The organism is Streptomyces sp. NPDC048481 (assembly GCF_043200075.1).
In the GTDB taxonomy this organism is placed as follows: domain Bacteria; phylum Actinomycetota; class Actinomycetes; order Streptomycetales; family Streptomycetaceae; genus Streptomyces.
On the sequence record NZ_JBICXC010000006.1, the window covers coordinates 1 to 55,943 of the forward strand.

A 55,943-nucleotide genomic window follows, 5' to 3' on the forward strand; every position below is an offset into this window, starting at 1 on the left:
GACAGCCCGACGCCGTCAGCTCCGCGATCTGCTGCAACGTCGCACCGATGTCCGACGTACGCGTCGTCGTCATCGACTGCACCGACACCGGGGCGCCGCCCCCGACCGCCACCGGGCCGACCTGGATCCGCCGCGACTCGCGCCGCGGCGCCACCGGCCGGACCGGCATCCCGGGAAGGCCCAGGGACACGGCGCTCACGCCGTCACTCCCGGTTCCCGTTGACGGTCTCGCGCAGGGCGCGCAGGGACTCCTTGAGCGACCCCATCGTGGCCAGGACGGCGGTGGGCTCGTAGCCGCAGTGCGCCATGCAGTTGGCGCAGCGCGGGTCCTTGCCCCGGCCGTACTTGTCCCAGTCGGTGTCCTCGATCAGCTCGCGGTAGGTGGGCACGTACCCGTCGCTCATCAGGTAGCAGGGGCGCTGCCAGCCGAAGAGCGAGTAGTTCGGGATGGCCCACGCCGTGCACGGGAAGTCGGCCTTGCCCTCCAGGAAGTCCAGGAACAGGGGCGAGTGGTTGAGCCGCCAGCGGCGCCGGTTGCCGCCCGAGAAGGCCTTCTTGAACAGCTCGCGGGTCTGCTCGACCCCCAGGAAGTGCTCCTGGTCGGGGGCCTTCTCGTAGGCGTAGGCGGGCGAGATCATCATCTCGTCGACCTTGAGGTCGTCGTTGAGGTAGTTGAGGACCTCGACGACGGTCTGCGGGGTGTCGGTGTTGAAGAAGGTCGAGTTGGTGGTGACCCGGAAGCCGCGCCGCTTGGCCTCCTTGATGGCCGCCACGGCCTCGTCGAACACGCCCTCCTTGGCCACGGACTCGTCGTGGCGTTCGCGCAGTCCGTCGATGTGCACGGCGAACGCGAAGTAGGGGGAAGGGGTGAACTTCTCCAGCTTCTTGCGCAGCAGCATGGCGTTGGTGCAGAGGAAGACGTACTTTCGCTTGGCCACCAACTGCCGCACGATCTCGTCGATCTGAGGATGCATCAGGGGCTCGCCGCCGGCGATGGACACCATCGGCGCACCGGACTCCAGCACCGCCCCCACGGCCTGGGCGACCGGCATGCGTTGTTTGAGCACTCCCGCCGGATGCTGGATCTTGCCGCAGCCCTCGCACTTGAGGTTGCAGGCGAAGAGCGGTTCCAGCTCGACGATGAGCGGGAACTTGTCCCGCTTGCGAAGCTTCTGTTCAGCCAGGTATGTAGCGACCTTGATGGACTGGCGCAGCGGCATGGCCATGTGGCTCACCTCCGGGGGAGCAGAACATTACGGTGCCATTCGAAAAAAGCAGGCAGGACGGATCGAAGAACGCGGAAAGCCGATATTCCACCGCGCACCGTGCCGATCCGGACGAGTTCATGTTCCGGAGCGTCCACGACCACCCGGACGGCCGCAACCGGGCGCGGCGCGGCGCGCACGGCGCTCAGGAGCGTGGCCGCCGATTCCATGTCGACCGCGATCGCGCCGGTCGCGAGCAGGTCGGCCCGCTCGTGACCGCGGACCACGTGGTCGGAGCCGGTGAGCGGGCCGGTGTGGACGGTCCGTCCGGGCAGGGTGCGCACCAGTTCCTTCACGAGCAGCTCGGTGCCCTCGCAGGGGACGCGGCCGCGCGGATCCCGGGTCTCGTCGGCGACGACCAGGTCGCCGGGGTGCATGCCGGGGGCGAGTCCGGCGCAGAAGCCCGTGGCCAGCACAGCCGCCCCGGCCAGCACCGGGTCGGCCAGGACACGGGTGACCGAGCGCTCGGCCGCCCGCGGCCCCATGCCCGTCCGCAGCACGGTCACCGGCCCGTCGGCGCCGCCCCGATCGCCCATGCGCAGGGCGAGGTGCTCGATGCCGAGCGCGCAGGCGATCAGCAGCGGCGCCGGGACGGGCTGTGCGCTCATCAGCTCCCCTTGCCCTCGGCGGACGCCGTGTGCGAGGCGGGCCGCTTGCTGAAGGGCTCTCCGTTCACATAGCGGCCGAGCGCGGTCAGCGGGAAGACCTGCCGGTAGAGGTGGTAGTTGATCGAGAAGTCCCACGGGAAGCCGGTGCCGGTGAAGTAGGGCTCGTCCCAGGAGCCGTCCTCCCGCTGGGTCCGGGCCAGCCAGGCCACGCCCCGTTCGACGGCCGGGGAGTCCTTCTCGCCCGCCGCCAGCAGAGCCATCAGCGCCCAGGCCGTCTGGGAGGCCGTCGACGCCCCGCGGGCGCTCCAGCGCGCGGGGTCCTGGTAGGAGCGCAGGTCCTCGCCCCAGCCGCCGTCGTCGTTCTGCACCCGCTCCAGCCAGCCGACCGCCGCGCGGATCGCCGGATGCCGCACGGACAGGCCCGCGGCGGTGAGCGCGGGCACCACGGACCCGGTGCCGTAGACGTAGTTGACGCCCCAGCGGCCGAACCAGGAGCCGTCCGGCTCCTGTTCGGCGAGCAGCCACTCGATCCCGCGCCGGGTGCGCGGGTCGTGCGAGAGACCCTCGATCGCCAGCATCTCGACCACGTGCGCGGTGACGTCCGCGGACGGCGGGTCGATCACCTCGCCGAAGTCGCAGAACGGCAGCCGGTTGGGGAACGGGCTGGTGTTGTCGACGTCGAAGGCGCCCCAGGCGCCGTTGCGGGACTGCATCCCGAGGTTCCAGCGCACGCCGCGCGCGATGGCCCGGTCCATGCGCTCGGGGTCGTGGTGGCGGACCCTGCGCAGTGCGAGGACGACCTCGGCGGTGTCGTCGATGTCGGGGTAGTTGTCGTTGTGGAACTCGAAGGCCCAGCCGCCGGGCGGGAGTTGGGGCCTGCGCACCGACCAGTCCCCCGGGCGCACCACCTGTTCGCCGAGCATCCAGTCTGCGGCCTTGACCAGTTGGGGGTGGTCGGGGGGCAGTCCGGCGTCGGCGAGGGCGATGGTGGCCAGGCAGGTGTCCCACACGGGCGACTGGCAGGCCTCGATCATCCGGGCGCCGTCCTCGCGCCACACGGTGTAGCGGTCCAGGGACTCCAGCCCGGCCCGCATGACGGGGTGCTGGAGGTCGTAGCCGAGCAGGTGCAGGGCGATGACCGAGTACACGGCCGGAGGCTGGATCCCGCCCCAGCAGCCGTCGTTCTCCTGGCGCTCGATGATCCAGCGCGCGGCGGAGTTCAGGGCCGCCCGGCGCAGCCTGCCTACCGCGACCGACCGGTAGCCGCGCACCACCTTGTCGAGACGCTGGAAGAGTCCGTCCCAACTGTTGACCGGGGCAAGGGGCTTGGGCGGGTTGGGGTTCGCGGGGTCGGTGTGCAGCTCGTCGAGCGGGAACGGCGCCGGACGCACCGGGCGCTTGGCGGACACGACGGTCAGGGGCACGATCGTCTGCCGGGCCCAGCAGCCGAAGTTGTAGATGCTCAGCGGGAACCATTTAGGGAAGAACAAGAGCTCGGGCGGCAGTTCGGGCAGGTCCTCCCACTTCCACCAGCCGAACAGGGCCAGCCAGATCCGGGTGAAGACCCGGGCGGCCGCGATGCCTCCCTGGTCGCGGACCCAGGCGGAGGCGCGGGCCATGTGCGGGGCGTCGGGGGCGTCGCCGGCCAGCCTCAGCGCGACATACGCCTCGACGGTGGCGGACAGGTCGGGCGGGCCGCCGTAGAAGGTGGCCCAGGTGCCGTCCTCGCGCTGCTCGCCGCGCACGAAGAGGGCGGCTGCGCGGGTGGTCGGCTCGTCGCGGATGCCCAGGAACTGGCGCAGCAGCAGATCCTCGGCGTCCATGGTGACGTTGGTCTCCAGGTCGCCCTTCCACCAGCCCTCGGCGTCCTGCCGGGCGAGCAGGAAGTCCGTGGCGAGCTGCATCGCGCGTGCGGCGGCTTCTTGTACCCCGGCCGCCACGGGGATGGTGATGTCGGTTTCGCTGGCCGCGGCAGCGCGGGGCGGCAGGGCCCCGGTGCTTCCGTCGGTCGTCGCTGTCATGGCTTCCCCTTCGTGCAGTGTGCATGTCGTTGCGTCTGCTGTGGGTCCGCCGTCGGCCGGTGTCCTCTCCTCGCACACCGGCCGGCGACTACGCGAGGGCTATTCGACCGATAGTGATCATCTCTTTCGTACGACGACGAAGTCCGCGAGCGCCGTGAACCGGTCCCGGACCTGTTCGGGCATGTCGACGGAGTTCAGGGCCTCGATGGCGACGGTGTGCTGACGGCGTGCCTCCCCGGCGGTCCAGTCGCGGCCGCCCGCCTCCTCGATCAGGGCCGCGCGGGCCGCGAACTCCTCCTCGGAGAAGTTCTCGAAGTCGTTGCTCTTGGCGTCGGCGGCGAGCATCTCGCCGAGCCGCTCGGAGGCCGGGCCCCCGGCCGCGAGGGCGGCCACCACCGGCAAGGACTTCTTGCGCTGGCGCAGGTCGCTCCAGGTCTGCTTGCCCGTGGCCTCCGGGTCGCCCCAGATGCCGAGGAGGTCGTCGACGGCCTGGAAGGCGAGGCCGAGGTGGTAGCCGTACCTCTCCAGCGTGTCGGCGGTGCGGTCGTCCGCGCCGCCGAGCACCGCGCCGATGGAGGAGGCGCAGGCGAGCAGCGCGCCGGTCTTGTTGCCCTCCATCTCCAGGCACTCCTCGACGCTGACGCGGTCGCGGTGCTCGTAGGAGATGTCCTGGGCCTGGCCGTCGATGAGGGCGCGGGTGGCCGTCGTCAGACGGCGGGTGGCGCGGCCGGCCTCCACCGTGCCGAGTTCCAGCAGGACTTCGTTGGCGAGGGCGAACAGCGCGTCGCCGACCAGGATGGCCTGGGCGGGGCCGTGGACCTTCCAGACGGTGTCGCGGTGGCGGCGCTGCTCGTCGCCGTCCATCAGGTCGTCGTGCAGGAGGGAGAAGTTGTGGACCAGTTCCACGGCGACCGCGCCGGGGACGCCGACCTCGGGCCCGGCACCCGCCACCTCGGCGGAGAGCACGGCGAGCGCCGGGCGCACGGCCTTGCCGCCGTCGCCGTCGGTGGGGTTGCCCTGGGCGTCGATCCAGCCGAAGTGGTAGGCGGCGACCGTGTCCATGGGCGGGGCGAGTCGGTCGACGGCCGCCCGCAGCACCGGTGTGGCCAGGGTGCGGCCGCGCTCCAGGAGCGCGGTCACGTCCACCGCGGTCCGCCGAGCGGCCGGTGAGGCCTGGGGCACAGTGGGCACATTTTCTCCTCTTGTCGCGGTGCCGGAGGGGGTGCGGGGGTGTGCCGGGCCGTGCTGATCGAACTTCACCGGGCGCCCCCTCGCAGGGGAACGCCGGTTCCCTCCGGCTCCCGGCCGGAGGCTCGGGGGGTGTCCCCCGCGACGATGCAGTGGGCCGTCTCCTCGGAGTCGAAGCGACGGCGGGGTCGGGGCCGGCCGAGGGCGCTCAGCGCGGCGTCCGCCGCGTTCACGCCGCTGCGGACCGCACTCTCCATGGTCGCGGGCCACCCGGTGGCGGTCCACGCACCGGCCAGGTACAGGCCGGGGGCTTCGGTGCGGGCGCCGGGCCGCAGGCGGCCGACGCCGGGGGTGGGGGCGAACGTCGCCGTGCGCTCCCGGGTGACGAAGAAGTCCCGTACCCCGGCGCGGCGCGCGCCCGGCAGCAGCCTGCGCAGTTCGGGCAGGTAGCGCTCGCGCAGGGCGGCGACGGGCAGGTCGATGTCGTCCTGCGCGGCGGACTGGGACAGGGCGAGGTACTGGCCGTCGCGCAGTCCGGAGGCGTCGGTGCGGTCGAAGACCCACTGCACGGGGGTGCCGAGCGCGGCGAGGAAGGGCGCGTCGAGGACCTTGCGGTCGTAGACGACGTGGACGTTGAGGATCGGCGCGGTGCCGATCTCCAGCAGCCGTCCGGCGTCGGCGAGCGCGCCCTCGGGCAGCAGGTCGTGCGCCTCGCGCTGGGGGACGGCGAGGACGACCGTGTCCGCTACGAGCGTCCCGTCCGGGATCCGCACGCTCCATGTCCCGTCCTGCGCGCGGGAGAGGGCGGTGACGCGGGTTCTGACCTCGGTGCGCACACCCGCGGCGTCGAGCGCCCTGCGGGCGAGCCCGTCGTGCAGTTCGCCGAGCGGGACACGCGCCCAGCCGATGTCGGCGGCGCCCGGAGCGGAGAGCAGGCCGGTCTTGAACACCATCGCGGCGAGCCCGAGCGAACAGTGGCCGGCGACCGCGTTGAGCGTGGCGACGCCGACCAGGTCCCACAGGGCCTCGACGGCGCGCGGCGACTGGCCGTGCGCGGTCAGCCAGCTCCCGAAGTCCTGTGCGTCCAGGGCGGGATCGGCGAGGTCGAGCCCTTTGAGGGCGAGCGCCGCCCGGCCCACGGCGACGCGCTCGGCGAGGGAGAGATGCGGATAGGCGGCGAGGCTGCGCCCCAGGTGCAGCGGCACGGGCAGCGCGTCGCGCCGCAGTCTGCCCAGGCGCCGGCCCTCGGGCTTGGCGACGTCGACGACGGGCACGTCGAGACGGTCCTGAAGCGGGGCCAGGGCGCTGCCCCCGACGCGGTCCAGGAACCAGCGGTAGGCGGTGCAGCAACGCAGGTACACGTGCTGGCCGTTGTCGACGGTCAGCTCGCCGCGCCGGAAGGAGAAGGCGAGGCCGCCGAGCCGGGGGCGGCCTTCGAGCAGGGTGACGCGCACGCCCGCGTCGGCGAGCGCGAGTGCGGCGGTGACGCCGGCGAGCCCGCCCCCGACGACGACGGCGGTGCGCCCCGGGGAGGCGGGCGCTCGCGTCGCGTCCGCCTGCTGCTCGTCGTTCATCGTGCACCCTCCCGTGCGGGCCGGCCGTGGTGCTCGAACTCTGCACGGCAGGCCGTCGCAGTCAGGGACGCCGCGCCGCGTCGGAGGGTTGCGCGCCGCTTTTGCGGAGCGTCGCCGCCCTGGCCCTGCCCGTCGCCCGCCGCGTCCATCAGGTGTGCCTCCTGACGGCGCGCCGCGACACGTGCCGGGCGTCCAGGCCCGACAGCCCGCGCACGGCGACGAAGGCCTTCTCCCGGCCGGGCAGCGAGACGCGGCCGCGCAGCACGGCCTCGGGGTCGCGCTCGATGCGGTCCAGGAGCCGGCGGTAGATGCCGGCCATGGCGGCGACGCAGGCGCCGCTGCGCCGGTCGAGCAGGGGCAGCAGCCGGTAGCCCTCGGCGAAGAGGGTGCGGGCCCGGCGCACCTCGAAGTGCACGAGACCGGCGAAGTCGGAGCCCTCCGGCGGCTTCGGCCCGTCGAATCCGGCCGAGCAGCCGAACTTGGCGAGGTCGTCGGCGGGCAGATAGGTGCGGTCGCCCTCGGCGTCCTCGCGGACGTCGCGCAGGATGTTGGTGAGCTGGAGCGCGAGACCGAGCGTGTCCGCGTACTCCGGCGCGCGCTCGGCGCCGCGCGCCCCCGGCTCGGTGCCGAACACGCCGAGCGAGAGCCGCCCGATGGCGCCCGCCACGCAGCGGCAGTACGTCTTCAGGTCGTCCCAGGTCTCGTAGGTCTCACCGCGCACGTCCATCAGGACGCCGTCGATCAGCTCGTCCAGGCCGCCCAGCGGGACCGGGAAGGCCCGGGCGGTGTGCGCGAGGGCGACGGCCACGGGGTCGGTGTCGTCCTCGTCGACCTCGCCGGCCCGGACCCGGGTCAGCAGCGCCCGGGTGTCCTCCAGCCGGGCCGTCTTGACGTCGTCGTCCAGCGCGCCGTCGCCGATGTCGTCGACGCGGCGCGAGAACGCGTACAGCGCGGACATCGCGCGGCGCTTCGGTGTGGGCAGCAGCCTGATGCCGTACGCGAAGTTCCGGGCCTGCTGCCCGGTGACGGCCTCGCAGTAGCTGTAGGCGGCGAGTACCGGTGCGGACGCGTGCGGTGCCGACTCCACGGTCCGGATCACCCCTTTCCTCGCAGAGTCACGCCCGCCTCGCGCAGCAACTGCAGCTTGCCGGGCTTGGGCGGGCCGGGAAGTACGTCGTGATCGGCGGCGGCGATCGCCCGGATCGCCGCCCTTCCCCCCGCCACGAAGCCCGCGAGCAGCAGTCTCAGCCTGCCGTGGACGCTACCCACCAGGGGGGCGCCTTCATTCAGGAGATCGCTCGCGCGCTGCGCCTCGAACGCGACCAGGGCGCGCACCGAGGCGTTGGAGGTGCGCGCGGCGAGGTCCGCCTCCTGGACGTGGAAGCGCTTCATGTCGGCGGCGGGCAGGTAGACGCGGTCGCGGCCGAGGTCCTCGGCGACGTCCTGGAGGTGTTCGACGATCTGCAGTGCGGTGCAGATCGCGTCGGAGCGCCTGATCCGCTCGGGGGTCGCCGCGCCGGTGACGGCGAGGACGAGACGGCCGACGGGGTTGGCGGACAGTTCGCAGTAGGCGACGAGATCGTCGTAGGTCTCGTAGCGGGCGACGAGCTGGTCCTGGCGGTTGGCCGCGATCAGGCCGAGGAAGGGCTCCGGGGTGAGCGAGCGGCGGCGCACGGTCGGCTGGAGGCGGCGCAGCAGGGGGTGGCGGGGCGGGCCGTCGGAACCGCCGAAGACCCGGCGCAGGTCGGCCTCGAACGCGTCCAGCAGCGCGAGGCGGTCCCCTGCCTCGGCGGCCGGGACGCCGAGGAGGCGGGCGTCCTCGCCGCCGGGGGCCAGGTCGCCGTCGCCGATGTCGTCCACGAGCCGGGCGTAGCCGTACACGGCCATGAGGTCCTCGCGCCAGGCCCGGGGGAGGAAGAACGGGGCCACGGGGAAGTTCTCGTGCGCCGCTTTGGCGAGGGTGCTCCGTTCGGGGTCGCCGGTGTGCGGCGCCGTGGACGCCGTCACCGTCGTCCGTCCGTGGCCGGGACGGCGCGGCCTGCGTCGAGGCGGGGAGTTTCCGTAGCCATTGCCGTCACATCTCCCGTTCTACACTGCCGACCCAATAGGCACTATTTCGGACACGCCGCCCGGCCGTCCGCACGGCGGCCCCGACCAGGGGCGCTGCGTAGTATCGCCCCACTTGCCGCGTTTCGGGACCGGTCCAGCTTACGTTGTACAACGCGGCAGGGATCTCGGGGGTGTCCCGGACATCACAAGAACACACCGATTGGCGTCAAGATTCCTTGGGGAAGCACGAGTTGACGCTTCTTTTGCAGACGCGGGGCCCCGCCGGACAGTTCCGGCGGGGCCCTGGCCGAAACGGTCTACTTGCCGGTGAACTTCTCGTAGGCCTTGAGGACCTCTTCGGTCGGGCCGTCCAGGCGCAGTTCGCCCCGTTCCAGCCACAGGACCCGGTCGCAGGTGTCGCGGATGGACTGGTTGCTGTGGCTGACCAGGAACACGGTGCCGGCGTGCTCGCGCAGCTCCCGCACCCGTGCCTCGGACCGCCGGCGGAACTTGGCGTCGCCGGTGGCCAGGGCCTCGTCGATCATCAGCACGTCGTGGTCCTTCGCCGCGGCGATGGAGAACCGCAGCCGGGCCTGCATGCCGGAGGAGTAGGTGCGCATCGGCAGGCTGATGAAGTCGCCCTTCTCGTTGATGCCGGAGAAGTCGACGATCTCCTGGTAGCGCTCCTTGATCTGCTCGCGGGACATGCCCATGGCCAGGCCGCCGAGCGTCACGTTGCGTTCGCCGGTGAGGTCGTTCATCAGGGCCGCGTTGACCCCGAGCAGTGAGGGCTGGCCGTCGGTGTAGACCTTGCCTCGCTCGGGCGGCAGCAGCCCCGCGATGGCGCGCAGCAGCGTGGACTTGCCCGAGCCGTTGGAGCCGATCAGTCCGATGGCCTCGCCGCGGTGGGCGACGAAGGACACGCCCCGCACCGCGTGCACCTTGCGCACCCCGCGCTCGGTGTCGTCGGAGCCCCGCTTGACGATGCGGCTCAGCGCGGCGGTGGCGCTGCCCTTGCCGGACCTGACGCCGTTGACGCGGTAGACGATGTGGACGTCGTCGGCGATGACGGTCGGCACGCGCCCGCCCGTGCGCTGCGCCGGGAGCGCCTCAACCACGGCCGTACCTCTCCTCGGCCTTCCAGAAGTACACGAAGCCGCCCACGGCGACCAGCACGGCCCAGCCGGCCGCGACCGCCCACACGTGGGCGGGCAGGTTCGCGGCGTCGTACTCCTCGATGAGCGCGAAGCGCATCAGGTCCATGTAGATGGCGGCCGGGTTCCACTGGAGGATGTTCGCCGCCCACTGCGGCTTGTCCGCGAGGAAGACCGGGATGGAGAACATCACGCCGGAGGCGTACATCCACGTCCGCATCACGAACGGCATCAGCTGCGCCAGGTCCGGGGTGCGCGCGCCGGCCCGGGCGAAGATCAGCGCCAGGCCGGTGTTGAAGCAGAACTGGAGGGCGAGGACGGGGACGATCAGCGCCCAGGACAGGTCCGGGTAGCTGCCCATGCCGATCACCACGAGGAACAGCACGAGCATGGAGTACAGCAGCTGCTGGAGCTGCTGAAGGGCGAAGGAGATGGGCAGCGAGGCGCGCGGGAAGTGCAGGGCGCGGACCAGTCCGAGGTTGCCGGAGATGGCGCGCACCCCGCTCATCACCGAGGTCTGCGTGAAGGTGAACACGAAGACGCCGGTGACGAGGAAGGGGATGTAGACGTTCTTGGGCATCCCCCGGCCCGCGCCGAGGAGCAGGCCGAAGATCATGAAGTAGACCGCCGCGTTCAGCAGCGGCGTGGCCACCTGCCAGACCTGGCCGAGCTTGGCCTGGCTGTACTGCGCGGCCAGCTTCGCCCGGGAGAACGCCAGGATGAAGTGGCGGCGGCCCCACAGCTGGCGGACGTACTCCGTCAGCGGGGGGCGGGCGCCGCTCACGGCCAGCCCGTACTTGGCGGCCAGCTGCGCCGCCGTGAGGCCCTCGTCGGGCGACGGAGGCGCGCTCACGGCGACTCCGACGTCATGCGTTGTCTCACTCACAAGTAGGAACTTTCGTCTTCGGGATGCGCAGCCTTGACCGGGCCGGCGGGACCGGGGGACCCGTGGTGGGGCCCGGGTTGTCCTCGGGGACGAGCTTGTCAGACGACCGGGGGCCGGCCCAGCCGTGTGAGCCGCCACACCGTACGCCACTTCATGGGCCGGCGGGGCCCGCACGACGTGGTCCATCCCTCCCGGAACCCGCCGAACCACGCCTTGAGCGCGGCACCCGAGGGGCGGCGGGCGAGGGTCAGCAGCAGCCACACGCCGAGGTAGACGGGGACCAGGGGGGCGGGCAGGTTGCGGCGGGCCAGCCAGACGCGGTTGCGGGCCACCATGCGGTGGTACACCGCGTGCCGCGAGGGCGCGGTCGTCGGGTGGTGGAGCACCATGTCGGACCGGTAGTCGATCATCCAGCCCGCGTCGAGGGCCCGCCAGGCGAGGTCGGTCTCCTCATGGGCGTAGAAGAACGCGTCCGGGAGCCCGCCCACCTCCGCGAAGACCTTGGTGCGCACGGCGTTGGCGCCGCCGAGGAACGTGGTGACCCGGGAGGAGCGCATCGGGTCCGAGGCTCGCAGCCGGGGCACGTGACGGCGCTGGGTGACGCCGGTGTCCGGGTCGGCGATCCGGAAACTGACGATGCCGAGCCTCGGGTCGGCGGCGAAGGCCCGCCGGCACAGCTCCGCCGTGTCGCGCTGCGCGAGGAGGCCGTCGTCGTCGAGGAACAGCAGGACGTCGACGTCGCGGCCGCTGGGCCCGAAGGCCTCGATGCCCACGTTGCGGCCGCCGGGGATGCCGAGGTTCTCGGGCACTTCGACCGTGCGGACGCCGCCGGGGACGGCCGGGACGGGCGCGCCGTTGCCGACGACGACGACCTCGACGCGGTCGCCGTCCTGCGCGGCTATCGAGTCGAGCAGGGCGCGCAGCTCGTCGGGGCGGTCGCCCATGGTGATGACGACCGCGCCGACCTTGAGTGCGGCGCTCACTTCAGCCTGCTCGACACGAGGATGGACACCAGGTGCAGCAAGGTCTGCAGCAGCGCGATCCCGGCGAGGACGGCGACGCCGAGCCGGGAGTAGAACAGGTCGCCGTGCACCTGGTCGAGGACGGCCAGCACCAGGATGAGCAGGGAGGCCTCGATGCCGAGAATCAGGCGGTGGAATTTGAGCGCCGAGGCGGCCCGGCGGGCCAGCGCCATGCCGGAGGAGCGCGGCTCGGACGCCGCCTCCTTGACCGGCGGCAGGCCGCCCTGGTGACGGGCGACGCCGACCAGGTCCGTCTCGGCCTTGATCAGGATCGCGCCCAGCGCGGCCAGGGTGCCGAGGAAGGCCCACAGCCAGTCGATCCGCCCACTGCCCCACAGGTCGGCGGCGCGCAGACCGAAGCCGACGAGCACCGCCGCGTCGGTCAGGTACGCGCCGACCCGGTCCAGGTAGACCCCGGCCAGCGAGTACTGCTTCTTCCAGCGGGCGACCTCGCCGTCGACGCAGTCCAGCAGCAGGTACATCTGCACGCACACCACGCCGAGCACCGCGCCCCAGATCCCCGGCACCAGCAGGGCCGGGGCCGCGAGCACGCCGAAGACGGTCATCAGGTACGTGAGCTGGTTGGGCGTGACCCTGGTGTTCACCAGGTAGCGGTCCACCCGCAGGGACACCTCGCGCATGTAGAGGCGTCCCATCCAGTGCTCACCGCTGCGCCGGTCCTTCACCCCCGGAGGGTGGACGACCGGTCTGAGTTCAGCTACCGATGGCCTTGACATAGTCGGCGTAGACGTCCTTGATCTGTTCGGTCTTGAGGTCGAGGTGTTCGAGGATCGTGTAGCGGCCGGGCCGGGTCTCGGGGGCGAACTCCACGGCCCGGACGAACTCGTCCGCCGTGAAGCCGATGTCCTCGGGCAGGACCGGCAGTCCGTGGCGGCGCAGCACCTGCGCCATGTAGGCCGACTCCTCGTGCGCCCCGCGCAGGTACATCGCGAAGGCCGCGCCGAGGCCGCACTGCTCGCCGTGGGCGGCGGCCCGCCGGGGGAAGAGCAGGTCGAAGGCGTGGTTGATCTCGTGGCAGGCGCCGGAGGAGGGGCGGGAGTCGCCCGACACCGACATGGCGATGCCGCTGAGCACCAGCGCCTCGGCCAGGACCTGGAGGAAGTCGGTGTCCTGGATGCCGCCCGGGTGCCGGAGCACGGCCTCGCCGGCCTGGCGGGCGATCGCGGCGGCCAGGCCGTCGATCTTCTCGCCCTTGACCCGGTTGGCCAGCTCCCAGTCCGCGATGGCCGAGATGTTCGACACCGCGTCGCCGATGCCGGCGCGCACGAACCGCACCGGGGCCTCGCGGATGACGTCCAGGTCGATCACCACGGCGATCGGGTTCGGCACGCCGTAGGAGCCGCGCCCCGCGTCGTTGTCGAGGGTGGCGACCGGCGAGCACAGTCCGTCGTGCGCGAGGTTGGTGGGCACGGCGACGAGCGGGAGGCCGACGCGTGCGGCGGCGAACTTGGCGCAGTCGATGATCTTGCCGCCGCCCAGGCCCACGACGGCGTCGTAGTGGCCGGCCTTTATGTCGCCGGCCAGCCGGACGGCGTCGTCGAGGGTGCCGCCGCCCACCTCGTACCAGGTGGCGCCGGGCAGCGCCGGGGTGAGGCGTTCGCGCAGCCGGGCGCCCGAGCCGCCGCTGACGGCGATCGCGAGCTTGCCCGAGTGCGAGATGCGCTCGTCGGCGAGGACCCCGACCAGGTCGTCGAGGGCGCCGGGGCGGATGTCGACGACGACGGGCGAGGGGATCAGCCGGGTCAGTACTGGCACGCGATCTCCCGTCCTCGGGCGAGGTCGTCGTGGTTGTCGATCTCGACCCACGCGACGTCGCCGATCGGCGCCACGTCGATGCGGAAGCCGCGGTTGACCAGCTCCTGGTAGCCGTGCTCGTAGAACTGCTGCGGGTCGGTCTCCCACACGGTCTTGAGCGCGTCGGCCAGTTCCGGTGCGGCGTCGCCCTCGATGAGGGTGACGCCGATGTACTCGCCGGTCGCCTCGGCCGGGTCCATCAGCTTGGTGATCCTCGTCATGCCCTTGTCGGGGTCGACGACGACCTTCATCTCCTCGTCGGCGAGGGACTTCACGGTGTCCGTCGCGAGGATGATCCGCCTGCCCTCACCGCGCGCGGCGAGCAGCGTCCGCTCCACGGAGACGGGGTGCACGGTGTCGCCGTTGGCGAGGATCACGCCGTCCTTGAGGGCGTCGCGGCCGCACCACAGGGAGTAGGCGTTGTTCCACTCCTCGGCCTTGTCGTTGTCGATCAGGGTCAGCTTGAGGCCGTACTTGGCCTCCAGCGCCGCCTTGCGCTCGTACACGGCCTCCTTGCGGTAGCCGACGATCACCGCGACCTCGGTCAGACCGATCTCGGCGAAGTTGCCGAGCGTCAGGTCCAGCACCGTGGGCTCGCCCTCTATGCCGGCCGGTCCCACCGGCACCAGCGCCTTGGGCAGGCTGTCGGTGTAGGGACGCAGACGCCGTCCGGCGCCGGCCGCCAGCACGAGGCCGATCATGCGGGTTCTCCTTCATCGTGTACGGCGGGGGCCCCTGCGGACACCCAGAAGCGGATGCTCTCGGCGAGCACCACCAGGGCGACGGCCACGGCGAGCACCGTGAGCGCGACCTCGAACTGCGAGGCGGTGAGCAGCGCGGCCAGCACGGCCACGAGCAGCGTCCGCCCTTCCTGCCCCCCGACGGCGCGCACCAGCCAGGCCGGCGGCGCTCCGGCGTTGCCGCGGATGCGGTACACCGTGTCGTAGTGATGGTAGGCGACGGCGGCCACCAGGCCGAAAGCCGCGGGAAGCGCCGCACCGCCCCCGGACTTCGCCGCCAGGATGAGGACCGTGCAGTATTCGGCGGCCCGGAAGAAGGGCGGGATGAGCCAGTCCAGGGCGCCCTTGAGGGGGTGGGAGAGCGCTTCGGCGGACAGCGCGACGTAGACCAGCGCGGCCAGGACGAGCCACCAGCTCGCTCCGCACGCCCACGCGGTGCCGGTCACCAGGAGCGCGCCGACGGCGGCGGCCAGGGGGGCGGTGCGACGGGGCCTGCCCGGCGCGAAGCGGATCAGCGGTTCGGCCAGCGGGCCGGTGTCGGCGAGGTCGGCCAGCGCCCGGGCCGCGCGGTCGGTGCGCCGGGCCTTGCGGGTCAGGGAGCGCAGCACCCGTCCCGCGGTGGTGTAGGTCGCCGCGAAGGCGCAGCCGATCAGCAGCGCGACGAGGGTGATGCGCGGAGTCGTCAGGGCGGTGAGTACGGCGATCATGGCCCATCGTTCGCCGATGGGCAGCACTATCATCCGCCGCACCCAGACCGTCCAGCCGACGCTGTCGAGCTTGTCGGAGAGGGCGGCGGTGGGGCTGGTGTTGGCGGTGGCGTCGTGGTTGGCCTCGGTGAAGGAGAAGTCCACGACGTGCCGGCAGGTCTGGAGGATCATCGCGCCCAGCGCGAGCGCCCATACGTCGTCGGTGCCGCCGCCGCGGGCCGCGCCGAGCGCGAGGCCGGCGTAGTAGGCGTACTCCTTGGCCCGGTCGAAGGTGGCGTCGAGCCACGCGCCGAGCGTGGAGTACTGCAACGAGTAGCGGGCGAGCTGGCCGTCGGTGCAGTCGAGCACGAAGGACGCGATGAGCAGGACTCCGGCCGCGACGAACCCGGCGCGCGTGCCCGTGGCCGCGCACCCCGCCGCGATCAGCGCGGTGATCAGCGAGGCGGTGGTGACCTGGTTCGGGGTGAGGCCGCGGCGGGCGCACCAGCGGGCGAGATAGCGCGAGTACGGGCTGATGAAGTGGGTGGTGAAGAAGCCGTCGCGGGCCTTGACGGCCGACTTCAGCCGCACGGCCTCGTCGTCCACGGCGGCCACGGCCTGACGGGCCTCGTTGCGGGCCTGCGGGTCGGCGGGGACCTCGGCGACCAGGCTGCCCAGCTCGGGGCGGTGCACGTCGACGCCGTCGGCGTCGAGGGAGGCGACGATGCGGTCGGCGAGGCTGTCGACGTCCTCCACGCTCGACGTGGTCCGCGCGAGGGCGCCGGCGGTGGCGCCGCCCGCGGAGGCGGAGTTCTCGCGGGCCATCGCGCGGGTCAGGGCCTGGCGGCCGGCCGGCTGCGCGGTCACCGCGCCCGGGATCGCGGCGAGCGGGAAGCGGGGGTCGGTGAGGCCGAGGCGCAGCGCGTGCCCGTGGCCCACGAAGCGGGCGTCCACGACGGCGACGCGTTCGTCGCCGGGGACGGCGGCGAGGAGGGTCTCGGCGTCACCGGCGTCGGCGGCGGTCCGGACGTCGAAGCCGAGGGACCGCAGATCGCCCTCGATCGACGATCCGGGGACCGGCGAGCCGGTGAGGATGGCGGTCGACAACCGAACTCACTCCCTGGTCCGGCGCGCACGCCGGTCATGTACACAACGGGGGGCGGCCCCTTGGCCGCACCGGCGTCTCACCGGTGGCCGCGCCAGGCGGGCGGCATGTCGGCTGAGGCTATCGGATGCCGACGGGGCCGTGTTCACCGCCCGTTCGGGCCCGATCGGCCCCGGTCCGGCGGACCGGCCCGCCCCCCTGTCCGGACCCGGTCAGGACTCGGTTCGGACCCGGCTTGAACCCGCCTTTGCCGAGATCATCATCGGTGATCGGCCGCCCGTCGGACAAACCGTGCCGCACAGAGCCGACATCGCCGACAAAGCCCACCCCGCCGCGGCCCGCACGCCTCGGCATAGGGTTTCAGGCATGACGTGGCTGATCACCGGCGGAGCCGGATACATTGGGGCGCATACGGCACGGTCCATGACCGGGGCCGGCGAGCGCGTCGTCGTGGTGGACGATCTGTCCACGGGCTCGGCCGTGCGGCTCGGCGCGGACGTCACCCTCGTGCGGGGCTCGGCCCTCGACACCGGCCTGATCGAGCGGGTCCTCGCCGAGCACTCCGTGACGGGCGTGGTGCACCTTGCCGCGCACAAGCAGGTCGGCGAATCGGTGGCGCGGCCCACCCGCTACTACCGGGACAACGTCGGCGGCCTGGCCGCCCTGCTCGAGGTGGTCGCCGCGGCCGGTGTGCGGCGGTTCCTGTTCTCCTCCTCCGCCGCGGTCTACGGCAACCCCGATGTGGACCTCATCACGGAGGACACCCCCTGCGCGCCGGTGAACCCCTACGGCGAGACCAAGCTCGCCGGCGAATGGCTGGTGCGGGCGGCCGGGCAGGCGCACGGCATCGCGACGACGTGCCTGCGCTACTTCAACGTGGCCGGGGCCATGGCGCCGGAACTCGCCGACACCGGCGTCTTCAACATCGTCCCGATGGTGTTCGACCGGCTCACCCGCGACGAGGCCCCGCGGATCTTCGGCGCCGACTACGACACCCCGGACGGGACCTGCGTCCGCGACTACATCCACGTCGCCGATCTGGCGGAGGCGCACCTCGCGGCGGCGCGGCGGCTTTGCGCGCCGGACGCGGCGGGCGACCTGACGGTGAACATCGGCCGCGGCGAAGGCGTGTCCGTGCGTGAGCTGGTCACGCTCATCGGCGAGGTCACCGGCGACGACCGGCCCGCGGTCGTCGAGGGCCGCAGGCCCGGGGACGCCCCGCGCGCGGTGGCGTCGGCGGAGCTGGCGGCCCGGGAACTGGGGTGGAAGGCCCGGCGGGGCATGCGCGAGATGGTCGACTCGGCCTGGCGTGGCTGGCAGCTCCACCACGCCTGAGACCCGGCGGCGCACACCGGCCCGCGACGCCCTGACCTGGGCATCGTTTCCGCAGGTCAGGGCAGATGACAACGGTATTCGGTACCGCGTTGCCGGATACCCCCCACCCGTAGTTCACTGGGGTCCCGGGCGGCACACGACCGATCACGAAGGGGCGGCTTCCATGGGGGCTGGGCACGACCACACCCACACCCACGCGCACGCGCCGGCCACCGGCACGGCCGCGGCGGCGTACCGCGGCAGGCTGCGGGTCGCCCTGTCGATCACGATCGGCGTCATGGTGGTCGAGATCGTCGGCGGGCTGCTGGCCGACTCCCTCGCGCTGGTCGCGGACGCCGCACACATGGCGACGGACGCGCTGGGCCTCGGGATGGCGCTGCTCGCCATCCACTTCGCCAACCGGCCGCCGAGCACCCATCGCACCTTCGGGCTGGCCCGCGCGGAGATCCTCGCCGCCCTCGCCAACTGCCTGCTGCTGCTCGGGGTGGGCGGCTACGTCCTGTACGAGGCGGTGCAGCGGTTCCTCACCCCGGCGCCCACCGAGGCCGGGCTGATGATCTGGTTCGGCGCGATCGGTCTCGTCGCGAACATGGTGTCCCTCACCCTGCTGATGCGCGGCCAGGCGGAGAGCCTGAACGTGCGCGGGGCGTTCCTGGAGGTGGCCGCCGACGCCCTCGGCTCGGTGGCGGTGATCATCTCGGCGGTGGTGATCCTCACCACCGGCTGGCGGGCCGCGGACCCGGTCGCCTCGCTCGTCATCGGCCTGATGATCGTGCCGAGGACCGTGAAGCTGCTGCGGGAGACGCTCGACGTGCTGCTGGAGTCGGCCCCCAAGGACGTCGACATGGCCGACGTGCGGTCCCACATCCTGGCCCTGGACGGGGTGCGGGACGTCCACGACCTGCACGCCTGGACGATCACCTCGGGGATGCCGGTGCTGTCGGCGCACGTGGTGGTGGCCTCGGACGCGCTCGACGCGATCGGCCACGAAAAGATGCTGCACGAGCTCCAGGGCTGCCTCGGCGACCACTTCGACGTGGAACACTGCACCTTCCAGCTGGAGCCCGTCGGACACGCGCAGCACGAGGCCCGGCTCTGTCACTGAGCGTGCCCGCGCGGTACGCCCGCGTATCCGCACAGGCGTTCCGGGCGGTTCCCCGGCCGCGCGGGCGGGCAAGATCAGCTACCGGGTCTCCTGCCGCGCGGGACATGCGCGCTCTTCGCGCGAAGTGCCGGGAGTGCCGGGCGCGTACGGCAGACTGGGGACGCGAGGACCGATGCTTAAGGATGGGTATGCCGATCACACCTGCCACCGCGACACACAACTCGTCGAACGGCACCGCTGACGCGATCTTGCTGGAGCTGGTCGACGAGGACGGCGTCACGATCGGCACCGCGGAGAAGCTCGCCGCCCATCAGCCGCCGGGACAACTGCACCGCGCCTTCTCGGTGTTCCTCTTCGACGAGCGCGGCAGGCTGCTGCTTCAGCAGCGGGCGCTCGGCAAGTACCACTCCCCCGGCGTGTGGTCGAACACCTGCTGCGGTCATCCCTATCCCGGCGAGGCGCCGTTCGCGGCGGCGGCCCGGCGCACGTTCGAGGAGCTGGGCGTCTCCCCGTCGCTGCTCGCGGAGGCCGGCACCGTCCGCTACAACCACCCCGACCCGGACTCCGGGCTGGTGGAGCAGGAGTACAACCACCTGTTCGTCGGGCTGGTGCAGGCGCCACTGCGGCCGGACGCGCAGGAGGTCGGCGACACGGCCTTCGTCACGGCCGCCGAGCTGGCCGAGCGGCACGCCGAGGCCCCGTTCTCCTCGTGGTTCATGACCGTGCTGGACGCCGCGCGGCCGGCCGTCCGGGAGCTGACCGGCCCCTCGGCCGGCTGGTGACGGTCAGGGCAGCCGCACGGGTCTGAGCGGCAGGGCGGCCCAGATCACCTTGCCGCCGCTCGCCGTGTGCTCGACGTCGCACGCCCCGCCCGCCTCGCGGGTGATCTCCCGTACGAGGAGCAGTCCGCGACCGCCCGTGCGGCCGTGGTCGGTCTCCAGGGCGGTCGGGCGGTAGGGGTGGCTGTCCTCGACGGAGACCCGGACCCACTCGGCTTCGACGGCGATCTCCACCGCCAGCGTGGGCGACAGCACCGCCGCGTGCCGCACGGCGTTGGTCACCAGCTCGGAGACGATCAGCAGCAGCCCCTGGGCCAGGTCGTCGGTGATGGGCACGCCCTGGCGGTACAGCAGGTCGCGCACGGCGTGCCGCGCCTGGGGGACTGAGGCGTCCACGGCGGGCGCGGTGAAACGCCACACGCCCTCGTAGGGCAGCGGTCGCGGTTCGGCCTCCGCGGGAAGTCCGGTAGGTGCGGCCGGTCCGCCCGCTGGGCGTGGGTCGGGCCCGCGCCCGTGATCGTCCATCGTCCGGTCGCCGCCCTCGCGCTCGATTGTCGCCACACGTCGAGTGTGGGAACGAGACGCCCGCCGCCGCAGGACTGAACAGAAGTCAGCGATTAATGAGCGTTTCCGACCCCATCAGAAGGACACCGTCGGGCGCAGGACCGTTTCTGTCCCCTCCGCGCCGCCTTCGCGCACTCTTCGGGTTGTACGGGTTCGACGACGCCGCTCCTCCCTTTTGGCCGCTTTGCCGCCGGCTCCGCCCGCCCCGCGCCGACCGCCCGGCGCGGACCGCCTCGCCCCGGCGGGAAGGCGGGTGGTTAGCATCCCGGACATGGAGCCCGAACTGCTGCACGGCGTCACCGACCAGGTCGCCACCGTCGTCCTGCACCATCCCGCGAAACGCAACGCCATGACGGCCGCGATGTGGGCGGCGCTGCCCCCGCTCCTGGACACCCTGGCCGCCGACCCCGGCGTACGGGCCCTGGTGCTGACCGGCGCGGGCGGGACCTTCTGCGCCGGGGCCGACATCAGCACGCTCCAGGGCTCGCCGCAGGAGGCCCAGACGCTGGCCGTGCGCGCCGAGGACGCCCTGGCCGCGTTCCCCAAGCCGACGCTCGCGGCCGTCCGCGGGCACTGCGTCGGCGGCGGCGCCCAGCTCGCCGCCGCGTGCGACCTGCGGTTCGCCGAACAGGACGCGCTGTTCGGGGTGACGCCCGCGAAGCTCGGGATCGTCTATCCGTCCTCCGCCACCCGGCGGCTGGTGTCCCTGGTGGGACCTGCCACCGCCAAGTACCTCCTGTTCTCAGGCGAGTTGATAGACGCGGAGCGGGCGCTGCGCACCGGACTCGTCGACGAGGTGCTGCCCGCCGACGAACTCGAACAGCGCGTCGCGGAGTTCACGCGCGTGCTGGTGTCGCGCTCGCAGCTGACGCAGGCCGCCGCCAAGGAGTTCGCCGACGGACGCACCGACCGGGACGCCCACTGGAGCGCCCAGGCCCGCGGCAACGGCGACACCGCGGAGGGCGTCGCCGCGTTCCTGGAGCGCCGGGAGCCGCGCTTCGCCTGGTCACCGACGGGCTGAACCGGCCCCGACGCGACGCGGCCGCCGTGCGGGCGGACCCCGGTCCGGCGGCCGCGCCCTGATCCCCGGATGCCGGCGCCACCTGCCACAATTGCCGCGCAACCTCATTGGAGAAGGCGGTACGGGATCGTGACGACACCCGGGTCCATCGAATCAGGGTCCATCGAAAGCAGGATCGCCGAAGAACTCGGCGTACGGGAACGGCAGGTCAAGGCCGCCGTGGAGCTGCTCGACGGCGGCTCGACGGTGCCCTTCATCGCCCGCTACCGCAAGGAAGCGACCGAGATGCTCGACGACGCGCAGCTGCGCGCGCTCGAGGAGCGGCTGCGCTACCTGCGCGAGCTGGAGGAGCGGCGGTCGGCGATCCTGGAGTCGGTGCGCGAGCAGGGCAAGCTCACCGACGCGCTGGAGGCGCAGATCCGCGGCGCCGAGACCAAGGCACGCCTGGAGGACGTCTACCTCCCGTACAAGCCCAAGCGGCGCACCAAGGCGCAGATCGCGCGGGAGGCGGGCCTCGAACCGCTCGCGCAGGGCCTGCTCGGCGATCCCTCGGTCGATCCGCTCGCGGCGGCCGCCGCCTTCGTCGACGCCGGCAAGGGCGTCGCCGACGCGCAGGCGGCGCTGGACGGCGCGCGGGCGATCCTGACCGAGCGGTTCTCGGAGGACGCCGACCTGATCGGCGAGCTGCGCGAGCGCATGTGGACCCGCGGGCGGCTGGCCGCGAAGGTCCGCGAGGGCAAGGAGGAGGCGGGCGCGAAGTTCGCCGACTACTTCGACTTCGCCGAGCCGTTCACCGCCCTGCCCTCCCACCGGGTCCTGGCCATGCTGCGCGGCGAGAAGGAGGAGGTCCTCGACCTCGTCCTGGAGCCGGAGGAGCCCTCCGAGCAGCCCGGCCCGTCCTCCTACGAGGGCATCGTCGCCGCCCGGTTCGGCATCGCCGACCGCGGCCGCCCGGGCGACAAGTGGCTCACCGACACCGTGCGCTGGGCCTGGCGCACCCGCATCCTCGTGCACCTCGGCCTCGACCTGAGGCTGCGGCTGCGGACGGCCGCCGAGGACGAGGCCGTGAACGTCTTCGCCGCCAACCTGCGCGACCTGCTGCTCGCCGCCCCGGCCGGCACGCGTGCGACGCTGGGCCTGGACCCCGGCTTCCGCACGGGCGTGAAGGTCGCCGTCGTCGACGCGACCGGCAAGGTCGTCGCCACCGACGTGATCCATCCCCACGTCCCGGCGAACAGGTGGGACGAGGCGATCGCCAAGCTGGCGCGGCTGGCGAAGGAGCACGCGGTAGACCTGGTCGCCATCGGCAACGGCACCGCGTCCCGCGAGACCGACCGGCTCGCCGCCGAGCTGATCGCCAGGCACCCGGACCTGCGGCTCACCAAGGTGATGGTGTCCGAGGCCGGCGCCTCCGTGTACTCGGCCTCCGCGTTCGCCTCGCAGGAGCTGCCGGACATGGACGTCTCGCTGCGCGGCGCCGTCTCGATCGCGCGCCGGCTCCAGGACCCGCTGGCCGAGCTGGTGAAGATCGACCCGAAGTCGATCGGCGTCGGCCAGTACCAGCACGACCTGTCCGAGGTGAAGCTGTCGCGTTCGCTGGACGCGGTGGTGGAGGACTGCGTGAACGGCGTGGGCGTCGACGTCAACACGGCCTCCGCGCCGCTGCTCGCCCGGGTCTCCGGCATCACCTCCGGGCTCGCGGAGAACATCGTGGCGCACCGGGACGCCAACGGGCCGTTCACGTCCCGCACGGAGCTGAAGAAGGTGCCGCGGCTCGGCCCCAAGGCCTACGAGCAGTGCGCGGGCTTCCTGCGCATCCGCGGCGGCTCCGACCCGCTGGACGCCTCCAGCGTGCACCCGGAGGCCTACCCGGTGGTGCGCCGCATGGTGAAGACGTCCGGGCAGGAGGTGGCGTCGCTGGTGGGCAACACGGCGGTGCTGCGCTCGCTGCGGCCGACGGACTTCGTCGACGAGACGTTCGGTCTGCCGACCGTCACCGACATCCTCAAGGAGCTGGAGAAGCCCGGACGCGACCCGCGGCCGGCGTTCAAGACTGCCGCCTTCAAGGACGGCGTGGAGAAGATCTCCGACCTGGCCCCCGGGATGGTGCTGGAGGGCGTCGTCACCAACGTGGCGGCCTTCGGCGCGTTCATCGACGTCGGCGTCCACCAGGACGGCCTGGCGCACGTCTCCGCCCTGTCGAAGACGTTCGTGAAGGACCCCCGCGAGGTCGTCAAGCCGGGTGACATCGTCAAGGTGAAGGTCCTCGACGTGGACATCCCGCGCAAGCGGATCTCCCTGACGCTCCGTCTGGACGACGAGGCGGCCGCCCCCGGCGAGCAGGGCCGGGCCGCCGGCGGCGGACGGCAGCAGCGCGAAGGCGGCGGGGGCCGTCCGCCCCAGCAGCGCCGGCGTCCGCAGCAGGCCGGCGGACAGCAGGGCGGCGGGCAGCGCGGCGGCGGCTCACGGCAGGCCGCCGCGCCGCCGGCGAACAGCGCGATGGCCGATGCCCTGCGCAAGGCGGGCCTGCTCGACCCGAAGAAGGGCCGCAGCTGAGCAAGCGGTGACGGGACGGCCCGGCCCGCGGCGCACACGCCGTGGGCCGGGCCGCTCGTACAGTGACGGTATGGGTGCTTCGCGGGTCCTCAGTTGGAGCGTGTCGGCGAGCGGCGGGTACGAGACCGCATGGACCGAGACGGACGACGGCGCGCTGCGGGCGCGCGGACGGGCGGTCGGCACGACGCCGGGGCCGTACTGGGTGTCCTACGAACTCGACACCGCGGACGGTTTCGTGACGCGCCGTCTGCGGGTCACCGTCGAGACGGCCGAACGCACCCGCTCCCTCGACCTGCGGCACGACGGACGGGGCGGCTGGAGTGCCGACGGGGAGCGTCTGCCCGGCTTCGGGGAGGCCGCCGACTGCGATCTCGGCCTGTGCCCGCTCACCAACACCATGCCGGTGCTGCGGCACGGGCTGCACCGGCGTCCGGGCGAACACCGGTTCCTGATGGCCTGGGTGTCGGTGCCCGCGCTGACCGTGCGGCCGTCCTGGCAGACGTACACGCACCTCGGCGCGCAGGCGCGGGGCGGGGCCCTGGTGCGCTTCGCGTCCGGCGGCTTCCGCAGCGACATCGCCTTCGACCCGGACGGGTACGTCCTCGACTACCCCGGCCTGGCGACCCGGCTCCTCCCCCGCGAGCCGGACGAGAATCCCTAGCGCTCGGTCACCCTGCCGTCGGCGACCTCCAGCCGGCGCGTCACGTGGACGGCGTCCAGCATCCGCCGGTCGTGGGTGACCAGCAGCAGCGTGCCCTCGTAGGCGTCGAGGGCGGACTCCAGCTGTTCGATGGCCGGCAGGTCGAGATGGTTCGTCGGCTCGTCGAGGACGAGGAGGTTGACGCCCCGGCCCTGGAGCAGGGCGAGGGCGGCGCGGGTGCGTTCGCCGGGCGACAAGGTGACCGCCGGGCGCATGACGTGCTCCGACTTCAGGCCGAACTTGGCCAGCAGGGTGCGCACCTCGGCGGGCTCGGTGTCGGGGACGGCGGCGCGGAACGCGTCCAGCAGCGCCTCCGGCCCGTGGAACGACCGCCGCGCCTGGTCGACCTCGCCGACCAGGACGCCCGAGCCGACGGCCGCGTGTCCGGCGTCCAGCGGGATCCGGCCGAGGAGCGCGCCGAGCAGGGTCGACTTGCCCGCGCCGTTCGCGCCGGTCACCGCGACCCGGTCGGCCCAGTCGATCTGAAGCGTCACCGGCCCGAACCGGAAGTCGCCGCGCCGCACCTGCGCGTCGCGCAGGGTGGCCACGACCGCGCCGGATCGCGGGGCGGCCGCGATCTCCATGCGCAGCTCCCACTCCTTGCGCGGCTCGTCGACGACCTCCAGGCGCTCGATCATGCGCTGCGTCTGCCGGGCCTTCGCCGCCTGCTTCTCGCTGGCCTCGCTGCGGAACTTGCGGCCGATCTTGTCGTTGTCGCTGGCCGCCTTGCGGCGCGCGTTCTTGACGCCCTTGTCCATCCAGGAGCGCTGGGTCTGCGCGCGCTCCTGCAACGCGGTCTTCTTGTCGGCGTACTCCTCGTAGTCCTCGCGGGCGTGCCTGCGGGCCACGTCCCGCTCCTCCAGGTAGGCGTCGTAGCCGCCGCCGTAGAGGTTGATCTGCTGCTGGGCGAGGTCGAGTTCGAGGACCTTGGTGACCGTGCGGGTGAGGAACTCACGGTCGTGGCTGACGACGACGGTGCCGGCGCGCAGGCCGGTCACGAAGCGTTCGAGGCGCTCCAGTCCGTCGAGGTCGAGGTCGTTGGTCGGCTCGTCGAGGAGGAAGACGTCGTAGCGGGACAGCAGGAGGGAGGCCAGGCCCGCGCGGGCGGCCTGGCCGCCGGACAGCGAGGTCATCGGCTGGTCGAGGTCCACCCCCAGGCCGAGCGAGTCCGCCACCTCCTCGGCCCGCTCGTCGAGGTCGGCGCCGCCGAGGTCGAGCCAGCGCTCCAGGCTCGTCGCGTAGGCGTCGTCGGCGCCGGGAGCGCCGTCGACCAGGGCCTGGGTGGCCTCGTCCATCGTGCGCTGGGCCTCGGCGACGCCGGTGCGGCGCGCGAGGAACTCCCGCACGCTCTCGCCGGGCCGGCGTTCGGGCTCCTGCGGCAGATGGCCGACGGACGCGGTCGGCGGGGACAGGCGCAGCTCGCCCTCCTCGGGCGCGGTGAGACCGGCGAGCAGCGAGAGCAGGGTGGACTTGCCCGCGCCGTTGGCTCCGACCAGCCCGATCACGTCCCCGGGGGCGACGACGAGGTCGAGCCCGGAGAAGAGGGAGCGGTCGCCGTGCCCGGCGGCGAGGTTCTTGGCGACGAGGGTGGCAGTCATCAGACGGTAGATCCTAGTCGGCGTACGCCGCCCCCGGCCTCCGGGGTTTCCCGCGGCCGCCGCGGCCCGGGGCCGGTTACCGTCGCTGCGTGGACATTCAGGGGAACGGGATCGTCGTCGTCGGGAGCGGGGTCGTCGGGCTGGCCACGGCCGTCGTCCTGGCCGAGCGCGGGCTGCGGGTACGGGTGTGGGCGCGGGACCCCGCCGAGCGGACCACGTCCGCCGTCGCGGGCGCGCTGTGGTGGCCGTACCACATCGAGCCCGAGGCCGCGGCCCGCGCGTGGGCGCTGCGGTCGCTGGAGGTGTACCGGGAGCTGGCCGAGCGGCCCGGGGAGACCGGGGTGCGGCTGGTCGAGGGGGCCATGGGCGGCACGGATCCGGCGGTCGTCGAAGGCTGGGCGGCGGGCCGGCTGCCCGGACTGCGCCGGGCCACCGCCCTGGAGCACCCGGCCCACGACGCGCTGTGGGCGCGGCTGCCGCTGATCGACATGGCGGTCCATCTGCCGTGGCTGCGGGCGCGGCTGCTGCGGGCGGGCGGCACGATCGAGGAGCGCACCGTGCACGATCTGGCGGCGGTGGACGCGCCGGTCGTCGTCAACTGCACCGGACTGGGCGCCCGCGAGCTGGTCGGCGACACGTCGCTGCGGCCGGTGCGCGGACAGCTCGTCGTGGTGGAGAACCCGGGGCTGGACACCTGGCTCGTGTCGGCCACCGCGGCCGGGGAGCCGACCTACCTCTTCCCGCAGCCGGGACGGCTCCTGCTGGGCGGCACGTCCGAGGACGGCGTCGGCTCCCTGGAACCGGATCCCGCGCAGGCGGAGGCGATCGTGCGACGCTGCGCGGAGCTGCGGCCCGAAGTGGCGGGGGCGCGGATCCTGGAGCACCGGGTGGGTCTGCGGCCGGTCCGGCCCGCCGTACGGCTGGAACGCGAGACTCTCGCGGACGGACGCACGGTCGTCCACCACTACGGGCACGGCGGAGCCGGGGTGACCGTCGCCTGGGGCTGCGCCGAGGAGGCGGCCGCCCTGGCCACCCTCGCCCGCTGAACCGCCACGGGCGGGGACGCGGCCGCGGGGCGCCGCGGGGAGGGGGCGCGGCCCGCCTGGGATGCGGGGGCGTGCCCTTGCCGGCCCGGGGCCGGGATGCGGGGGCCCCTGCCGGTCAGGACCGAGCAGAGAGGGCCTGACCCGGCCGGGGCGGGGTGGCCGGTGGCCGGGCGGGAGGGGCGGCCCATAGCCGACCGAAGCGCGGCGGCCGGTGTCCAGCCGTGGCGCGGCAGCCAGTGCCCAGCCTGGACGGGGCGGCCGCCGGCCGACCGGCGCGAGGTGGCCGGCAGCCGACAGAAGCTGTACGGCCCGCGCCGACCGGACGGATGGCCGGTGACGACAAGGCCGCCGTCGGCACCGGTCCGGTCGGTCGGCACCGCTCGGTCCGGCTGTCGTCGCCCCGGCCGGTCACCGTCCAGGCGGCTGCCCCGGCCGTCGACTCCGCCGCCGGTCGGCGAGCCGTCAAGCGGCTCGATCCCGGTCGGCCCGACCGTCGTCGAACCGGCCGCATCGGCCCGATCGTCGGCGCGGGCCGTCGAGCCGGTCGGGCCCGCTCGGCGCGGCCGGATCGGCGACACCCCTCAGGGGATGCGGAGTCCCTCCTTCGGGGTGCCCGTGCCTGCGCCTGCCGGTGGGGCGGGGTGTGAGGGGACGCTGGTCGGACGGGTGCCGGTGGTCGCGGCGGCGAACGCCTTCGCGCCGCCGACGAACGGGACCCGGGCCGAGGTGCGGGACAGGTCCACGGTGAGCGTCGGCGTGTCGGCGGGCGGGTCGATGAGGTCCTTGTCGGTGCCCGCCACGATCAGCGCGAGGCGGTGGCCGGCCGGGACGACGTGGTCGGTGGCCGCGAGACCGAGGGTGATCGTGTAGGCCCGTCCCGGGGTGAGCGGCACGCCCCTGCCGGGGTCGGCGTAGGTGCCGAGGTCGGCCCAGCCCCGGCTGACGACGGTGGCGCCGACGTCGGCCGTCCTGGCCTTCGTCTCCTTGAAGCACGCGCTGTCGCCCTCGGTGCTCGCGCCCCAGCAGGTGCGGTCGGTGAGCGTCGTGATGCCCTCGCCGCTCGCCGCGTAGTCCCGGACGGTGTCGGGGCCGACATCGACGAGGACGGCGCTCAGGTGGGCCGTCGCCGTGGTGGGCGTGGCGGTGACGGTGACCTCGGAGGAGCCGGCCAGCCGCAGCGGGCGGGTGAGGGCGCCGGTGACGAAGCCGGCCTTGTCCGGGGTCGGCGTGTCGATCCGTGCGGCCCAGTCGGTCTCGCCGTGCCGCGGGTCGTCGGTGAAGGCCACGCTGCCCGTGCCCGCGCGCAGGCCGAGGGTTCCCACACCGGGCAGTGCGCCGGCGGCCGGGCGCAGGGTCGCCGGCCGGGTGCCGTGCGGCGGCCACGCCGTCGAGGTGACCCACTGGTCGGGGTGGCGTTCCACGTCGGCCATGGGCTCGCGGTCGACGCCGTTGTCGTAGCCGAGGAGTTCGTGGTCGAACCAGCGGTGCAGGGTGTCGACCCAGGCGGCGCGACGGAAGTCGAAGGGGTCGACGTGGCCCGTCTGGGAGAGCCAGATCTTGCGGTGCACACCGTTCTTCCCGAGGGCGTCCCACCACTGTCCGAAGTGCTTGGTGCGGACGTTGAGGTCCTGCATGCCGTGGACGAGGAAGACGCTGGCCCTCACCTTGCGCGCGTCCTTGACGTAGTCGCGTTCGGTCCACAGCGGCGTCAGGTCGCCGGTGCGCGGGGCGTCGTCGACGAGGCGGCGCTGCACGGCGGCGCACCGGGCGCGCGCGTCGGCGGAGGTGACGTAGTCGGCGAGGGCGTCGGGGCCGGAGTCGTACAGCGGCGCGCCCTGGGAGAAGTAGTAGTCGTACCAGGAGGAGATGGCGCTGATCGGGACGATGGTGCGCAGACCCCGGACCCCGGTGGCGGCGACCGCGTTGGCGATGGTGCCGTCCCAGCTCTTGCCGATCATGCCGGTCGCCCCGTCGGTCCAGCTCGCCCGGACGGCCTTGCCCCCGGTGCGGGCGGTGTAGGCCCTGGCGCGTCCGTTGAGCCAGTCGACGACGGCCTTGGCGGACCGCACCTCGAAGCGGCCGCCCACGTCCTCGCAGCCGTCGGAGCGGCCGGTGCCGGCCAGGTCGACGCCGACGACGGCGTAGCCGCGCGGGACGAAGTAGTTGTCGTAGAACAGCGGCATCCGGACGATGTTGCCGGCCGCGTCGTACGTCTTGAGCTGTCCCTCGTTGCCCCGCCCGCAACAGGCGTAGTAGGGGCTCGCGTCCATGATGACGGGCACCTTGCGGCCCCGCGCGGCGGGTTCGCGGGGGCGGACGATGTCTGCGGCGACCCGGTCCGTGCGTCCGTCGCCGTCGGCGTCGAGCCCGGTGTCGACCCAGACGGCTTCGCGGACGGCGTCGGCGTAGGAGTAGACGGGCCGGCTCTCGCGTGGGGAGCCGTGGGCCGCCGCCGGGGTGAGGAAGGCGGCCACCAGGAGGGTGATGACGGCGGTCGCGAGCGGTCTCCAGGTCGTGAAGCGCATGCGTGTCGGCATGCGCGGGACGGTACTCGCGTCAACTCCCGCGCAGAAGGGGGCACATGACGCTCGTCGCGGTCGTGGGGACCGGCGTGGCCGGAACCCGACCGTGCGGGCAGCTCCCTGTGTGACGGCCGAATGGCGATCGTGTGACGGGGGTGGCGATGGGCAGGTCCTGGGGCACGGGAGTTCCTAGGCTCCCGGAAGACCTCCCGCCTCCACGACTTGGAGCTTTTGTGCAGCGCAGCATCCTCGCGCCCGGCGCCCTTGCCGCCGCGTCCGTCCTGCTGGCGATCCCGGCGTCGGCCGCGGGCTTCACCCCCGGCGCGCCGGGCATCGGCGACCCCTACTACCCGGCCTACGGCAACGGCGGCTACGACGTCTCCCACTACGACCTGCGGCTGAAGTACCAGCCCGCCACGGACGAGTTGGAGGGGACGGCGACCCTCCTCGCGACGACCACACAGGATCTGTCGCGCTTCGACCTGGACTTCCTGCTCGACGTCAGCGAGGTGCGGGTCGACGGCGTGCGGGCGGCGTTCGCCTCGACGGGCGAGCACGAGTTGCAGATCACGCCGAGGAAGGCCCTGCCCAAGGGCGCCGCGATGACCGTCGTGGTGCGCTACAAGGGCGTCCCCTCGTCGAAGCAGGCGTACGGCTTCACCAGCTGGCACCGCACCCCGGACGGCGGGGTCGGCGCGAACGAGCCCGAGTCGGCCTGGTGGTGGTTCCCCGGCAACGACCACCCGCTCGACAAGGCCACCTTCGACGTGTCGGTCCAGGTGCCGGACGGCACCCAGGCCGTCTCCAACGGCACGTTGCAGTCCACGAGTTCACGGGCCGGCTGGACCCGCTACAACTGGCGGTCGGCCAAGCCGCAGGCCACCTATCTCGCCACGCTCGCGGTCGGCCGGTTCGACATCACGACCGGCACGACCGAGAGCGGCATCCCGGTCGTCAACGCCTACAGCACGGCTCTGGGCGACGACGCGGGCGCGGCGCGGGCGAGCGTCGAGCGGACCGGGGAGATCGCCGACTGGCTCAGCGGCTTCTTCGGTCCGTACCCCTTCGAGGCGCTCGGCGGATACGTGCCGGACACGACCACCGGCTACGCACTGGAGACGCAGACCCGGCCCTATTACAGCCCGCGGCAGTTCGCATCCGGCTCGAACACCTCCGTGGTGGTGCACGAGCTGGCCCACCAGTGGTACGGGGACTTCGTGTCCGTGGCGGGCTGGAAGGACATCTGGCTGAACGAGGGCTTCGCGCGGTACGCGCAGTGGCTGTGGTCCGAGCACGAGGACGAGGGCACCGCGCAGGAGCTGGCCGACTACGTCTACGCCTCGCACCCGGCCGGCGACGCGTTCTGGACGGTGCGGCCGGGCGATCCGGGCCCGGAGAACCAGTTCGACGCCGCCGTGTACGACCGGGGCGCGCTGGCCGTGCAGGCGCTGCGCAACGCGATCGGCGACGAAGCCTTCTTCACCGTCCTCAAGGGCTGGCCCCGGCAGCACGCGTACGGCAACGCGACCGTCGCCGACTTCCGGCAGTACGCCGAGCGGGTCTCCGGCAAGCGGCTGGACGCGCTGTTCGACGCCTGGCTCTTCCAGCCGGTCAAGCCCCAGGCGCCCGCGGCGCGCACCGCGTCGCCGGCGGCCGCGCCCGTGGCGCCTAGGTCCTGGAAGAAGATCGCCGCGACGAACGGCGTCCACACCCGCTGAGCCCCGCCCTCCCGGCCGGCGGTTCAGGCGCCGGCCGCCGCCAGGAGGGCGGATCGCGACAGGGCGGTGCTCTGCGTCGCCGGGACCGTGCAGGCGTACGCCCCCGCCAGCGCGCCGAACTCGGCGCACCGGCGGGGCGGTTCGCCGCTGAGGCGGCCGAAGAGGAAGGCGGACGCGAAGGCGTCGCCCGCGCCGTTGGAGTCGACCACCGGCGCGGGCGGGGTGACGGCGGGTATATGGGTCAGCTCGCCGTCGGCCAGCAGATACGCCCCCTGCGCGCCGGCCGTGGCGACGACCGCCTCGGCCCGGCCGCGCTCGGCGATCGCGCGCATGGTCGCGTGCGGGTCGCGCAGCGCGGTGGCGGAGACGAAGACGACGTCCGCCGCGTGGGCGAAAGGCTCGTGGTAGGGGTTCTCGCCGTCCCAGTTGTGCAGGTCGGTGGAGATGCCCACGCCCGCCTCGCGGAGCACGGGGAGGGCCTCGGCGCAGGGATGGGTGATGGACACGTGCGCGTGGCGGCTCACCGCGGCCAGGGCGCGCAGCGTGGGCTCGGGGAAGCGGTCGTCCGGGCGGCCGCGGCTGTTGTCGTACAGGGAGAGCCGCCGCCCGTCCGGGCTCACCAGGTTGACCGCGCGCTTGGTGCCGGCGGGCTGCGGGAGCGCGGTGAGGGCGATGCCCCGGTCCCGGTGCAGGGCGCGCACGAGGTCGCCCTCGGGGTCGTCGCCGAGGAAGTCCAGGTGGTGGGTGCGCAGGCCGAGGGCGGAGAGGCCCAGGGCGACGAAGTCACCGGTCTGCCCGGCGCGGGCGCGGATACCGCTGTCGATCATGTAGCTGTCGGCGTAGGGGAGCGGCAGCTCCGGCACGTACACGATGGTGTCCACGCCGGCCCCGCCCAGCACCAGGACGTCGATGTCCTTCCCGGCGCCCTCGTCGATCTCCGCGCGCATGTGCGTCATCCCTCCCCGTGGTCGTACACCGTCACCGTGACGCCCCGCGCCGCGAGCCTGCCGGTGACGAGCGGCTCGACACGGGACCACTCGCCCCCGGCCGGCCCGCAGCCTATCCGCGGCATGTGCACCGACGCGCCGAGGTCCAGGGCACGGTCGGCGAGGCGGGCCAGGGCCGCGTCGATGGCGTCGTAGCGCACGGGGACGGCGTTGCCCGCCCTGCGCACCCCGTGCCGGCCGATCATGTCGGCGACCCACACGTCCCGCTCCACCCGGACGGTCTGGAGGGCGCCCAGGCCGAAGCCGTTGGACGCGCGGCCCCGGTGCCAGGCGCGGTAGGCCGCCTCGGGTTCGGGCCGGCGCCGCGACAGGGCCAGGACGAACCCGTTGCCCCAGCCCCCGCCGTCGTTGCAGACGTGGGCGATCACCTTGACGCCCTTCACCGACGGAGCGGTGGCGTCACCCCGGACATACGCGATCTCCGACATGACGCCACCGTAGGCGGTGCCACTGACATCGCCGGGGGCTGTGGGACTACTTGGTCAGCTCGGTGAGTTCGGCGTCCGTCGCCCTGGACACGCGGTCGCGGACCGCGAACCAGCCGGCGACGAGCGCGGCCGCGACGAGCGGGATCAGCAGCAGCGTCTTGCGGCCGACCTCGGGGTCGTTCCACATCAGGCCGAGGACGGCGATCAGGAAGACGATCGTGACGCTCTCCGTGACCGGGCTGCCCGGCAGGCGGAAGGAGGGCCGCTGCACCAGTCCGGCCCGCGCGCGGCGGACGAAGACGAGGTGGCAGACCATGATGATCACCCAGGTGCTGATGATGCCGAGCGAGGCGATGTTCAGCACGATCTCGAAGGCCTGGCTGGGCATGAGGAAGTTCAGGCCGACGCCGAGGACGCACACCGCGCAGGTCAGCAGGATGCCGCCGTAGGGAACCTGGCTGCGGTTCATGCGGGCGGTGAACCGGGGCGCCGAGCCCGCCATGGCCATGGAGCGCAGGATGCGGCCGGTGGAGTACAGGCCGGAGTTCAGGGAGGACATGGCGGCCGTCAGGACCACGAGGTTCATCACGTCGCCCGCACCGGAGACGCCGATCTTCGACAGGACGGTGACGAAGGGGCTCTCGTCGGCCGAGTAGAGCGAGCCGGGCAGCAGCAGGGCGAGCAGGACGACCGAGCCCACGTAGAACAGGCCGACGCGCCACATGATGGAGTTCACCGCGCGCGGGACCACCTTCTCCGGCTCGGCCGTCTCGCCCGCGGCGACGCCGACCAGTTCCAGCGCCGCGTAGGCGAAGATCACGCCCTGCATGACGAGGACGACGGGCATGGCGCCGTGCGGGAGGAGGCCGCCGTGGTCCGTGATCACGCCGGGGCCGGGCGTCTGTCCGCCCACCTCGTGCCGGGTGGCGAGCAGGAAGATGCCGATGCACATGAAGGCGACGAGGGTGGCGACCTTGACGATCGCGAACCAGAACTCCATCTCGCCGAAGATCTTCACCGAGATCAGGTTCACCGCCAGCACCACCGTGAGCGCGACGAGTGCGAGCACCCACTGGGGGATGCTCGTGAACATGCTCCAGTAGTGCGTGTACAGGGCGATCGCGGTGATGTCGGCGATGCCGGTCGTGGACCAGTTCAGGAAGTACATCCAGCCGGCGACGTACGCGCCCTTCTCGCCGAGGAACTCGCGCGCGTACGACACGAAGGAGCCCGAGGAGGGCCGGTACAGGACCAGCTCGCCGAGGGCGCGGACCACGAAGAAGGCGAAGACGCCGCAGACCAGATAGGCGAGCGCGAGAGCCGGGCCCGCGCTGTGCAGGCGTCCCCCCGCGCCCAGGAAGAGGCCGGTGCCGATGGCGCCGCCGATGGCGATCATGTTGACGTGGCGGTGCTTGAGGTCCTTGCTGTAGCCGGCGTCGCCCGCGTCCGCGGGTGTCGCGGCCGCCCCGGGGCGGGTGGCGACGTCGGCCGTGTCCACGCTGTCCTTGCTCACGGGTGGTTCCACTCTCTGGTGCGCCCGGGCCTGGTACGCCCGGGTTTCCGTACGGTCGTGGCCCGCGGCTCCCGGGTAGGGGCACAGACCAGCACCGCACCTTCCCCAAACGCCGGGTGACCATGCGGTGGCCGACGTCACACGGCGTCGCTTCTCACAGGACTCTCACCGCTGCTCCGCACTCCCCCGCCCCGGGTTTCACAGCACCGGTGGCACAGCGATACTGCTGCACATGACGATCGAGACCGAGGAGCCGGCCCTCACGGTCGACGAGCTGGCCGCGCGGGCGGGGGTCACGGTGCGGACCGTGCGCTTCTACTCCACCAAGGGGCTGCTGCCGCCGCCGGTCATCGGCGCGCGCCGGGTGGGCCGCTACGGCTCCGGGCATCTCGCCCGTCTCGCGCTGATCGAGGAGTTGCGCGAGCAGGGCCTGACCCTGGCGGCGATCGAGCGGTACCTGGACCGGCTGCCGCCCGGTCTCGACGCCCGTGACCTCGCCGTGCACCGGGCCGTGGTGGCGTCCTGGGCGCCGGACGCGGTGGAGACGGTGTCACGGCAGGAGCTGGAGCGCAGGGCGGGGCGTGCGCTCGGCGAGGAGGACGTGGACCGCCTCGTCGCGATGAACGTCGTACGCCGCGAGCAGGACGGGTACGGGGTCGACCCGGGTCTGCTGCGCCTCGGCGTGCGGCTCCTGGACGTGCCGCTGTCGCAGGAGTCGATCCGCGCCGCGCGCACCGTCCTGCTCGACCACGCGCGCGCGGCGGCCCACGAGCTGTCGCGGCTGCTGCGCGAGGAGGTGCCCGAGCGCGACGCGCGGGCCGTGCGCTCGCTGTCGGCGCACATGCAGCCCCTGGTCGTGCAGGCCCTGCTGACGGCGTTCCAGCGCTCGCTCACCGAGGAGCTGCGGGAGTGGCTCGGGGAGCCGCCGTCCGACGGCTCCCCCTGAGACTCCCGGTCGGTCAGCGCGCGTCCGTGAACGTCTCGCCGTTCTCCGCCTTGGCCACCAGCAGCGCGGGCGGGGTGAAGCGGTCGCCGTAGCGCTCGGCGAGTTCCCGCGCGCGTGCCACGAAGCCGGCAAGGCCGCCCTCGTAGCCGTTGACGTACTGGAGCACGCCGCCGGTCCAGCCGGGGAAGCCGATGCCGAACAGGGAGCCGATGTTGGCGTCGGCGACCGAGGTCAGGACGCCTTCCTCCAGCAGCCTGACCGTGTCGAGAGCCTCGGAGAACAGCATGCGCTCCTGCATGTCCTCGAACGGGATCGCGGCGCCCGCGCGCGTGAAGTGCTCGCGCAGCCCCGGCCACAGCCCGGCCCTCTTGCCGTCCTCGGTGTACTCGTAGAAGCCCGCTCCCCCGCTGCGTCCGGGGCGCCCGAACTCGTCGACCATGCGGTCGACGACGGCCTCGGCGGGGTGCGCGACCCAGGTCCCGCCGGCCTCCTCGACGGCCCTCCTCGACTCCCGGCGGATCTTCTGCGGCAGGGTGAGCGTCAGCTCGTCCATCAAGGAGAGCACCTTGGCCGGGTAGCCGGCCTGCGCGGCCGCCTGTTCCACGGAGGCGGGCTCGATGCCCTCGCCCACCATGGCGACGCCCTCGTTGATGAAGTGGCCGATCACCCGGGAGGTGAAGAAGCCGCGCGAGTCGTTGACGACGATCGGGGTCTTCCTGATCTGCCGGACCAGGTCGAAGGCGCGCGCGAGCGCCTCGTCGCCGGTACGGGCGCCCTTGATGATCTCGACGAGGGGCATCTTGTCGACGGGCGAGAAGAAGTGCAGGCCGACGAAGTCGCCCTGGCGCTCGACGCCCTCGGCCAGCGCGGTGATGGGCAGGGTGGAGGTGTTGGAGCACAGCAGGGCGTCGGGGGCCACGACGTGCTCGATCTCCTGGAAGACCTTGTGCTTGAGGGCGGTGTCCTCGAAGACGGCCTCGATGACGGCGTCGCAGCCGGCAAGGTCGGCGGGGTCCGCGGTGGGGGTGATGCGGGCGAGCAGCGCGTCCGCCTTCTCCCGGGTGGTGCGGCCCCGGGCGACGGCCTTGGCGCAGAGCTTCTCGGAGTAGCCCTTGCCCTTGACGGCGGCCTCCAGGGAGACGTCCTTCAGGACGACGTCGATGCCGGCGCGGGCGCACGCGTAGGCGATGCCCGCGCCCATCATCCCGGCGCCCAGGACGGCGGCCCTGCGGACCGTGCGGGGCTCGACGCCCTTGGGGCGGCTCACGCCGGAGTTGACCGCCTGGAGGTCGAAGAAGAACGCCTGGATCATGTTCTTCGACGTCTGTCCGGCGGCCAGTTCGACGAAGTAGCGGGCCTCGATGACCTGCGCGGTGTCGAAGTCGACCTGGGCGCCCTCGACGGCCGCGGCGAGGATGGCGCGCGGCGCCGGGTAGGGGGCGCCGTTGGTCTCCTTGCGCAGACTGGCCGGGAAGGCGGGCAGGTTGGCGGCGAAGCGCGGGTTCGACGGGGTGCCGCCGGGGATGCGATGGCCCGGCTCGTCCCAGGGCTGCCGCGACTCGGGGTGGGCGTCGACGAAGGCGCGGGCCTTGGCGAGCATGTCCTCGTGCGTCGCGGCGACCTCGTGGATCAGGCCGTTCTCCAGGGCCTGGCGGGGGCTGTACTGGTTGCCCTTGAGGAGGACCTTGAGCAGGGCGTCGGTGATGCCCAGCAGGCGCACGGTGCGCACGACGCCGCCGCCTCCGGGCAGGAGGCCCAGGGTGACCTCGGGGCAGCCGATCTTCGAGCCGGGCGCGTCGAGGGCGATCCGGTGGTGGCAGGCGAGGGCGAGTTCGAAGCCGCCGCCGAGGGCCGCGCCGTTCAGGGCGGCGACGACGGGCTTGCCGAGGGTCTCGATGCGGCGGAGGTGGCGCTTGATCTCCAGTCCGCCCTCGAAGAGGTCGCGGGCGGTGTCGGGGGTGACGCGGATCAGGTCGCGCAGGTCGCCGCCGGCGAAGAAGGTCTTCTTGGCGGAGGTGAGGATGACGCCCCGGACGGAGTCCTTCTCGGCCTCCAGCCGGTCGGCGACGGCGGCGAGGGAGGCGCGGAAGGCCGCGTTCATGGTGTTCGCCGACTGGTCGGGGTCGTCGAGGACGAGGGTGACGAGGCCGGTGCGGTCCTGTTCCCAGCGGATGGCGGTGCTCTGTGTCATGAAGGGTCTCCGGAGAAGTCGTGGGGTTCCGCTGGGGTGGTCAGACGCGTTCGACGATCGTGGCGATGCCCATGCCGCCTCCGACGCAGAGGGTGGCCAGGCCGTAGCGCTTGTCCTGGCGTTCCAGCTCGTCGACGAGCGTGCCGAGGATCATGGCGCCGGTGGCGCCGAGGGGGTGGCCCAGCGCGATCGCGCCGCCGTTGACGTTCACCTTGTCCAGGGACAGCCCCATGTCCTTGACGAAGCGCAGGACGACGGCCGCGAACGCCTCGTTGATCTCGACGAGGTCGATGTCGTCGATGGTCAGGCCGGCCTTGGCGAGGGCCTTGCGGGTGGCGGGGGCGGGGCCGGTGAGCATGATCGTCGGCTCGGAGCCGGAGACGGCCGCGGAGACGATCCGCGCGCGGGGGGTGAGCCCGTGTCGCTCGCCGACCTCCTTGGTGCCGATGGCGACCAGGGACGCGCCGTCGACGATGCCGGAGGAGTTGCCCGCGTGGTGCACGTGGTCGATCTTCTCCACCCAGTGGTACTTCTGGAGCGCCACCGCGTCGAATCCGCCCAGCTCGCCGATGTCGGCGAAGGAGGGCTTCAGCTTGCCCAGCGACTCGGCGGTGGTGCCGGGACGCGGGTGTTCGTCGTGGTCGAGGACGACCAGCCCGGCGCGGTCCTTCACCGGGACGACCGAGCGGTCGAAGCGCCCTTCCTTCCAGGCCGTCGCCGCCCGCTCCTGCGACAGGGCCGCGTACTCGTCGACGTCCCGGCGGGAGAAGCCCTCGATGGTGGCGATGAGGTCGGCGCCGATGCCCTGCGGCACGAAGTTCACGGCCAGGTTGGTCATGGGGTCGTTGAACCAGGCGCCGCCGTCCGAGGCCATCGGCACCCGGGACATCGATTCCACGCCGCCCGCGAGGACCAGGTCCTCCCAGCCCGAACGGACCTTCATCGCGGCCAGGTTGACCGCTTCCAGGCCCGAGGCGCAGAAGCGGTTCTCCTGCACGCCCGCCACGGTGTCCGGCAGGCCGGCCGCGAGGGCGGCGATGCGCGCGATGTCGGATCCCTGGTCGCCCACGGGTCCGACCACGCCGAGCACGATGTCGTCGACGGCGGCCGGGTCGAGGCCGGGGAAGCGGTCGCGGAGCTCGTGGATGAGGCCGACGACCAGGTCGATGGGCTTCGTGCCGTGCAGGGCGCCGTTCGCCTTGCCGCGTCCGCGCGGGGTGCGGATCGCGTCGTACACGTACGCTTCGGTGCTCACAGAAGTCAGGCCTTTCGGGAGGGTGGGCCGGCCGGGCGGGGTCGGTCGCCCGGGGACACGGTGTTCGGGGAGGGCTGCTCGGGGTCCGTCACGAGGCCGGGGGCGTCCCAGTCGCGGGCGATCTCGTGGGTGTGGGCGCCGGGCAGGGCCGGCCCGGTGCGGACGGCCGTGGGCGTCGCGGAGAACCGGGGCGCGGGGGCCGGCTGGGTGATGCCGCCGTGGTCGGTGAAGGTGCCCCGGGCCGCGAGGTGCGGGTGGTGCGGAGCCTCGCGCAGCGAGAGCACGGGCGACACGCAGGCGTCGGAGCCGTCGAAGACGGCCGTCCACTCGTCGCGGGTGCGGGCCCGGAAACGGGCGGCGACCGCCTCGCGCAGCTCGCCCCAGCGCGTCCAGTCCCTGCGGGCGTCGCTGAGGTCCGAGAGGCCCAGCAGGCCGACGAACTCGTCGTAGAACTGCGGTTCCAGCGCGCCGACCGCCATGTGGCCGCCGTCGGCGGTCTCGTACGTCCCGTAGTACGGGCAGCCGCCGTCGAGGAGGTTGGCGCCGCGCCGGTCCTGCCAGCCGCCGGCCGCGAGCATGCCGTGGATCATCGCGGAGAGGTGGGCGACGCCGTCGACGATGGCCGCGTCGACGACCTGGCCGACTCCGCTCTCGCGCGCGTGGTGCAGGGCCGCGAGGACGCCGACCACCAGGTACAGGGAGCCGCCCGCGTAGTCGCCGAGCAGGTTGGCGGGGACGGGCGGCGGCTGGCCGGGGTCGCCGATCATGCCGAGTGCGCCGGTGAGGGCGATGTAGGAGACGTCGTGGCCCGCGCGCTGGGCGAGCGGTCCCTGCTGGCCCCAGCCGGTCATCCGGCCGTAGACCAGTCGGGGGTTGCGGGCGTGGCAGTCGGCGGGTCCGACGCCGAGGCGCTCGGCCACGCCCGGCCGGTTGCCCTCGATGAGGACGTCGGCGCGGGAGGCGAGGTCCAGGACGCGCGCGGGGCCGTCCGGTGCCTTCAGGTCGACGATCACCGAGCGCTTGTTGCGGTTGGTGACGTCCAGGGCGGGGTCGATGGCGAGGGAGACTCCGCCGGGGCGGTCCACACGGACGACGTCGGCGCCCAGGTCGGCCAGGAGCATGCCGGCGAAGGGGCCGGGGCCGATCCCGGCGAGCTCCACCACGCGTACGCCCGTCAGCGGGCCGTGCCCGGCCGTCGGTGCCGTCGTCATCCAGCCCCCTTGCTGTGACACAACCGATGTAACACCAGTGATGCTATGAACGCCGCGGAGCGGACACAAGAGCAGACCGAGCAAGCGCTTGGACACATTGGGGACACCTGCCGTCGGGCTCCGCACTCCTCACGCTAGCCTCAGCCACCGACAGCGGCGCGTGCTGCACGGCAAAGGGGTGTCATGAGCAGGCTGAAAAGGTCGGACCGTCCGTACGACATCGTGCTCTTCGGGGCCACCGGCTTCGTCGGGACGCTCACCGCGGAGTACCTGGCCGCGCACGCGCCCTCCGACGTCCGGTGGGCGGTCGCCGGACGGGACGAGACGAAGCTGCGGCGGCTGCGCGAACGGCTCGGCGTGGACGTGGGGGTGCTGCGGGCGGACGTCTCGGACCCGGCGTCACTGCGCGCCCTCGCGGAACACGCGCGCGTCGTGGCCACGACCGTGGGCCCCTACGTGCGCTACGGCGAGGAACTGGTGGCCGCCTGCGCGGACACCGGCGCCGACTACCTCGACCTCACCGGCGAGCCGGAGTTCGTGGACCTGATGTACGTGCGGCACGACGCACGCGCGCGGGAGACCGGAGCCCGGCTGATCCACGCGTGCGGCTTCGACTCGGTCCCCCACGACCTCGGCGCGTACTTCACCGTCCGGCAGCTGCCCGAGGGGGTGCCGCTGACCGTGGACGGCTTCGTGACCGCCGACGCCTCCTTCTCGGGCGGCACCTTCGCCTCCGCCCTCGGCCAGTTCGCGCGCGGCCGGCAGATGGCGGCAGCCGCGCGGGACCGGCGACGTCACGAACCGCGGCTGGTGGGCCGGCGGGCCACCGCACCGGTGGGCGCGCCCCGGTTCGCCCCCGAGGTCGGCGCCTGGGCCCTGCCGCTGCCGACCGTCGACGCGCAGATCGTGCTCCGGTCGGCGCGGGCGCTCCAGCGCTACGGCCCCGACTTCCGCTACCGGCACTACGCGGCGGTGCGACGGCTCCCGGTCGCCGTGGGCGGGGTCGCGGCCGTGGGCGCGCTGGCCGCCGCGGCCCAGCTCCCGCCGGCCCGGCGCTGGCTGTCCGGCCGGCTCAAGCCGGGCGAGGGGCCGAGCGCGCAGAAGCGGGCGCGCAGCTGGTTCTCGGTCCGGTTCGTCGGCGAGGGCGGGGGCCGCCGGGTGTACACCGAGGTCGCGGGCGGCGACCCCGGCTACGACGAGACGGCGAAGATGTTCGCCGAGGCCGCGCTGGCCCTGGCCTGCGACGCCCTGCCGCCGACCGCGGGGCAGGTCACCACGGCGGTGGCGATGGGCGACGCGCTGACCGAGCGGCTGACCCGGGCGGGCATCCGCTTCCGCGTCGCCGCTCGCCGCTGAGAGCTCCCGCGTCCCACCGCGCTCCCGGCGCCTCCCCGGCGCCCTTCTCGCTCCCGCCCTTCGCCTTCCGGCCTCAGAGCGGCCACTGGACGAGGGTGTAGATCATGCCTCCGATCCAGCCGAGCCCGGCCAGGACGGCGAGGACGAGAGCGGCGTTCACGGCACGCTCGACCGGTCGGTCCGGGTCGGCGAGGGGCTTCGGGGCGCGGTGCGTCGTCATGCGGCCCAGCCTGCCGATCGCACGGGCGTGCGGGCATCCGTACGGATACTCAGACGCCGTACTCAGATGCCGACGCCCGTGCGGACGACTCGGACGAGGGCTCTCGAGACGGGGAGCAGCGTGGAGTGCGTTCTCGAAGTCGGCGTCGGCGAGGGCACGGTGGCCCAGGACCCTGCGGGCGAGCCGGGGCGCGTCCTGCGGTACCGGAGCGGCGGCCTGAAGCATGACGCCCTGGAGGCCGGGAACGGCGCGGTCGTCTACGACTTCGCGGGCGCCGAGGTGGGTCGGTGGCGGATCGTCGCCTCCTGAAGCGCCTCGCGGCACAGGGAGTCCGCCCTGCGGGTCGTCTCCGGGAGGCGGAACCGCGGGGTGAGGGCCAGGGTGTGGGCGCAGGCGCCGTCCAGGCCGACACGGTGGCCCACGGACACGAACACGGGCTTCACCCCCGCACGGGTGCGCAGCGCCCGCCCCACCTCCTCGTCGCCGGCCAGCAGCGGGGACGCCGAGCCGCGCGGCGCGCCGGGGTCGTCGTAGGTGAAGACGAAGGGGTTCTTGGCGACGCCGATGGTGGGCAGCCCGGTGAGGACCCCGAGATGGCTGGCAAGGCCGAAGCGGCGCGGGTGGGCGAGCCCGTAGCCGTCGCAGACGATCAGGCCGGGCGGGCAGGGCAGCGCCTCCAGCGCGGCGAGCACGGTGGGGATCTCGCGGAACGCGAGCAGGCCGGGGACGTACGGGAAGGAAATCCGTCCGACGGCGGTCGCCTCGGCGACGACGTCGAGGCTCGTCGCGTCCAGGACGACGGCGGCCGCCGCGACGAGGTCCCGCTCGTCGTCGTAGGCGACGTCGACCCCGGTCACGTGTCCCCTCCCGGGGGGCGGGCCCGGCTGGTCGAGCACCACTCGGGCCCGCAGCTCGTCCTGGACGGCGCGGGCCTCCTCCTCGGTCGCGGGCCAGCCCGCGGGAATGCTTTCGGTCGTCATGGTGGTGACGAGCGTACGGCTCCTGCGGACGGGCCCGCGATCGTGTTTCCCCCGGTGTCAGCTCTTGCCGTCGAGGGCGCGCTGCAACTGGCTCTTGTTCATGTCCGAGCGGCCTTTGACGCCCCGCCGCTTGGCTTCCTCGTACAACTGGTCGTACGTGGGCCCCTGGGAGCCCTTGCCGGACCGCTGGCCGCCCCGCTTGCCGGACGACATGTCCTGCGTGGAGGTGCGGCTCGCGGTCTTCGACTCGCCGGAGCGGGCGCGTTCCTTGTTGACCGTCCGGGCGGCGATCTCCTTGGCACGGCCGGCGCTCTCACCCCGGTCCTGCGCGCTCTCCTTGATGTGCTCGTACTGTCGCTCCCGCTTGGGGCTGGAACCGCGTGGCATCGACGCTCACTCCTTTCGCGTTCGCGCCCTCCGGGTACCCGCAAAACGGCTCACCTCTCCAGGCGCGCGACCCGCCCCCGTTCGCCCGCGGCCCAGCATGCGCGGCCGCCGGCGCAGTCCACGGTGTCGTACGAGCCGGTGTCGACGGTGCGCCAGGTGCGGCCCGCGTCGAGGGTCAGGTCGGTTCCGGTGGGGCCGACCGCGAGGGCCGCGGAGCGGCTGCCCGGGATCCAGGCGACGCCGGAGCGGTAGGCGGGCGGGGGCGCGGCGGCGGGCCGCCAGGAGCGGCCGCCGTCCCCGGTGGTGGCCGCGGCCCGCGGGGACGGCTGGTCGGGGCGGTAGTCACCGCCGACGGCGAGACCGTGGGCCCGGTCGCGGAAGGCGACGGCGAAGACGCCACGGGCCGGGTCTCCCGCCGGGACGGGCGCGTCGGCGGCCTTCCACGTCCTCCCGCGGTCGGAGGAGTGCAGCACCCGCGCGCGTGCCGCGCCGCCGGTCGCCAGCCAGACGTCCGCGCGCCCGGCGGCGACCAGGCACTGCCCGCTCGCGGCGAAGCCCGCCTCGCCGTCCTGGGCGGCCGGCATTCCGCGGTCGGGCAGCACCTTCCAGGAGCGGCCGCCGTCGCTGGTCGACAGGATGCGGAACCGGCCGTCCACCGGATCGCTCACGGCGAGTCCGTGACGGGGGTCGAAGAAGGTCATGCAGTCGTAGAACGCGCGGACGTCGGTGTTGCGGAAGGACTCCGTCCAGGTCGCGCCGCCGTCCTGGGTGCGGTAGACACGCGACGCCTCGCCCTCGCCGATGGCCAGGAGCACCGCGTGGCGCGCGTCGAACGCCTCGACGTCGCGGAACTGGAGGTCGTCGGCGCCGGCCGGCGAGACGTCGTGCCAGCTCGCGCCGCCGTCGACGGTGCGCAGGACCGTGCCCGCGGTGCCGGCCACCCACGCGGTGTCGCGGTCGACCGCCGCGAGTCCGCGCAAGCGCACGGCGTCGGCGCCCGTGTCCTTGAGCGCCCAGTGCGGCGGCGCCGGGGCCCGGGTGTGCGCCTGGGCCGGCAGTGCGGTCAGGACCGCCAGCACCGCTCCGCAGGCCGCGGCCGCCGCCCTCGCGCCCGTACGTGCCGTCCGAATCGTGAGTCGCGTCTTCCCCAAGGGCCTCATGGCGGGCGAAGCTAGCCCACGGCTTTCACCGGCGTCCAGATGCCGAGATCGCCTCAGCCGCCCCGCAGGGCACGGGAAGAGTGGTGCGTCACTCCCGCGCATGAAGGCGGTGACCGAGGTCACTAGGAATGCGTGTGCACGGATCGGCCGGTTCCGGCGTCTCTTCCAGTGTCCGGACGCACCGCCCGGAGATTCGTCCCGCCGTCACGAGGGAGCAAGGCGTTGTCCAGCGTCATCGAGCAGCCCGTAGAGGCCCGCCTGGTCGCGGCCGCGCCGCGCATGCAGAGCATCCCCGCCACCCTGCACTACGACCGTCAGGATCCCTTCGCCGTCCGGATGACGTTCCCCGCGCCGGCGACCCTGGAGGGCGTCGAGGTCTGCTGGACCTTCGCCCGCGAACTCCTCTCGGCCGGTCTGCAGGACGCCGAGGGCCACGGCGACGTCCGGGTGCGTCCCTACGGGTACGACCGCACGGTGCTGGAGTTCCACGCGCCCGAGGGCACCGCCGTGGTGCACGTGCACTCGGCCGACATCCGCCGCTTCCTCCAGGCCGCGGGCGAGCTGGTGCCCGCCGGCACCGAACACCGGCAGCTCGACCTCGACCACGACCTGGCGGAACTGATGCGGGACGCCTGCTGACCCTTCTTTAATCCTTTGACAGCTTTCCCGAGCCCTCCTACGGTGTGAACGGTTCTGTTGCCGCCGATCGGAGAAGGACGTTGCTCGTCTGAGGTCATGAGACACCCGCGCCACACCTCTTGCGTGTGCGTGCTGCGTGCGACCTCGGCCTGTGAGCCGTCCCTGCGGAGCGGGACCTTTTCGCTGTCCTGCCGCGCTCCCCCGCCCCGGCGGTGGTCGCCGCCTTCCGGTGTCTCGACACGTGTCGCCCTGACCGCACACGCAACCGCGAGGCCCGCTTTGAGTCATTCCATCACCTGCACCTCCCTCGATTTCGCCTGGCCCGACGGCACCCCCGTCTTCGAAGGGCTCGACGTCGCCTTCGGCCCCGGCCGCACCGGACTGGTCGGCGTCAACGGCTCCGGCAAGTCCACCCTGCTGAAGCTGATCGCCGGAGAACTCGCCCCCGCCGACGGTACGGTCCGCGTGGCCGGCGAGATCGGCCATCTCCCGCAGAACGTCACCCTGGACACCTCCCTGAGGGTGGACGCCGCGCTCGGCATCGCCGCCCGGCGGGCCGCCCTGCACGCCATCGAGGCCGGTGACGTGTCCGAGGAGCACTTCGAGACCGTCGGCGACGACTGGGACGTCGAGGAACGCGCCCTGGCCACCCTCGGCGAGCTGGGACTCGGCCATGTCGGCCTCGACCGCACCGTGGGCGAGGTGTCCGGCGGCGAGTCGGTCCTGCTGCGGCTGGCCGCCCTGCTGCTGCGCCGGCCGGACGTCCTGCTGCTGGACGAGCCGACCAACAACCTCGACCTCTACGCGAGACGACGGCTGTACGCGGCCGTCGAGGCCTGGCCGGGCGTCCTGGTCGTGGTCAGCCACGACCGTGAGCTGCTCGATCTGGTCGACCAGATCGCCGACCTGCGCTCGGGGGAGGTCACCTGGTACGGCGGCAACTTCTCGGCGTACGAGGAGGCCCTGGCCACCGAGCAGGACGCGGCCGAGCGCATGGTGCGCGTCGCGGAGGCCGACCTGCGCCGGCAGAAGCGCGAACTGGCCGACGCCCAGGTCAAGCTGGCCCGCCGCAGGCGGTACGGGCAGAAGATGTACGAGCAGAAACGCGAGCCGAAGATCGTCATGGGGGCGCGCAAGCGCGCGGCGCAGGAGTCCGCGGGCAAGCACCGCATCATGCACGAGGAGAAGCTCGCCGAGGCCAGGGAGCGGCTCGACGACGCCGCCGAGGCCGTACGCGACGACGACGAGATCCGCGTCGACCTGCCCCACACGGCCGTGCCGCCGGGGCGCGAGGTCCTCACCCTGATGGACCTGCGGCTCGCGTACGGCGCGCGCGTGCGGGGCGGTTTCGACCTGCGCGGCCCCGAGCGGATCGCGCTCGTGGGGCGCAACGGCGCGGGCAAGACGACGCTGCTGCGCACGATCGCCGGGGAACTGGCGCCGGAGGCGGGCGAGGCGCACGCGCGCGTGCCGCTGCGTTTCCTGCCGCAGCGTCTCGACGTCCTGGACGGCGAGCTGACCGTGGCCGAGAACGTGGCCCGGTTCGCGCCGGGAGCCACCAACAACCGGGTGCGGGCCCGGCTGGCCCGCTTCCTGTTCCGGGGCGCCCGCGCCGACCAGAAGGCGGCGACGCTGTCCGGCGGGGAGCGCTTCCGGGCCACCCTGGCGGCCCTGATGCTGGCCGAGCCCGCGCCGCAGCTGCTGATGCTGGACGAGCCGACCAACAACCTCGACATGGCCAGCGTGCGTCAGCTCACCACGGCGCTGGAGTCCTACGAGGGGGCCTTGATCGTGGCCAGCCACGACCTGCCCTTCCTGGAGTCCGTCGGCATCACCCGGTGGCTGCTGCTGGACGGGGAGCTGCGGGAGACGACGGCGGAGGAGGTGGCGGGCCCGGTGTAGGAATCCGCGCGCGGGCCGCGCGGGCCGCGCGGGCCCCCGCGGGTCTCAGGAGGGGCACATTGTTACTGCGGGGTTTCGTGGTGGCGGTCCCGCGCTGCATGATGGCTGACCGGCGCCGCGTCACCAGGCGCCGGTCGTGCCACCCGATTCGGAGACCTGGACGTGCCCAGCAAGAAGGCCCTCATCCGCCGCCCCAGCCCGCGCCTCGCCGAAGGCCTGGTCACGCACGTCGAGCGGGAGAAGGTCGACGTGGAGCTCGCCCTGGAGCAGTGGGAGGCCTACGCCGAGGCGCTGCGCACGCACGGCTGGGAGACCGTCGAGGTCGACCCCGCCGACGACTGCCCGGACTCCGTGTTCGTCGAGGACACGGTGGTCATGTACAGGAACGTCGCCCTGATCGCGCGCTCCGGCGCCGAGTCCCGGCGCGACGAGACGCTCGGCGTCGAGGAGGCCGTGGCCCGTCTGGGCTGCTCGGTGAACTGGATCTGGGAGCCGGGCACGCTGGACGGCGGCGACGTCCTCAAGGTGGGCGACACGATCTACGTCGGCCGGGGCGGACGGACCAACGCGGCCGGCGTCCAGCAGGTGCGGGCCGCCTTCGAGCCGCTGGGGGCGCGGGTGGTGGGCGTGCCGGTGAGCAAGGTGCTGCATCTGAAATCGGCGGTCACGGCGCTGCCGGACGGCACGGTGATCGGCCACATCCCCCACGTGGACCGCCCGTCGCTGTTCCCCCGCTTCCTTTCGGTGCCCGAGGAGTCCGGCTCGCACGTGGTGCTCCTCGGCGGCCCGCGGCTGCTCATGGCGGCCGGCGCGCCGAAGACGGCCGAACTGCTCGCCGACCTCGGGCACGAGCCCGTCGTGGTCGACATCAGCGAGTTCGAGAAGCTGGAGGGCTGTGTGACGTGCCTCTCTGTGCGGTTGCGTGATCTGTACGCCTGACCGGGCGAACCGATCACCCTTTCGGCCCTGGGACCTGCGGTTCCCGGGCCGATCGGACGGGACCGGAACGCTGGACGCAACACTGCTGATCAGCGAGGCTTACGCGGCATTTAACCTACGGTTTCGTAACCTACGCATACGTAGCCTACGATTCCGTAAGTTCCGGTCTCGCTCGCCGGAGTGTTCCGCTCCGCTTCACGTCCCCCTGGAGTTCTCGTGACGATCGCTTCCCCTCATCTCGGCAGCCCCGCCGTCTGGACCGACGCCAAGCTGCTGTACGCGCTGGAGGAAGTGGTCGAGACCGAACTGAACCGGCACCTGAAGGTCACCAAGGACTGGATGCCGCACGAGTACGTGCCGTGGAGCGACGGCCGCAACTTCCCCGGCTTCTTCGAGGACGGCGAGGCCTGGGACAAGGAGCAGTCCAAGGTCACCGAGATCGGCCGGATCGCGCTGGTCGTGAACCTGCTGACCGAGGACAACCTGCCCAGCTACCACCACGAGATCGCCTCGCTCTTCGGCCGCGACGGCGCATGGGGCACCTGGGTGCACCGCTGGACGGCGGAAGAGGGCCGGCACGGCATCGTCATGCGCGACTACCTGCTCGCCTCGCGCGCGGTGGACCCGGACAAGCTGGAGCACTTCCGCATGTCCCACATGAGCGAGGGCTTCGAGTCCGACAACCGGCACTCGATGCTCCACTCGGTCGCCTACGTCGCCTTCCAGGAGCTGGCGACCCGCGTCTCGCACCGCAACACCGGCCACCAGTCCGGCGACCCGGTCTGCGACCGCATGCTGGCGCGCATCGCGACCGACGAGAACCTGCACATGGTCTTCTACCGCAACCTCCTGAAGGCCGCGTTCGACCTCGCCCCCGACATGACCATGCAGGCCGTGCGGGACGTGCTGGTCAACTTCCGCATGCCCGGCCACGGCATGCCCGGCTTCGAGCGGTTCGCCGCGCAGATGGCCATCGGCGAGGTCTACAACCTGCGCATCCACCACGACGATGTCATCCAGCCCGTGCTGCGCTTCCTGAAGATCATGGAGATCGACGGCCTCGGCCCGGAGGGGCAGAAGGCGCAGGAGGAGATCGGCCTGTACATGGGCGGGCTGGACGCCGAGGCGCTGAAGTTCGACGAGAAGCTGGCCGCCCGCAAGGCCCGCATGGCGGCTCGCGCGGCGGGCTGACCCACTCGGCCCCGGCCGCCCCGACGCACGTCGACGGCCGCCCGCACTTCGACGGCCCGCACGGGGAGAACGCTCCCCGGTGCGGGCCGTTCGACGTCCCGCGGGGACGCCGGTCCGCCCCCGCCTCCCGCGTCTTTCGTCCCGCGACGCCCCGCACCACGATTCCCGACCGCACCCCCGCGACGCGGTCGCCCGGAACCCCGGCTCTCCTCTGCCTCCCGGTCGGCCCGGTCAGTGCGCCGTGCGCCTGATCTCCAGCCGCTCCTTCTCGGAGAGGCCGCCCCAGACGCCGAAGCGCTCGTCGTTGGCCAGGGCGTAGTCGAGGCAGGCCGGGCGCATCTCGCACATGCCGCAGATGCGCTTCGCCTCCCGTACGGAGCTGCCGGGCTCGGGGAAGAAGAACTCCGCCCCGGTCTGTGCGCACAGCGCTTCCCGCTGCCAGGTGAGATCGGGTGTGGGAATCGTGTCGGTGTACATGGCGAGGATCGTGCCCGGCGGCGCAAAACGTTCGATCAACGCCCGATATACGCGCGCCTCGGCCGGGCCGGACCCGGCCCCTCCGGATGTCCGGGCCCCGATGACTCAGGCCCCCGCGCCCCGATGATGACCGGGCGACCGCGGCGGCGCACGGCGGCGCGCGCGGACACGGCCTCCGCGGCCGCGGAGGCGGCTCCCCTTGCGGCTGCGACTGCCCCTCCGGTGGCGGTCGTGCCCGCCCTCGATCGCCGACGACCCGCGGGGCGCACTCCGGCAGCGATTGTCAGTGGTCGGTGCCAGACTCGGCAGTGCATGGACGGGACCCCTGCGAGGAGGGCGATGATGCTCACCACCCGTTTCGTCGACGGCGCTCCGAACTGGATCGACGTCGGCACGACCGACATCGACGGCGCCACCGCGTTCTACGGCGCTCTCTTCGGCTGGACCTTCCGGTCGGCGGGACCCGACGCGGGCGGCTACGGCTTCTTCCAGCTGGACGGGAGGACCGTGGCGGGCGGCATGCAGACCACTCCCGAGCAGGGCCCGCCGTCCTGGACGGTGTACTTCGCGACGTCGGACGCCCGGGCCACGGCCAAGGCCGCCGAACAGGCGCACGGCCGAGTCGCCGTGGCGCCGATGGACGTGATGGGCGAGGGCCGCATGGCGGTCCTGACCGACCAGGCGGGGGTCCCGTTCGGCCTCTGGCAGCCCGGCCGCACCGAGGGCGTGGACGTGGCGAACGAACCGGGCTCGCTGTGCTGGGTGGAGCTCTACACGCCGGACATCGCCGCGGCGGCCGCCTTCTACCACGCGACGCTGGGGCTGGAGACGTACGCCGTCCCCTTCCCGGGCGGCGCCTACACCTGCGTCAACCCGGCCGGCGCCGACGAGGACGCGATGTTCGGCGGCATCGTCCCGCTGTCCGACGATCCCACCGAGGCGGGGTCACCGGCGCACTGGCTGCCGTACTTCGAGGCCACCGACGTGGACGCGGTGGTCGCCAGAGCCCGGGAACTCGGCGGCGCCGTGCGGATGCCCGCCACGGACGTCGAGGGCGTCGGCCGCATCGCCCGGCTCGCCGACCCCTACGGCGCCCGCTTCGCCGTGATCAGGAACGCACCCCGGGAGCAGTGAGCCGCGACGGCCCCCGCCCCCGCACCACGCCCGGCGGGCGCAAGGCGCGCGACGGGGGCGGGCCAGCCTACGCCGAGGCCCGGCGCACCAGCGTGGTGGGCAGGACGACTCCGCCGCCCGCTTCCTCGTCGGCGCCTCGACGGTCGAGCCGGCGCAGCAGGAGACGGGCCATGATCCGGCCCATCTCCTCGATGTCCTGACGGACCGTCGTCAGCGGCGGGTCGGTCTGTTCCGCGACGGCGAGCATGTCGTCGAAGCCCACGACGGCGACGTCCTGCGGCACGCGCCGTCCGCGTTCGCGCAGCACCCGCAGGACGCCCGAGGCCATCAGGTCGTTGGCGGCGAACACGGCGTCGATGTCCGGGCAGCGGTCCAGGAGTTCGCGCATGGCGCGCTCGCCGCCGCCGGGAGTGAAGTCGCTCTCGACCACGAGCAGCGGCTCGGCGTCGCCCACCACCTGCCGGTATCCGTCGAGCCGGTCCGCAGCCGAGGTCTGGTCGAGGGGACCGCTGATGTGGGCGACACGGGTGCGGCCGAGGCCGGTCAGGAGGCGCACGGCGTCGCTTGCGCCGCCCCGGTTGTCGCTGTCCACGTAGACGACGTCCCGCGTGCCGTCGCTCCAGCCGGGCCGCCCGCCGAACACCGTCGGCACGGCGACGTCCTGGATCAGGCGGGGCAGCGGGTCGTCGAGGTGCAGCGAGAAGACCAGCGCCCCGTCGACATGGCCGCCGGCGAGGTAGCGGGCCACGCGGGCGTGGTCGTCGCGGCCCTCGGTCAGCAGCAGTACCAGCTGGTTGTCGTGGGCCGTCAGCTCCTTGCTGATGCCGCGCAGCTGGAGAGCGAAGAACGGGTCGGCGAAGACCCGCGTCTCCGGTTCGGCGATGATGACGGCGACCGCGTCGTGCCGCCTGGTGACCAGGCTGCGCGCCGCCTGGTTGGGCACGTAGCCGAGTTCGTCCACGGCCTGCCGCACCCGTTCGACGAGCGGCTCCCGCACGCCGTCCCCGCCGTTGACGACCCGCGACACGGTCGCCCGGGAGACTCCGGCCCGCGCTGCCACGGCCTCCAGCGTGGGACGCGGCGCTGTCTCGCTCACTTCAGGGCTCCTCCTGGCCGGCTGCCGATCAGGATAGCTCCGCGCGGGAGCCACACGGTGAGAGCGCTCTCATCGCCGGCACGCAGACGCCGTCGCCGTCGAGGCCGGGTCGTGGGGGCGTCGTCGCTCGAAGGCCGCCGGGTCACGTCAGTGGGCCGGCTCCTGCCCGCCCGGGGTGTCCTCGTGCCGCGCCCGGCTCGGCTGCACCCGTTTGGGCTCCCCCGGCATCTTCGGATACTCCGGCGGATAGGGCAGGTCGCCCAGGCCGTGCTCGTGTTCGTCGCGCCGGGCGAGGTCGAGAAGGGCGTCGAGGGAGAAGGCGTGGTCGTCCATGTCGGCGTGCACGTCGCCGAGTTCGGCGTAGCGGGCCGGCATGGTCGCGATGTCGAAGTCACGGGGGTGCGCCGTGCCGACCTCGTCCCAGCGCAGCGGCGCCGAGACGGGGGCGTGCGGGCGGGGGCGCACGGAGTAGGCGGAGGCGATGGTGCGGTCGCGGGCGGTCTGGTTGTAGTCGAGGAAGATGCGCTCGCCGCGCTCCTCCTTCCACCACTTGATCGTCACCTGCTCCGGCATCCGGCGTTCCATCTCCCGGCCGACGGCGATGGCGGCGCGCCGGACCTGTGTGAAGGTCCAGCGGGGCTCGATCGGCACGAAGACGTGCAGGCCGCGGCCGCCGGAGGTCTTGGGCCAGCCCCGCAGTCCGCCGAACTCGTCGAGCACGGCGCGCAGTTCGTGCGCGGCGCGGACCGCGTCGTCGAAGTCGGTGCCGGGCTGCGGGTCGAGGTCGATGCGCAGTTCGTCGGGGTGGTCGACGTCGGCGCGGCGCACCGGCCAGGGGTGGAAGGTCAGGGTGCCGAACTGGGCGGCCCACAGGACGGCCGCCTCCTCCGTGGGGCACATCTCGTCGGCGCTGCGGCCGCTGGGGAACGTGATGTGCGCGATCGGGATCCAGTCGGGCATGTTCTTCGGCGCCCGCTTCTGGAAGAAGGACTCGCCGGTCACTCCGTCGGGGTAGCGCTCCAGGGTGGTGGGGCGGTCGCGCAGAGCGCGCAGGATGCCGGGGGCGACGGCCTGGTAGTAGCGGGCGAGGTCCAGCTTGGTGAAGCCGCGCTCCGGGAAGAAGACCTTGTCCGGGCTGGACAGCCGTACCGTCCGCCCGGCCAGTTCCAGTTCCACCGCATCGCCCATGCGAGCCACGGTAGGCACACCGCCGTCACCTCGCATCACCACGCGAACCGGCAGCAGTGCCCCCATGGGTGTGCACACCGGGCGATCCGGGCGGCCCTCGCGCAGAATCGGGAGCATGGACCTGCCGGTGATGCCGCCCGTGAAGCCGATGCTCGCCAAGTCGGTGGCGGCCATCCCGCCGGGCATGCAGTACGAGGCGAAGTGGGACGGCTTCCGGGCTATCGTGTTCCGCGACGGGGACGAGATCGAGCTGGGCAGCCGTACCGGGAAGCCTTTGACCAGGTATTTTCCCGAGCTGGTGGAGGCGCTGCGGGAGCGGGTGCCGGCGCGGTGCGTGCTGGACGGGGAGATCGTGATCGCCCGGGAGGGGCGGCTCGACTTCGACGCCCTGACGGAGCGCATCCACCCCGCGGCCTCGCGGGTGCGCACGCTCGCCGAGCGGACCCCGGCCTCGTTCGTGGCCTTCGACCTCCTGGCGCTGGCCGACACCTCGCTGCTGGACGTGCCGCTGACCGACCGGCGCGAGCTGCTGAGCCGGGCGCTGGCCGGGGTGTCGGCGCCCGTGCATCTGGCGCCGGCGACGACCGACGTCGAGGTGGCCCGGCAGTGGTTCGAGGAGTACGAGGGCGCGGGCCTCGACGGGGTGATCGCCAAGCCGCTCACCCTGCGCTACCTCCAGGACGAGCGCGCCATGTTCAAGGTGAAGCACGAACGCACCGCCGACGTCGTCGTCGCCGGGTACCGCCTGCACAAGAGCGGGCCGGTGGTGGGCTCCCTGCTGCTGGGCCTCTACGACGACCGGGGCGCGCTCCAGCACGTGGGCGTGTCCGCCGCGTTCACCATGAAGCGTCGGGCGGAGCTGGTCGAGGAGCTGGAGCCGCTGCGTCTGCCGGACGCGGCCGAACACCCGTGGGCGGCCTGGTCGGAGGAGGCCGCGCACGAGACGGCGCGGCTGCCGGGTGCGCCGAGCCGCTGGTCCGGCAAGAAGGACCTGTCCTGGGTTCCGCTGCGGCCCGAGCGCGTGGCCGAGGTGGCCTACGACCACATGGAGAACGGGGCGCGCTTTCGGCACACGGCCCGCTTCCGCCGCTGGCGCCCGGACCGCACCGCGTCCAGCTGCACCTACGCGCAGCTGGAGGAGCCGGTCCGCTACGACCTGGCGGAGATCCTGGGCGCACCGCCCAGGACCTGAACACCGGCGGCCGGACGCGGGGGTGAATCGCGGACCGCCGGATGCGCGGACCGCCGGAGGTCGGGGAAATCAGCGCGCGCCTGTCAGGCAGGCCGGGCCGGAGGGCCGCTCCGCGCCTCCCGGCCGCGGGGGCCGGGCGGCGCGGCCGTCGCTCACGGTGTCATCAGGACCTTGACCGCGCCGTCCTGCTTGCGCTGGAACATCTCGTACGCGTGCGGGGCGTCCGAGAGCGGCACGCGGTGGGTGGCGAAGTCGTCGACGCCGAGAGGGTCCTCGTCGGTGAGGTACGGCATGATCTCGTCGCTCCAGCGGCGGACGTTGGCCTGTCCCATGCGGATCTGGAGCTGCTTGTCGAACATCGTGAGCATCGGCAGCGGGTCGGCCATACCGCCGTAGACGCCGACCAGCGAGAGGGTTCCGCCGCGGCGCACCAGTTCGATGGCGGTGTGCAGGGCGGCGAGACGGTCCACGCTGAACCGTTCCGCGAGCGGGCCGCTGATCTTGCGCGGGAGCAGGGCGGAGGCGTTCTGGATCATGCGGGCGGCCGCGCTGCCGTGGGCCTCGGTGCCGACGGCGTCGATCACGGCGTCGGGGCCGCGGCCGTCGGTCTCGTCCCGGATCGCGTCGACGAGCTCCTTCTCGCTGTCGAAGCTGCGCAGGTCGAAGGCCTCGACGCCGCGCGCGCGGGCCCGGCGCAGCCGGTCGCCCACCAGGTCCACGCCGAAGACCCGGCCGGCCCCGCGCACCTGGGCGATCCGGCAGGCCATGTCACCGATGGGGCCGAGGCCGAGCACGGCGACGCTGCCGCCCTCGGGGATGTCCGCGTAGGCGACCGCCTGCCAGGCCGTGGGCAGGACGTCGGAGAGATACACGAACCGGTCGTCGGGCGGTCCGTCGGGCACCTTGATGGGGCCGAACTGGGCCTGCGGCACCCGCAGGTACTCGGCCTGCGCCCCGGGCACCGCGCCGTACAGCCGGGTGTAGCCGAACAGGGCGGCGCCCATGCCCTCGCCGGTGACCTGGGTGGTCTCGCACTGGGTGGGCAGGCCGTTCAGGCACATCCAGCAGCTGCCGCAGGCGATCTGGAACGGCACCACCACGCGGTCGCCGACCCGTAGGTCGGGCACTCCGGCGCCGACCTCCTCGACGATGCCCATCGGCTCGTGGCCGAGGATGTCGCCCGGCGTCATGAACGGGGTGAGCACTTCGTAGAGATGCAGGTCGGAGCCGCACAGTCCGCTGGACGTGACGCGGATGACGGCGTCCGTGGGCTCCTGGATGGTCGGATCGGGCACGGTGTCCACCCGTACGTCGCGCTTGCCCTGCCAGGTCACTGCCTTCATCGTGCCGCGCTCCTTCCGCCGTCCGGGCGGGACCCCGGCAGGTCCGGGGGGCCCGGATCGTGGCTGCGCCCCGGGTACCCGAGCGCCCCGGCCCGAACCGCCGGGCCGTGCGACGGACGTCGTCGGCAGCCGCGCCGGACCGTCACCCTCCGAGTCCCGGATGGCCAGTTTCGAACGCGCGAGCGCACAATCGAGTCACGGGACGGGGGTGCCCATGAAAGACACGAATCGTTCGAGACGCGGGGCGCGCACAGGGCGCGCCCGCCCTCCCTCCACGGCGGCGACGGCGGTGTCGGCGGCGGCCGTCGCGCTGGCGCTGTCGCTCGCCGCCGCGGCCTGCACGTCCGGCGGATCCTCCTCGCCCGACGACGGCCGCAGCCCGTCGCGGAGCCCGAGCCCGACCGGCACCGCCACCGGTGCGGGCCTGGGCCCGGTACTCGCCGTGAAGATCGACAACGCGCCGGACGCCCGCCCGCAGACGGGCCTCGACGCGGCGGACGTCGTGTACGCCGAGCAGGTCGAGGGCGGGTTGAGCCGTCTGATGGCCGTCTACGCGACCAGGCTGCCGAAGGCCGTGGGGCCGGTGCGCAGCGCCCGGGAGTCCGACCTGGAGCTGTTGCGGCAGTTCGAGCGGCCGGTGCTGGCGTTCTCCGGCGCGCAGGGAAAGCTGCTGCCGCTGATCGACCGGGCGCCACTGGACGCCGTCACGCCCGAGGAGAAGGCCGACGCCTATTTCCGGGGCGGCGGGCGGGCCGCGCCGCACAACCTGTACCTGCGCCCGAGCCGTCTGCTGCCCGTCGCGCCGGGCAGGGAGGCGCTGACCACGGGCTTCCGGTTCGGCGCGGCGCCCGCCGGGGGCACTCCCGAGACCTCGCGGACCGTGCGCTATCCGGCGGCCTCGTTCACGTTCACCTGGTCCGCCGACCGGTCCCGCTGGCTGGTCTCGACGGACGGCAGGCCCACCGTGGCGGCAGACGGACAGCGGTCGGCCCCGGCCACGGTGGTCGTGCAGTACGTGCGGGTGCGCGCCTCGGTATTCCACGACTTCCTCGGTAACAACACGCCGTACACCCAGACGGTGGGCTCGGGGAAGGCGGAGGTGCTGCGCGACGGGCGGGCCTACGACGTCCG

At 73.1% G+C, this 55,943-nt stretch carries 51 protein-coding genes (1 of these 51 running past the window's edge); 18 read left to right on the forward strand and 33 right to left on the reverse strand.

Features of this window, described 5'->3' with window-relative positions:
- The 16 genes from ACGFSH_RS19455 to ACGFSH_RS19530 form a co-directional block, all read right to left on the reverse strand.
- On the reverse strand, positions 1 to 199 hold a 199-nt coding region (locus tag ACGFSH_RS19455; RefSeq protein ID WP_393350079.1), incomplete at its 3' end, for a flavodoxin-dependent (E)-4-hydroxy-3-methylbut-2-enyl-diphosphate synthase.
- A 4-nt stretch (positions 200 to 203) separates the two neighbouring features.
- Positions 204 to 1,226 (reverse strand): adenosyl-hopene transferase HpnH, encoded by a 1,023-nt coding sequence (gene hpnH, locus ACGFSH_RS19460; RefSeq protein ID WP_393350081.1) that lies wholly within the window; start codon positions 1,224 to 1,226, stop codon positions 204 to 206.
- A gap of 5 nt (positions 1,227 to 1,231) precedes the next feature.
- Positions 1,232 to 1,873 carry a 1-hydroxy-2-methyl-2-butenyl 4-diphosphate reductase gene (locus ACGFSH_RS19465; RefSeq protein ID WP_393350083.1) on the reverse strand — a complete coding sequence of 214 codons (642 nt, stop codon included), beginning with the start codon at positions 1,871 to 1,873 and terminating at the stop codon, positions 1,232 to 1,234.
- Positions 1,873 to 3,894, reverse strand: coding sequence for a squalene--hopene cyclase (gene shc / locus ACGFSH_RS19470; protein ID WP_393350085.1), 2,022 nt, complete (start codon positions 3,892 to 3,894; stop codon positions 1,873 to 1,875). The genes ACGFSH_RS19465 and shc overlap by 1 nt, the downstream gene beginning before the upstream one ends.
- A 117-nt stretch (positions 3,895 to 4,011) precedes the next feature.
- Positions 4,012 to 5,154: a polyprenyl synthetase family protein gene (locus ACGFSH_RS19475; RefSeq protein WP_393350087.1), complete on the reverse strand. Its 1,143-nt coding sequence runs from the start codon at positions 5,152 to 5,154 to the stop codon at positions 4,012 to 4,014.
- Entirely contained in the window at positions 5,151 to 6,656 is a 1,506-nt protein-coding gene (gene hpnE / locus ACGFSH_RS19480; RefSeq protein WP_393350089.1) for a hydroxysqualene dehydroxylase HpnE, read from the reverse strand. Before hpnE ends, ACGFSH_RS19475 begins: the two co-directional genes overlap by 4 nt.
- Positions 6,653 to 6,805 (reverse strand): DUF6380 family protein, encoded by a 153-nt coding sequence (locus tag ACGFSH_RS19485; protein WP_393350091.1) that lies wholly within the window; start codon positions 6,803 to 6,805, stop codon positions 6,653 to 6,655. The genes hpnE and ACGFSH_RS19485 overlap by 4 nt, the downstream gene beginning before the upstream one ends.
- Positions 6,805 to 7,755 carry a presqualene diphosphate synthase HpnD gene (gene hpnD, locus ACGFSH_RS19490; protein WP_393350093.1) on the reverse strand — a complete coding sequence of 317 codons (951 nt, stop codon included), beginning with the start codon at positions 7,753 to 7,755 and terminating at the stop codon, positions 6,805 to 6,807. Before hpnD ends, ACGFSH_RS19485 begins: the two co-directional genes overlap by 1 nt.
- Positions 7,752 to 8,663, reverse strand: coding sequence for a squalene synthase HpnC (gene hpnC / locus ACGFSH_RS19495; RefSeq protein ID WP_393350094.1), 912 nt, complete (start codon positions 8,661 to 8,663; stop codon positions 7,752 to 7,754). The genes hpnD and hpnC overlap by 4 nt, the downstream gene beginning before the upstream one ends.
- A gap of 359 nt (positions 8,664 to 9,022) precedes the next feature.
- Positions 9,023 to 9,823 (reverse strand): ABC transporter ATP-binding protein, encoded by an 801-nt coding sequence (locus ACGFSH_RS19500; protein WP_393350097.1) that lies wholly within the window; start codon positions 9,821 to 9,823, stop codon positions 9,023 to 9,025.
- Entirely contained in the window at positions 9,816 to 10,745 is a 930-nt protein-coding gene (locus tag ACGFSH_RS19505; protein WP_393350099.1) for an ABC transporter permease, read from the reverse strand. The genes ACGFSH_RS19500 and ACGFSH_RS19505 overlap by 8 nt, the downstream gene beginning before the upstream one ends.
- A gap of 98 nt (positions 10,746 to 10,843) precedes the next feature.
- Positions 10,844 to 11,728, reverse strand: a complete 885-nt coding sequence (locus ACGFSH_RS19510) for a glycosyltransferase family 2 protein (protein WP_393350102.1) — start codon at positions 11,726 to 11,728, stop codon at positions 10,844 to 10,846.
- Positions 11,725 to 12,504 (reverse strand): CDP-alcohol phosphatidyltransferase family protein, encoded by a 780-nt coding sequence (locus ACGFSH_RS19515; protein WP_393350105.1) that lies wholly within the window; start codon positions 12,502 to 12,504, stop codon positions 11,725 to 11,727. Before ACGFSH_RS19515 ends, ACGFSH_RS19510 begins: the two co-directional genes overlap by 4 nt.
- On the reverse strand, positions 12,482 to 13,543 hold the full coding sequence (locus tag ACGFSH_RS19520; protein WP_256915352.1) for an iron-containing alcohol dehydrogenase family protein: 1,062 nt from the start codon (positions 13,541 to 13,543) through the stop codon (positions 12,482 to 12,484). The genes ACGFSH_RS19515 and ACGFSH_RS19520 overlap by 23 nt, the downstream gene beginning before the upstream one ends.
- Positions 13,531 to 14,283: a sugar phosphate nucleotidyltransferase gene (locus ACGFSH_RS19525; protein WP_393350107.1), complete on the reverse strand. Its 753-nt coding sequence runs from the start codon at positions 14,281 to 14,283 to the stop codon at positions 13,531 to 13,533. Before ACGFSH_RS19525 ends, ACGFSH_RS19520 begins: the two co-directional genes overlap by 13 nt.
- A complete protein-coding gene (locus ACGFSH_RS19530) occupies positions 14,280 to 16,115 on the reverse strand; it encodes a DUF5941 domain-containing protein (protein WP_393350110.1) in 1,836 nt (611 codons plus the stop codon). The genes ACGFSH_RS19525 and ACGFSH_RS19530 overlap by 4 nt, the downstream gene beginning before the upstream one ends.
- A 364-nt stretch (positions 16,116 to 16,479) precedes the next feature.
- On the opposite strand from ACGFSH_RS19530, the gene galE reads away from it, so the two are divergent.
- The 3 genes from galE (at position 16,480) to idi (ending at position 19,335) form a co-directional block, all read left to right on the forward strand.
- Positions 16,480 to 17,448 carry a UDP-glucose 4-epimerase GalE gene (gene galE, locus ACGFSH_RS19535; RefSeq protein WP_393350112.1) on the forward strand — a complete coding sequence of 323 codons (969 nt, stop codon included), beginning with the start codon at positions 16,480 to 16,482 and terminating at the stop codon, positions 17,446 to 17,448.
- A gap of 163 nt (positions 17,449 to 17,611) precedes the next feature.
- Positions 17,612 to 18,553, forward strand: coding sequence for a cation diffusion facilitator family transporter (locus tag ACGFSH_RS19540; protein WP_393350115.1), 942 nt, complete (start codon positions 17,612 to 17,614; stop codon positions 18,551 to 18,553).
- A gap of 188 nt (positions 18,554 to 18,741) precedes the next feature.
- Positions 18,742 to 19,335, forward strand: a complete 594-nt coding sequence (gene idi / locus ACGFSH_RS19545; RefSeq protein ID WP_393350117.1) for an isopentenyl-diphosphate Delta-isomerase — start codon at positions 18,742 to 18,744, stop codon at positions 19,333 to 19,335.
- A 3-nt stretch (positions 19,336 to 19,338) separates the two neighbouring features.
- Here the strand turns inward: idi and ACGFSH_RS19550 are convergent, their stop codons facing one another.
- On the reverse strand, positions 19,339 to 19,857 hold the full coding sequence (locus ACGFSH_RS19550; RefSeq protein WP_393350861.1) for an ATP-binding protein: 519 nt from the start codon (positions 19,855 to 19,857) through the stop codon (positions 19,339 to 19,341).
- Between the two features lie 310 nt (positions 19,858 to 20,167).
- Here ACGFSH_RS19550 and ACGFSH_RS19555 point away from each other — a divergent pair, with 310 nt between their 5' ends.
- From ACGFSH_RS19555 to ACGFSH_RS19565, 3 genes are all read left to right on the forward strand, one after another.
- On the forward strand, positions 20,168 to 20,917 hold the full coding sequence (locus tag ACGFSH_RS19555) for an enoyl-CoA hydratase/isomerase family protein (RefSeq protein WP_393350120.1): 750 nt from the start codon (positions 20,168 to 20,170) through the stop codon (positions 20,915 to 20,917).
- Positions 20,918 to 21,046: 129 nt separating this feature from the next.
- Positions 21,047 to 23,473 (forward strand): Tex family protein, encoded by a 2,427-nt coding sequence (locus ACGFSH_RS19560; RefSeq protein WP_393350122.1) that lies wholly within the window; start codon positions 21,047 to 21,049, stop codon positions 23,471 to 23,473.
- Between the two features lie 70 nt (positions 23,474 to 23,543).
- Entirely contained in the window at positions 23,544 to 24,134 is a 591-nt protein-coding gene (locus tag ACGFSH_RS19565) for a putative glycolipid-binding domain-containing protein (protein ID WP_393350125.1), read from the forward strand.
- Here ACGFSH_RS19565 and ACGFSH_RS19570 read toward each other — a convergent pair.
- Positions 24,131 to 25,771, reverse strand: coding sequence for an ABC-F family ATP-binding cassette domain-containing protein (locus ACGFSH_RS19570; protein ID WP_393350128.1), 1,641 nt, complete (start codon positions 25,769 to 25,771; stop codon positions 24,131 to 24,133). The genes ACGFSH_RS19565 and ACGFSH_RS19570 overlap by 4 nt on opposite strands.
- A gap of 89 nt (positions 25,772 to 25,860) precedes the next feature.
- Between ACGFSH_RS19570 and ACGFSH_RS19575 the strand changes: the two genes are divergently transcribed.
- On the forward strand, positions 25,861 to 26,817 hold the full coding sequence (locus tag ACGFSH_RS19575) for an FAD-dependent oxidoreductase (protein WP_393350131.1): 957 nt from the start codon (positions 25,861 to 25,863) through the stop codon (positions 26,815 to 26,817).
- A 581-nt stretch (positions 26,818 to 27,398) separates the two neighbouring features.
- Here ACGFSH_RS19575 and ACGFSH_RS19580 read toward each other — a convergent pair.
- Positions 27,399 to 29,354 carry a Xaa-Pro dipeptidyl-peptidase gene (locus tag ACGFSH_RS19580; protein WP_393350133.1) on the reverse strand — a complete coding sequence of 652 codons (1,956 nt, stop codon included), beginning with the start codon at positions 29,352 to 29,354 and terminating at the stop codon, positions 27,399 to 27,401.
- A 218-nt stretch (positions 29,355 to 29,572) separates the two neighbouring features.
- On the opposite strand from ACGFSH_RS19580, the gene ACGFSH_RS19585 reads away from it, so the two are divergent.
- A complete protein-coding gene (locus tag ACGFSH_RS19585) occupies positions 29,573 to 31,057 on the forward strand; it encodes a M1 family metallopeptidase (RefSeq protein ID WP_393350135.1) in 1,485 nt (494 codons plus the stop codon).
- A gap of 23 nt (positions 31,058 to 31,080) precedes the next feature.
- On the opposite strand, the gene ACGFSH_RS19590 is transcribed toward ACGFSH_RS19585, so the two are convergent.
- Genes ACGFSH_RS19590 through ACGFSH_RS19600 form a run of 3 tightly spaced genes read right to left on the reverse strand, consistent with a single transcriptional unit; the run spans position 31,081 to position 34,005 of the window.
- Entirely contained in the window at positions 31,081 to 32,013 is a 933-nt protein-coding gene (locus tag ACGFSH_RS19590; RefSeq protein ID WP_393350137.1) for an adenosine kinase, read from the reverse strand.
- Positions 32,010 to 32,492: an Appr-1-p processing protein gene (locus tag ACGFSH_RS19595; protein WP_393350139.1), complete on the reverse strand. Its 483-nt coding sequence runs from the start codon at positions 32,490 to 32,492 to the stop codon at positions 32,010 to 32,012. Before ACGFSH_RS19595 ends, ACGFSH_RS19590 begins: the two co-directional genes overlap by 4 nt.
- Positions 32,493 to 32,538: 46 nt before the next feature.
- Positions 32,539 to 34,005, reverse strand: coding sequence for an amino acid permease (locus tag ACGFSH_RS19600; RefSeq protein WP_393350141.1), 1,467 nt, complete (start codon positions 34,003 to 34,005; stop codon positions 32,539 to 32,541).
- Positions 34,006 to 34,237: 232 nt separating this feature from the next.
- On the opposite strand from ACGFSH_RS19600, the gene ACGFSH_RS19605 reads away from it, so the two are divergent.
- Positions 34,238 to 34,951 carry a MerR family transcriptional regulator gene (locus ACGFSH_RS19605; protein ID WP_393350144.1) on the forward strand — a complete coding sequence of 238 codons (714 nt, stop codon included), beginning with the start codon at positions 34,238 to 34,240 and terminating at the stop codon, positions 34,949 to 34,951.
- Positions 34,952 to 34,964: 13 nt separating this feature from the next.
- Here ACGFSH_RS19605 and ACGFSH_RS19610 read toward each other — a convergent pair whose 3' ends face one another.
- The 3 genes from ACGFSH_RS19610 to ACGFSH_RS19620 are packed head-to-tail and all read right to left on the reverse strand — an operon-like array spanning position 34,965 to position 39,608.
- Positions 34,965 to 37,142 carry a 3-hydroxyacyl-CoA dehydrogenase NAD-binding domain-containing protein gene (locus tag ACGFSH_RS19610; protein ID WP_393350146.1) on the reverse strand — a complete coding sequence of 726 codons (2,178 nt, stop codon included), beginning with the start codon at positions 37,140 to 37,142 and terminating at the stop codon, positions 34,965 to 34,967.
- A gap of 40 nt (positions 37,143 to 37,182) precedes the next feature.
- The gene (locus ACGFSH_RS19615; protein ID WP_393350148.1) at positions 37,183 to 38,397 is read right to left on the reverse strand and encodes an acetyl-CoA C-acetyltransferase; all 1,215 of its coding nucleotides are present in this window, start codon (positions 38,395 to 38,397) and stop codon (positions 37,183 to 37,185) included.
- A 5-nt stretch (positions 38,398 to 38,402) separates the two neighbouring features.
- Positions 38,403 to 39,608: a CaiB/BaiF CoA transferase family protein gene (locus tag ACGFSH_RS19620; protein ID WP_393350150.1), complete on the reverse strand. Its 1,206-nt coding sequence runs from the start codon at positions 39,606 to 39,608 to the stop codon at positions 38,403 to 38,405.
- 183 nt (positions 39,609 to 39,791) lie between these two features.
- Between ACGFSH_RS19620 and ACGFSH_RS19625 the strand changes: the two genes are divergently transcribed.
- Positions 39,792 to 40,964, forward strand: a complete 1,173-nt coding sequence (locus tag ACGFSH_RS19625; RefSeq protein ID WP_393350153.1) for a saccharopine dehydrogenase family protein — start codon at positions 39,792 to 39,794, stop codon at positions 40,962 to 40,964.
- A 73-nt stretch (positions 40,965 to 41,037) separates the two neighbouring features.
- Here the strand turns inward: ACGFSH_RS19625 and mmpA are convergent, their stop codons facing one another.
- A complete protein-coding gene (gene mmpA, locus ACGFSH_RS19630) occupies positions 41,038 to 41,184 on the reverse strand; it encodes a morphogenic membrane protein MmpA (RefSeq protein ID WP_393350155.1) in 147 nt (48 codons plus the stop codon).
- A 120-nt stretch (positions 41,185 to 41,304) separates the two neighbouring features.
- On the opposite strand from mmpA, the gene ACGFSH_RS19635 reads away from it, so the two are divergent.
- Positions 41,305 to 41,493, forward strand: coding sequence for a hypothetical protein (locus tag ACGFSH_RS19635; protein ID WP_393350157.1), 189 nt, complete (start codon positions 41,305 to 41,307; stop codon positions 41,491 to 41,493).
- On the opposite strand, the gene ACGFSH_RS19640 is transcribed toward ACGFSH_RS19635, so the two are convergent.
- From ACGFSH_RS19640 to ACGFSH_RS19650, 3 genes are read right to left on the reverse strand one after another with little or no spacing between them, the layout of a single operon-like run.
- Entirely contained in the window at positions 41,442 to 42,164 is a 723-nt protein-coding gene (locus ACGFSH_RS19640) for an endonuclease V (RefSeq protein WP_393350160.1), read from the reverse strand. The genes ACGFSH_RS19635 and ACGFSH_RS19640 overlap by 52 nt on opposite strands.
- 57 nt (positions 42,165 to 42,221) lie before the next feature.
- The gene (locus ACGFSH_RS19645; RefSeq protein ID WP_393350163.1) at positions 42,222 to 42,551 is read right to left on the reverse strand and encodes a plasmid stabilization protein; all 330 of its coding nucleotides are present in this window, start codon (positions 42,549 to 42,551) and stop codon (positions 42,222 to 42,224) included.
- A gap of 50 nt (positions 42,552 to 42,601) precedes the next feature.
- Positions 42,602 to 43,711 carry a WD40/YVTN/BNR-like repeat-containing protein gene (locus tag ACGFSH_RS19650; RefSeq protein WP_393350166.1) on the reverse strand — a complete coding sequence of 370 codons (1,110 nt, stop codon included), beginning with the start codon at positions 43,709 to 43,711 and terminating at the stop codon, positions 42,602 to 42,604.
- Between the two features lie 222 nt (positions 43,712 to 43,933).
- On the opposite strand from ACGFSH_RS19650, the gene ACGFSH_RS19655 reads away from it, so the two are divergent.
- From ACGFSH_RS19655 to ACGFSH_RS19670, 4 genes are all read left to right on the forward strand, one after another.
- A complete protein-coding gene (locus tag ACGFSH_RS19655; protein WP_393350168.1) occupies positions 43,934 to 44,350 on the forward strand; it encodes an SsgA family sporulation/cell division regulator in 417 nt (138 codons plus the stop codon).
- A 279-nt stretch (positions 44,351 to 44,629) separates the two neighbouring features.
- Entirely contained in the window at positions 44,630 to 46,252 is a 1,623-nt protein-coding gene (locus tag ACGFSH_RS19660) for an ABC-F family ATP-binding cassette domain-containing protein (protein WP_393350170.1), read from the forward strand.
- A 162-nt stretch (positions 46,253 to 46,414) separates the two neighbouring features.
- Positions 46,415 to 47,191 (forward strand): dimethylargininase, encoded by a 777-nt coding sequence (gene ddaH, locus ACGFSH_RS19665; RefSeq protein WP_393350173.1) that lies wholly within the window; start codon positions 46,415 to 46,417, stop codon positions 47,189 to 47,191.
- Between the two features lie 216 nt (positions 47,192 to 47,407).
- Positions 47,408 to 48,382: an acyl-ACP desaturase gene (locus tag ACGFSH_RS19670; RefSeq protein ID WP_393350176.1), complete on the forward strand. Its 975-nt coding sequence runs from the start codon at positions 47,408 to 47,410 to the stop codon at positions 48,380 to 48,382.
- A 231-nt stretch (positions 48,383 to 48,613) separates the two neighbouring features.
- Here the strand turns inward: ACGFSH_RS19670 and ACGFSH_RS19675 are convergent, their stop codons facing one another.
- A complete protein-coding gene (locus tag ACGFSH_RS19675) occupies positions 48,614 to 48,859 on the reverse strand; it encodes a WhiB family transcriptional regulator (protein WP_329415393.1) in 246 nt (81 codons plus the stop codon).
- 342 nt (positions 48,860 to 49,201) lie between these two features.
- On the opposite strand from ACGFSH_RS19675, the gene ACGFSH_RS19680 reads away from it, so the two are divergent.
- A complete protein-coding gene (locus tag ACGFSH_RS19680; protein ID WP_393350179.1) occupies positions 49,202 to 49,993 on the forward strand; it encodes a VOC family protein in 792 nt (263 codons plus the stop codon).
- A gap of 67 nt (positions 49,994 to 50,060) precedes the next feature.
- On the opposite strand, the gene ACGFSH_RS19685 is transcribed toward ACGFSH_RS19680, so the two are convergent.
- Positions 50,061 to 51,089: a LacI family DNA-binding transcriptional regulator gene (locus tag ACGFSH_RS19685; RefSeq protein ID WP_393350182.1), complete on the reverse strand. Its 1,029-nt coding sequence runs from the start codon at positions 51,087 to 51,089 to the stop codon at positions 50,061 to 50,063.
- 147 nt (positions 51,090 to 51,236) lie between these two features.
- Entirely contained in the window at positions 51,237 to 52,277 is a 1,041-nt protein-coding gene (gene ligD, locus ACGFSH_RS19690; RefSeq protein WP_393350184.1) for a non-homologous end-joining DNA ligase, read from the reverse strand.
- A 115-nt stretch (positions 52,278 to 52,392) separates the two neighbouring features.
- On the opposite strand from ligD, the gene ACGFSH_RS19695 reads away from it, so the two are divergent.
- The gene (locus ACGFSH_RS19695; protein ID WP_393350187.1) at positions 52,393 to 53,469 is read left to right on the forward strand and encodes an ATP-dependent DNA ligase; all 1,077 of its coding nucleotides are present in this window, start codon (positions 52,393 to 52,395) and stop codon (positions 53,467 to 53,469) included.
- Positions 53,470 to 53,621: 152 nt separating this feature from the next.
- On the opposite strand, the gene ACGFSH_RS19700 is transcribed toward ACGFSH_RS19695, so the two are convergent.
- Entirely contained in the window at positions 53,622 to 54,812 is a 1,191-nt protein-coding gene (locus ACGFSH_RS19700; RefSeq protein ID WP_393350189.1) for a zinc-dependent alcohol dehydrogenase, read from the reverse strand.
- A gap of 214 nt (positions 54,813 to 55,026) precedes the next feature.
- On the opposite strand from ACGFSH_RS19700, the gene ACGFSH_RS19705 reads away from it, so the two are divergent.
- Positions 55,027 to 55,943, forward strand: partial view of a DUF3048 domain-containing protein gene (locus ACGFSH_RS19705; RefSeq protein ID WP_393350191.1) — the 5' portion only. Its footprint extends 109 nt past the window's final position; 917 of the gene's 1,026 nt are visible here — the first part of the coding sequence; it begins with the start codon at positions 55,027 to 55,029; its stop codon lies off the right edge, out of view.

Excerpts from the sequence above, each read along its gene's own strand:
- hpnH (WP_393350081.1), bottom strand. The coding sequence starts at position 1,226 with ATGGCCATGCCGCTGCGCCAGTCCATCAAGGTCGCTACATACCTGGCT.
- ACGFSH_RS19465 (WP_393350083.1), bottom strand. The coding sequence starts at position 1,873 with ATGAGCGCACAGCCCGTCCCGGCGCCGCTGCTGATCGCCTGCGCGCTC.
- shc (WP_393350085.1), bottom strand. The coding sequence starts at position 3,894 with ATGACAGCGACGACCGACGGAAGCACCGGGGCCCTGCCGCCCCGCGCT.
- hpnE (WP_393350089.1), bottom strand. The coding sequence starts at position 6,656 with ATGAACGACGAGCAGCAGGCGGACGCGACGCGAGCGCCCGCCTCCCCG.
- ACGFSH_RS19485 (WP_393350091.1), bottom strand. The coding sequence starts at position 6,805 with ATGGACGCGGCGGGCGACGGGCAGGGCCAGGGCGGCGACGCTCCGCAA.
- ACGFSH_RS19515 (WP_393350105.1), bottom strand. The coding sequence starts at position 12,504 with ATGTCAAGGCCATCGGTAGCTGAACTCAGACCGGTCGTCCACCCTCCG.
- ACGFSH_RS19525 (WP_393350107.1), bottom strand. The coding sequence starts at position 14,283 with ATGATCGGCCTCGTGCTGGCGGCCGGCGCCGGACGGCGTCTGCGTCCC.
- galE (WP_393350112.1), top strand. The coding sequence starts at position 16,480 with ATGACGTGGCTGATCACCGGCGGAGCCGGATACATTGGGGCGCATACG.
- ACGFSH_RS19540 (WP_393350115.1), top strand. The coding sequence starts at position 17,612 with ATGGGGGCTGGGCACGACCACACCCACACCCACGCGCACGCGCCGGCC.
- idi (WP_393350117.1), top strand. The coding sequence starts at position 18,742 with ATGCCGATCACACCTGCCACCGCGACACACAACTCGTCGAACGGCACC.
- ACGFSH_RS19550 (WP_393350861.1), bottom strand. The coding sequence starts at position 19,857 with ATGGACGATCACGGGCGCGGGCCCGACCCACGCCCAGCGGGCGGACCG.
- ACGFSH_RS19555 (WP_393350120.1), top strand. The coding sequence starts at position 20,168 with ATGGAGCCCGAACTGCTGCACGGCGTCACCGACCAGGTCGCCACCGTC.
- ACGFSH_RS19565 (WP_393350125.1), top strand. The coding sequence starts at position 23,544 with ATGGGTGCTTCGCGGGTCCTCAGTTGGAGCGTGTCGGCGAGCGGCGGG.
- ACGFSH_RS19570 (WP_393350128.1), bottom strand. The coding sequence starts at position 25,771 with ATGACTGCCACCCTCGTCGCCAAGAACCTCGCCGCCGGGCACGGCGAC.
- ACGFSH_RS19580 (WP_393350133.1), bottom strand. The coding sequence starts at position 29,354 with ATGCCGACACGCATGCGCTTCACGACCTGGAGACCGCTCGCGACCGCC.
- ACGFSH_RS19590 (WP_393350137.1), bottom strand. The coding sequence starts at position 32,013 with ATGACGCACATGCGCGCGGAGATCGACGAGGGCGCCGGGAAGGACATC.
- ACGFSH_RS19595 (WP_393350139.1), bottom strand. The coding sequence starts at position 32,492 with ATGTCGGAGATCGCGTATGTCCGGGGTGACGCCACCGCTCCGTCGGTG.
- ACGFSH_RS19605 (WP_393350144.1), top strand. The coding sequence starts at position 34,238 with ATGACGATCGAGACCGAGGAGCCGGCCCTCACGGTCGACGAGCTGGCC.
- ACGFSH_RS19610 (WP_393350146.1), bottom strand. The coding sequence starts at position 37,142 with ATGACACAGAGCACCGCCATCCGCTGGGAACAGGACCGCACCGGCCTC.
- ACGFSH_RS19620 (WP_393350150.1), bottom strand. The coding sequence starts at position 39,608 with ATGACGACGGCACCGACGGCCGGGCACGGCCCGCTGACGGGCGTACGC.
- ACGFSH_RS19625 (WP_393350153.1), top strand. The coding sequence starts at position 39,792 with ATGAGCAGGCTGAAAAGGTCGGACCGTCCGTACGACATCGTGCTCTTC.
- mmpA (WP_393350155.1), bottom strand. The coding sequence starts at position 41,184 with ATGACGACGCACCGCGCCCCGAAGCCCCTCGCCGACCCGGACCGACCG.
- ACGFSH_RS19640 (WP_393350160.1), bottom strand. The coding sequence starts at position 42,164 with ATGACGACCGAAAGCATTCCCGCGGGCTGGCCCGCGACCGAGGAGGAG.
- ACGFSH_RS19645 (WP_393350163.1), bottom strand. The coding sequence starts at position 42,551 with ATGCCACGCGGTTCCAGCCCCAAGCGGGAGCGACAGTACGAGCACATC.
- ACGFSH_RS19650 (WP_393350166.1), bottom strand. The coding sequence starts at position 43,711 with ATGAGGCCCTTGGGGAAGACGCGACTCACGATTCGGACGGCACGTACG.
- ACGFSH_RS19675 (WP_329415393.1), bottom strand. The coding sequence starts at position 48,859 with ATGTACACCGACACGATTCCCACACCCGATCTCACCTGGCAGCGGGAA.
- ACGFSH_RS19680 (WP_393350179.1), top strand. The coding sequence starts at position 49,202 with ATGCTCACCACCCGTTTCGTCGACGGCGCTCCGAACTGGATCGACGTC.
- ligD (WP_393350184.1), bottom strand. The coding sequence starts at position 52,277 with ATGGGCGATGCGGTGGAACTGGAACTGGCCGGGCGGACGGTACGGCTG.
- ACGFSH_RS19695 (WP_393350187.1), top strand. The coding sequence starts at position 52,393 with ATGGACCTGCCGGTGATGCCGCCCGTGAAGCCGATGCTCGCCAAGTCG.
- ACGFSH_RS19700 (WP_393350189.1), bottom strand. The coding sequence starts at position 54,812 with ATGAAGGCAGTGACCTGGCAGGGCAAGCGCGACGTACGGGTGGACACC.